This window comes from Deltaproteobacteria bacterium, assembly GCA_026712905.1.
Taxonomy (GTDB): Bacteria; Desulfobacterota; Binatia; order UBA9968; family JAJDTQ01; genus JAJDTQ01.
The window spans coordinates 1-56,467 of sequence record JAPOPM010000100.1; the positions used below are offsets into that span (position 1 = coordinate 1).

Here is a 56,467-nt window from a genome sequence, read left to right on the forward strand (position 1 = left end):
AGAACAGGAAGGCTCCCGCAAGATGTTACAAAGTACGGTTCAAGACTTCGCTACGGATGCTGGCGGCGCTGCTGCGGCACCGCGAGGCGCGCCCTGGTTTCCTCGACCCGGATCACGACCCGGCCGCAGGACGGCTTCTGGCCGCGCTGGACACGGCCGGGGAACGCAACGTTGACCTCGCTGCCCACATCGAACAGTCGGCCCCCCTTTACCACGAAACGACTCGTGCGTTATCTCGTGCGGCCAAGCGCTTCCACGCCAACGCCGAAATAATCGGCGACCTGAAAGGCTTCATCCGTCGCGAAGGCGGCAACCCCAACATCATACAACGCATCGACATGCTCGACGACGAATGACGGCCCTTGACGTCGATCAGTTCAGCGTTTCGTACGGTTTCACCGTGATGGGCCCGGAGTGACGCCATCCGCCGCTGACAACCGTTCCTTGAGAGCCATAAATCCGGACTCGTTCAGGCCGGTCGCTTCCTCGATCACGTCCCAGCCCACGCCGGCGCGCAAAAAGCCTTCGACCGTCTTCAACTGTCCGAGGCGTTCGCCTTCAGCTCGGCCCTTTGCCTCGCCCTCTGCCAGAAGTTGTTGAGCGTATGACATGATCATTCCTCCCTGCTCGTGTCCGTGGCGCCGCAACGCTTCGCCGAATGTATCGGTCCCTGCGGTGTCCTGAGTCGCCATGACGTACAATACGAACAGTTCAAAGTAATCGATCCGTCTTTCCATGCGCAACTGGCGCAACAATTGTGCGGCCATGTCCATCGCCAACGCCACGTGTCGCCCATGCGCGGCCATCATCAACCACTGCGCGACCCGCCCTCTTGCTCCCCCTTCCACCTCGTTGGGTTTCGTATTGGTCTGATCCAGCAGCACGTGGGCGAACCGGGGAACCCAGGGCCAGTCCCGCGCAACCTCGGGGAACAGGTCCGCGAACTGCGTGGAATGAGTCCATCCGTGGGGGCCTTGGTAGAAGACAACCGGCACGATAGGGCGCAACGAGAATGGTCCGGGCTCGTCCGGCACTCTCGTGTCCCAGATGCGGCAGCAGTACTTCAACATGCGGAAAGACATTCGCGCGTCCGGCGTCGATTGATGTTCCAGCAGCACGTACAGCCACACCGGTTCGGCGCTTTCGCCGTACGACACCTCGTACAGGAGGTCCGTTTGGCTCTGTCTAAGATTCTCGTCCACGAAGCTCCCGTCCTGGAGCTTCAGGCTGGTCCAATCCACGCTCTCCCGGAGAACGCCGGGCAACGCCGGGCGCAACAGGCCGGCGGCTTCTCCTACGTCCGAGAACACCTTGCGAAACAGACTGTCATGTGGGTGATCGACTTCGTTCGCCAAAGGTCTTCCTCCCGCTACTGTCCTGTTCGGCAGTATCGAGAGGGAACTTTAGCGTTCACGTCAGATTCGCCAGAATAGTCTCGTCGGCTTGGGTGAGATCAACCGGCTTCCGGAACGGCTGGGGCCAGTCGATGCCGGTGGGCCAGTAGACTTCGACGGTGTTGCCGTCGGGATCGTAGAAGTAGATTCCGACGGCGTTGCCGTGGCTGGCGACGCGCTCGATGGGGACGCCGCGCTCCAGGAAGTCGCGGTGGAACGCTTTCAACTCGGCCAGGCTTTCGCACCGGAAGGATATCTGCTGGATCAGGTTCCCGCCGTCTTCCCGGCCCGGGCGCAACTGGAGCTCGTGGTGCTCCTGGTGGCGCTCCTGGGCGGTCATGAAGACCGTGCCGGTGTCGCTTTCGTCGCTGACGGTCAGGCCCAGCACGTCCCGGTAGAAGGCCTTGGACCGCTCGATGTCGTGGACCGTCAGGCCTATGTGGCCCAGTGATGAGACCTTCGGCATGATGGATCTCCTCCTGTCGGCTTCACGTCCCGGTTTCTTGCGTCAGCCGTTGTAGAAACGCTCGGCGTTGGCGTAGAGCACCTTGTGCTTCTGCGTGCCCGAGAGGTCCTCGCGGGCGTTGAGCTCGTCGATGTCGCCGTAGAACTCTCCCTTGTGGCGCTCGTGGGGGTAGTCCGAGGCGAAGAGGATCCGGTCCTCGCCCACGAGCCGGAGCACGGTGGGCAGGGTCTTCTCCTCCACCTCGCAACTGAAGTAGATGTTCCCTTCGCGCACGTACTCGCTGGGGGGCTTGGTCAGCACCGGGCACCAGCGCCTTCGTCGCTCGTAGTTCTCGTCCATGCGGTCCATCATGTAAGGAGCCCAGCCGGCGCCCGCCTCCAGGAAGGCGAAGCGCAGGTCGGGGAAACGCTCGAACACGCCCTCGGTCATCATGTCCGTGAACTGGATGAGCTGGGACAGGGGGTGCTCCAGCGTGTGGGTCTTGAAGAGGTTGTCGGAGTTGTCGATGCCGATGCGCTGGCTCACGGCGCCATGGATGGCCAGACAACACCCGAGCCGCTGGGCTTCCTCGTAGAGCGGGTCGAAGTCGCGGTGGCCGTAATGCTTGCCGGCCGCCGTCACCGACGGCAGCATGGCGCCGGGCATGCCCAGCTCGGTCACCGCGGCGCGAAGCTCCGTCACCGCCTCCGGGATGTTCTGGGCCGGGATCAGCGCCACCGCGCGCAGGCGCTCGCTGGCCTGCATGAACTTGGCGTGCACCCACCGGTTGTAGGCCCGGGCGATGGCCGCGGCATAGTCGCGGTCCTGGATCATTCCGCTGGCCAGCCCCACCGACGGGTACAAGTAGGAGGTCTCGATGCCGCAGCGGTCGAGAAACTCCACCCAGCGCTCGGCGTTGGGGTCGTCGTCCTCGGTGAGGCGGGAGAAGCCGCGGACGAAGCCGTCCACGCTGGGGAACAGGGAGTAGACGGTCCAGGGCAATTGGTTGTAGGGCGGCTCGAAGAACTCCTTGATCTCGGCGGGATGTTCCATCACGTGGCCGTCGGCGTCGACGGCGCGGTAGTTGCTCATGTTCCCTCGCCTCCTTCCGCGAAACGCTGCCGCCTGGGGGCGGCCGCGGGTCGCCCGTACAGTTCGATTCGACTACTCGGACAGGCTGCTGGCTAATCCTATTACCCCGGCCGAACCTTGACAAGGTCCGGCTCATATGGCCATCTAGGGGCGGGTTTCGGACCCGCCTTCATCGGACAGACTCCTGATTCACGCGGTCATCAAAGGAGGTTTCTTTCATGGCACCACAGTACGCATCGAAGCTCATCTACGGCAACGAGATATCGGATTGGCAGGAACGGCTGAACACGGACCGCATGCGCAAGGAGCGGGCCGAGCGCGCCAAGCGGATCATGCGCGAACACGGCATCCCCGCGCTCCTGGAAGCCAACTCGGCCAACATCCGCTACCTCACCGGCCTCAAGGGCTTCAACTACCCGATGTGCCGCTACACCCTCTTTTTCGCCGACCACGACCCGATCATGTACGAGCACAGCGGCCACTTCCACCAGATGCCGGACCAGGCGCCCTGGATCAAGGAGTGGCGCCCGGCGCGGGCCTGGCTTACAGCGGCCTGCGGCATCGAGGCGGCCAAGGACGAGGCCCGGCAGTTCGCCGCCGACATCCACGACGAACTCAAGAGCCGCGGCCTTCTGAACGAGAAGATCGGCTTCAGCGCGTTCGACGGCATCGCACGCGAGGCCCTCACCAACGCCGGCGTCAAGAACCTCGTGGACTTCAGCCTGGTGATGAAGGAGATCCGCAAGATCAAGACGGCCGACGAGATCGATTGCCTCAAGACCGCCGCGGCCATCGTGGAGGGCGTCTGGTACCGCATCTGGGAGGCCGCCAAGCCGGGAGTGCGGGACACCGAGCTTTCGGGCATCGCCACCAAGGCGGGCTACGACATGGGCGCGGAGTCGGCTCCGCCCGGAGGCTGGCGCTCCGGCCCCAGCACCTTCGACCGCGGCTTTCATCAGTCCAGCCGGCTGCTGCAGACGGGCGACCTGTTGTACGGCTCGCTCTGCGGCCTGACCTATCAGGGTTACGCGACCTGCACCTACCGGACCTTCATCGTCGGCCGGAAGCCCAACGCCCAGGAGCTGGACTGGTACAAGCGGGTCAAGGACAGCATTGACGGCGTCATCGACGCCATCAAGCCCGGCGCCACCACGGCCGACGCCGCCAAGCACTTTCCGCCCGCGACGAGTTGGGGCTATGACGAGGAGTGCGAGGTGCTGGCCAGCGAGATCGGCCACGGCATCGGCCTCACCCAGGGCAGCACCAACTACGACATCCCCATCATCAACCGCCAGTGGTCGCTCAACTACCCGCAGGTGTTCGAGGAGGGCATGACCATCGCCATCGAGAGCCGCGAGGGGGAGACGCGCGTGGGCGGCGTGCGCCTGGAGAACATGGTGGTGGTCACCAAGGACGGCGCCGAGATCATGGACCACTTTCCCAGAGAGGAAATTCTGGTAGCGCCGCGCTAGTGTGGGCGACCGCGGGTCGCCCCTACATGAGGTTCATCGCTGGGGTATGTGTATGGGCGACCTGCGGTCGCCCCCTGAAAGACTCACAGGAGGAGAAGGCCATGGCTGATTCACTTCGCTATTACGTGGCGTTCAACGGCGGGCTCACCGTGTACGAGGACCGCGGCCGTGGGCTGGAGACGAGCGCCGAGCATTTCCCCGGACAAACCGTGGACGGCCTGGCGGGTAGCAGGACCCGACCCGAGCGTGTTTTCGCCGCCGTGCCCTTCGACGGTGCCTACCGCACCGACGACGCGGGCAAGAGCTGGAAGAAGGTCGTCGACGGCGACGCCCGCTGCTTCGCGGTGGACCCCCACGACGACCGCGTGGTGTATGCCGGCCTCGGCCCGGTGCAGCTCATGCGCAGCGAGGACGGCGGCGACACCTGGGAGAACCTGGAAAGCCTGCAGCAGATGCCCGAGGAGGTGCAGAACCAGTGGTGCGTCCCGGGCCCGTACGTCGGTATACAGTTCCCCCACGTGTGCAACATCTTCATCCATCCCGACGACGCCAACCTCCTGCTCTTGACCCTGGAACACGGCGGTGTCGTGCGCAGCGAGGACCGAGGCAAGACCTGGGAGGACGCCAGCGCCGGCATCGACTACCTCGACATGCACCACATCTACAACTATCCGGGCAGCAAGGACCGCTACTACGTGTCGTGCGCCCGCGGCTTCTTCCGCAGCGACGACCGCGGACGCGACTGGCGCCGGGTGGAAGACGGCATGCCGTGGGGCTACACCGAGAAGTACAGCTATACCCACGACTGGTTCTTCCTGCCGGGCGACACTCCGCGGATGATGGTGTGCGGCGGGCGCGGCTCCCCCGGGGGTTGGCGCGGCGAGAGCACCAATCCCCACGGTGTGATCATGCTGAGCGATGACGAGGGCGCGACCTGGCGCACCGCCACCAACGGCATCGCCGAGATGATGCCGTACATGCCGTGGACGCTGCAGCGCCACCCGGAAGACCCCGACACGGTCTTCGCCGCCATGGGCGACGGCTCCCGCGGCTTCGGTTTCGATCCCAAGGACCGCGGCATGGGCGCGCTCTACGTCACCCGCGACCGCGGCGACTCCTGGGAACCCGTGATGCCCGAGCTTCCGTCCGTGCTGACCGCCTGCGTGACGGCGCAGTAGCGATGCCGTTCATGGACCGCGCCGGACCGGGCCGACCGCTCAACCGCGGTTGTTCCGGTCCGGCCGACACACGCTGAAACCGCGTACTCGTCAGCTCCGGACGTGCACGCGGTTGCGGTTGCATTGGGACAGACACTCACATGAAGAATCTCCAACTCAGCCTCGTCTCCGCCAAATACGAACGCATCGCCCCTCTCCTCGACGGCACCGTCCCCGTGGAAGGGGTGGATCTCGTGTGGACTCACTCGAACCCCTCCGAGACGTTTTGGCGGCAGCTCCGGTTCGGCGAGTTCGAGGTCGCCGAGATGTCCATGTCCTCGATGCTCATCGCCAAGTCCCGGGGACACGACATGGTAGCCATCCCCGTGTTCCCGTCGCGCCGCTTCATGCACATGGCGCTCTACGTCCACAAGGATTCCGGCATCACGGACGCGGCAGAGCTGGCGGGCAAGCGCATCGGCGTGGGCGAGTACCAGCAGACCGCGGCGCTGTGGACCCGCGGCACCTTGGAGCACGACTTCGGCGTGTCCCAGTACGGCGTGGACTGGTACATGGAGCGCAGCGAGGAGCTGAGCCACGGCGGCGCCACCGGCTTCGCCCCGCCGGAGGGGATCCGCTTCCACCGCATCCCCAAGGACAAGAGCCTCGTCTCCATGCTGGTGGACCGGGAGCTCGACACCGCCATGGTGTTGAGCGCGTTCCACGCCGAGCGCAACGTCATCGACCGCTCCACGCACGTTCGCCGGGAGGGCGACGCCGACACGGTGCGGCCGCTGTTCGCGGATACGATGGCCGAGGGACGGCGCTACGTCGAGGCCCACGGTTTCGTCCCCATCAATCACTGCTACGTGATCCGCGGCGACGTGTACGAGAAGCACCCGTGGCTCGCCTTCAACCTCTACGCGGCCTTCGCCCGGGCCAAGGAGCACTGGCTGCAACAACTGCCCCAAGCCATCCCGTCGGACCTCTTCTTCGGCACGCAGTACCTGGAGCAAACCCGCGCCATCGTCGGCCGGGACCCCTTCCCTTACGGCATCAAGGACAACGCGGCCATGCTCGAAACGCTCATCGACTACTCGTTCGAGCAGAAGCTTACGCCGCGGAAGCTGGAACTCGCAGAGATCTTCGCGCCCAGCACGCTGGATCTGTAGGACGCCGGGACACCGCGCACGCCGCGCTTGAAACCGCCCTTTAGCGCAGGAGCATCCCATGGAAACCGCCATCTTCGGCAACACCGGCGAGGAGCTGTCGCGTATCGGGCTCGGCTGCTTCTCCATGTCCGGGGCCTACGGCGCGGCCGACGACGCAGAGTCCGTCGCCACCATCCATCGCGCCATCGATCTCGGGATCACGCTGCTGGATACGTCGGCCAGCTACGGCCAGGGGCATAACCACCGCCTCATCGGACAAGCGCTGAAGGGCAGCCTGCGCGGCAAGGTGTTCATTCACTCCAAGACCGGCACCATCCGCGCCAATGACGGCTCATCGGTGGCGCAGGGCAGCGGCACGCCCGACCGGCTGCGCCAGGTCTGTGAGACCAGCATCAAGAACCTCGGCATCGAGACGCTGGATGCGTTCTGCCTGTCGCGGGTCGATCCCACCGTGCCCATCGAGGAAACGGTGGGCGCCATGGCCCGACTGGTGGAGGACGGCAAGACGCGCTTCATCGGCCTGTCGGAAGCCGCGCCCGGCACCCTGCGCCGGGCCATGAAGGTCCATCCGCTGGTGTCGCTGCAGTACGAGTACTCGCTGTGGACCCGGGACGTCGAAGGCGGGCACCTCGAGGCATGCGACGAACTCGGCCTCGGGTTGATGGCCTACGCGCCCCTCGGCTACGGCTTCCTGGCCGGAACGGTGGGTGGCCGCGACGCGCTGGGGCAAGGCGACGCGCGCCACAAGTTCCCCCGCTTTTCAGCCGAAAACGCCGCCGCCAACCGCGAGCGCGTGGCGGCCGTTCGCAAGGTCGCCGACGCCCACCGCGCGACGCCGGCGCAGATCTGCATCGCTTGGGTACTGGCCACGGGAGCCAACGTCTTCCCCATCCCCGGCTGCAAGCAGCGCACTCACCTCGAAGAAAACCTCCAGGCCCTGGACGTCGCGCTCACCGCGGAAGACCTCGCCGCGCTGGACACCGCGTTCCCGCCCGGCGCGGCCGCGGGCGACCGCTATCCGCCCGACGGCATGGCGCGGGTCAATCTCTAAGAGATGTAGGGCGACAACTCCACGCACCGGTCGGCGACGCCAAACGCGCCGTCGGTTCGCCTCCGTCGAGTATCCTGCTATTGGAACGCGGGCATGACTTCACGGGCGAACAGGCGCATGGACTTCATCACTTCCTCGTGCGGGAGGCCGCCGAAGTTGAAGTTGTGGGTGAGGGTGTCGAAGTGATAGTGGCGCGCGGCGTTGCGGATGATCTCGATGCACCGCTCCGGGGTACCGTAGAGGTTGCGGCCGGTCTCCAGCATTCCGTCCCAGTCGTACACGTAACCCGGCGGTGGCGGTGCCTTGCGCTGGATGCGCGAGATCGCTTCGTAGCGGTCTATCGCCTGCTCGCCGGTCTTCCGGGCCACCGCGGCGTTCTCGTTGACGTAGGTGCGCAGGTGGTACTGGCAATGGTAGTCCGCGGGATTCCGTCCCGTTGCCGCGAGACCCTCGCCACGCCTCCACGCCGGCGCGCACCTTGTCGGGCGGATGGGGATGGCCCACGGTCATGATGTGGTAGCCTTGGCGCCCGGCCCAGCCGAGTCCCTCGGGCGAGGTGCCGGCCACCCAGATGAGCGGGAGCGGCTGCTGCACCGGCCGCGGGTACAGCGTGATCTCCTCGAAATTCCAGAACCGGCCTTCGTGGCTGAAGCGCTCCCGGGTCCACGCCTTGACGATGACGTCGTGGGCTTCCTGGTAGCGCGCCCGCCCCTCTTCCTGCGGGGTCTCGAAGACACGGTAGTCCAGGGCCGTGTTGCCTAGCCCGATGCCGAACTCCAGACGGCCGCCGGAGACGGCGTCCACCATGGCGTAGTCCTCGGCCACTTGCAGCGGATGGCGCACGCTCAGGATGGCGATGCACGGCCCCAGGCGAATGCGCGACGTCCGGGTGGCGGCGGCCGCCAGCATCACCGCCGGGTTGGCGATGAGGCCGCCGTAGCCAAGGAAGTGGTGTTCGTTGAACATGAAGCACTCGAACCCCAACTCCTCGGCCAGCTCGATCTGCTCCAGCATCTGCCGGTAGTAGACCTCGTAGGGCGGGTCCAGGTCCGGGAAGTAAGTGGATAGGATGTTGACGTAGAATCGCATGGACTTGGCGTTTACCTGCCGGCGGACCGCACGGAGGCCGAGCCGGGGCAAGTCGTGCCTATCGCTCACGTCACGGGCGAATATCGCTCATGACGTGGGCGATTTCACGGCAGTGCTACGCCCCGAACGCGGGCATCACCTTCTCGGCCAGGGCTTCCACGGTCTCTTCGTAGACGCGCCGGGCGGGGGTCAGCATGACGCGATGGACGCCGGCGTCCGCCAGCTCCTCCAGTCGCGTGATGCACTCCTTGGGGGTTCCGGCGATGGCGAAGCGGCGTACGAGATAGTCGGTGATCAAGGCCGGGTCGGAGCGGTCCTCCATGGGCTTGGACTGGTCGAAGGCCCCCATGAACTCCCGGATGCTCTCCATCTCTTCCTCGGGCACGGTCTCGAGGGTGGACTGGAAGTTGTGGTGGGCGCGGTTGGCGAGGCGGCGGCGCACGATCTGGCGCGCTTCGTCGCCGTCGTCCTTGATGCACACCATGCCGCAGGCCAGGGTGGCGATCTCGTCCGCCGAGCGCCCGGCCTCGGCCGCGCCCTCGGCGATGCGCGTCAGCGCCCAGCTCACCGCGCGGGGCTCCACGCCGCTCCCGAGGAAAACGCCGTCGGCCACCCGCCCCGCCAGCCGCAGGCCCTTGGGTCCCTCCATGGAGAGGTACACCGGCGTCGGCATCATCCGGTAGTTCACGCGCACGCGGTTGTTGGGGGTCACCAGCTCGCCCCCTTGCAGGATGCCGCGAATGGTGCGCACGCCCTCCTCGAACTCCTTGAGCCGGGTGGCCCTGCGGCCCATGGCGTACACCGGACCGTCGCCGGTGCCCAGGCCGAGGACCGCGCGGCCGTCGGAGATGTCGCTCAGGGTCGCGGCGGACCCCGCCAGGACCGTGGCGTCCTGGTAAACCATGTTGGTGACGGCCGTGCCGAGCTTCAGGCGATTCGTGGCCACCGCGCAAACGGCCAGGATCTGGAAGGGCTCCGGGGTGCTGAGCTGGCTGCAGCCCAGATAGATGCCCTCGAAACCGAGCTGCTCCGCGCGCACCACGCGGTCGCGGATCCGCGCCGCCTCCTTCAGGCCGCCGTTGGGACTGTGAAGACTGAACTGCATCTGCATGAAGGACCTCCCGGACGTTGCGCTGGCGATCATCGAGCGAACCTTGCGGTTTCAGCCGCACTTTGAAATGCTTCTGCCGATTCCGTGGACGCCGTGGCGCGTGCACCGCATCATAACGGCTGCAAGGGGCCGGTGCCAAACGGCGTCATCCGGAGCAAGGTGAGCGCAAATGCCGTTATTCAGGGACCAACGGACGATGATCGCGGGAATACACAGGGCTCGGACGCCATGCCGCCGTCACGCCCCGCCGCGCAGGACGGCGGCGGTCGTGGCCCGGGTTGCGGCGGTGTATCCATTTGCCGTGACGGTCAGATGATTCCCCAGAACGTCGTGGAACGCCGGCAACCGGTGGAACGGTACGGCCGGATAGGCGTGGTGCTCGACGTGGAAAGGCATGTTCCAGGCGATGAAGCGCACCAGCACCGTCGTGAAAGTCGTGCGCGTGTTCTCCAGCATGTTGGGCACGTGCGGACACCCGGTGTGCTCGGCCAGCAGGTAGATGCGCAGAAAAGGCTCGCCCAGAAGCACGGGCAGGAGCCACAACCACAACAGCGCCGCGTTGCCGAAGAAGACCGAGACCCCTGCCGCCACGATGTAGATTGCGAGGAACCACCGGGCTTCCCGCGTCACCGCGGCCCGCGCCGGCGGCGGAACGAACGCGTCGCGGTTCAAGCCGGCGGCGTTGACGACCAGCGTGCGCAACTGGCCGGGCCAGTAGGGGCCGGCGGCAATGTGCCAGGCGAGACCGGCCCTCGAACGCGGCAACGGCCGGGCCAGCTCCGGGTCGCGGGCCGGATCATGCGTGTAGCGGTGATGGTCCATGTGGAAATGTTGAAACCAGACCGGCGGCAGCAGACGGACGACTCCGGCGCCCCAGGCCGCGGCCGCGTTGAGCCCGGCGCTACGGAACGGCGTCTTGTGCACCGCCTCATGCTGCAGGCAGAACAGGAAGACCAGCAGGATGCCGTGAAACGGCAGCAGGACCGGCCAGCCGGGCGCCTCGAACGCGATGAGGGAACCGGTCACCCCGAGGGCCCCCAGATGGCCCGAGAGGTGGAGGAGGCCCTTGACATTTGAACGCCGCAGCAGGTCGAGCCGCTGCTCGCGGCTCAACCGTCCGACGAGTTCGTGATGATCCGGCGCGTGGCGCGACGGTTCGTATTCAGCCATCGATCCCTGCCCGATGCCTCGGCCTTTCGGCTCTGACGCCCCCGATCCAGAATGGATTCGTCCTGAACCTACCACGGAGGAAAGAACCTTGGGAAATCTTTCATTGACCCTGGCCACCGGGCCGTATGACCGGGTCGAAGCCATCGCCAAGGGCGAGGTGCGGCCCGAGGGCATCGACGTCACCTGCCTTCAGATCCAGTCGCCGCCGGAGATCTTCACGCGCATGATGAAGACCCGTGCCTTCGACCTGTGCGAGATGTCCCTGTCCACCTACGTGACCCGGCGCGCGCGCGGCTCGTTCCCGTTCATCGCGCTGCCGGTGTTCCCTTCGCGGCTCTTCCGCCACGCTTACGTCTACGTAAACCGGGAACAGGGCATCACCGAACCCGCCGACTTGAACGGGAAGCGCGTGGGCGTCCAGGAGTACGGCCAGACCGCGGCGGTGTGGGTCCGCGGCATCCTGCAGCACCGCCACGGCGTCGATCTGTCCAGCATCCGCTGGATCGAGGGCGGCGTGAACGCGCCGAGGCCGCCGGACGACGAGGTGGACCTGAGGCCGTTGAGCGACCTGGATCTCGAAACGGCTCCGGCGGACAAGTCCATCAACGACCTGCTGGCGGCGGGTGACATCGCCGCCTATCTCGGCGCCCGGCAACCGGACGCCCTGGGGACGAACCCGGCCGTCGGCCGGCTGTTCGAGGACTACCGCCGGGCCGAACGGGAGTACTTCCAGGCCACCGGCATCTTCCCCATCATGCACACCATCGTCATGCGCGAGGAGCTGCACGCGCGGCACCCGTGGATCGCCGAGACCATGTTCAAGGCCTTCCAGGCGGCCAAGGCCTGGACGCTGAAACACATGGGGTTCACCGGCACCATGGTGTACATGGTGCCCTGGCTCAACGCCGAGATGGACGAGATCCGCGAGCTGTTCGGCGGCGACCCCTATCCCTACGGCGTAGAGGCCAACCGCAACACGCTGGAAACGTTCATGCAGTACCTCGTGGAGCAAGGGTTCGTGGCGGAGCCGAGGCCGGCGCTGGAGGACCTGTTCACGCCCATCGTGGGGTGGGCGGAGTAGCCGCGGTGCCGCCTTGCACCCCTCCCCTCGCCCCGCCTCGACCACGCCGAAAACCGGGAATGCCGGACGACGCGTGCCGGCTTGACACCCTCGCGACCGAGGGCGTAGAAGGGTTTTACTGTTGGAGTTTTCTCGGGACGAAGTCCCGAAATATCGTTTCCGGAGGAGTCGTATCATGAGCCATACACTGGAACAATTCGCCGCTGACTGTCATCGCATCCTCAAGGCGGAGCCCGGCCCCGAGGGGCGGCAGAAGGTCGTTTCGCTGGTGGAACAGGTCTGCAAGGACCAGGAGTTCATCGACAAGTACGTCGAGGACGAACAGCCCGAGCGCAAGGTGATCTACGAAGATTCCGAGCTGGGCTTCTGCATCCTGGCGCACCACAACAAGGGCGCCAAGGGCAGCAACCCGCACGACCACGGCCCGGCATGGGCCATCTACGGGCAGGCGTCCGGCGAGACCGAGATGACCGACTGGGAGAAGGTCGAACCCGCGGGCGAAGGCAAGAAGGGCAAGGCGCGCAAGCTGCACACCTACACCCTCAAGCCGGGCATGGCGCATCTCTACAACGAAGGCGACCTGCACTCGCCCTGGCGCGCCGACACCACCAAGCTGATCCGCATCGAGGGCAGGAACATGGAGAAGGTGAAGCGCTACCCCTACGAGGCGATCTGACGGAAACAGCCGACCCGTTGCCTGACGACATAACCGAAGACCGGAGGCCTATGATGCGCACGCAGCCCTTTGCGAAAGTCTCTCTACTCGCCCTCTTGCTGGCCTTGCCCCTGTGGACCCTCACCGCCGCCCCACCGGCGGACGCCAAGGAGGTCGTGATCCGCGCCATCGCGGCGTGGCCGCTGAGCTGCAACTGCGACTTGATGTACAAGAAGTACATCGAGCGTGTGAACGAGAACGGCAAGGGCGTGGTGAAGATCCGGCTCCTGGGCGGACCCGAGGTGGCCCCGGCCTTCGAGCAGCTTCAGGCCCTGCGCACGGGCATCGCGGACATGACCCACTCCGCGGGTGCCTACTACGTCGGCGAGACCATTGAAGCCGCGGCCATGTATCTTATCGCCCCGACCGACCTGAAGAATTACCTGCAGGCCCTGCGCAAGAGCGGTGCCCTGGAGATCATCAACGAGGCCTACGCCAAGAAATCGGGCGTGCGTTTCGTCGGCATCACGGTGGGAGGAACCGGGTTCCGCTTCCTCATGGCCAAGCCCATCAAGGACCTCAACGGTCTCAAGGGCCTGCGGATCCGCGCATCCGGCGCCCAGGACGCGAAAGCCATCCAGTTTCTCGGGGGCTCGCCCCAGACCATCCCGGCCAACGAGCTCTACACGGCGTTGCAGCGCGGCGTCGTGGACGGGGCCTACCGGGCGCCCGACGACGCCTGGAGCTTCGGTGAAAGGGACGTCTACAAGGCGATGATCTCCACGCCCATTCAGCTTTCGCCCGGCGGCATCTACGTCGCCACGCGGGCTTGGGACAAGTGGCCGGACGCCGTGAAGAAGGTGCTCACGGAAACGTCCCTGGCGATGGAGGCGGAGGTCCTCAACTACTACCACCAGTCCGATCAGAACTCGATCAAGAAGCTGCAGGCCAACGGCATGAAGGTCATCGAGGTGGACGATGCCGCCAAGAAGCGGCTGACCGACGCCCGCAACGCCTACTGGGCCGACCTGCTCAAGCAATCGCCCGAGTTCGGAGCGCGGCTCCAGAAGGCCCTGGCGCCCTACAACTGATCCGGGCCTACCGGACGTGAAGCGCGGCGGCTGCCGGTCCGTATTGATGCGGCCCACCGGCAGCCGCCGGCCGCGACTCACCTCATGCTGCAAACCCTGAGCCTCGCCTTCGACAAGGCGAACCGCGCGCTCAGTTCCATCTCCGCCGCGTTCGTGGTGGTGATGGTCGTCTCCATTCTCTACGACGTCTTCGCCCGCCTGATCTTCCACGCGCCCACCATCTGGGTCATCGACATGAACGAATACCTGCTGGTGTACCTCACCTTCGTTCCGGCCGCGTGGATCCTGATGAACGACCATCACGTCAAGGTCGAGCTCCTGACCGTACGGCTCAGGCCCACGCCGCAACGCCGGCTCCGGGTCGTCACCGACATCCTCGGACTTGTCTACTGTGTCGTCTTGACGTGGCAGGCCTGGGCGGTGGCTTGGCACGCGTTGGAGAACGGCTACCGTTTCTCCACCGCTCTCAACTTCCCGAAGTTCCCGGTGCTGGTCATCATCCCCATCGGGGCCGCGTGGCTGGGCTTGGGCTTCGTTTTCAGGATCCTTGCCGGTTCGCGCGCGCCCGCGCCGCTGACGCCCGGGGAAGGAGGCCTCTGATTATCATCGAGTGGTGGATCGTTCTGGTCGTCATGTTCGGCGCTCTCATGCTGCTGATGGCGTCGGGCATCCCCATCGCGTTCGCGTTCGGCGTGCTGAACCTCGTTTTCCTGTACGTGCTGGTGGGGCCGGGAGCGCTCCAGGCGGTGGCGCTGAGCAGCTTCACCAGCGTCGGCACCTTCGCGTTCATCGCCCTGCCCCTATTCGTCCTGATGGGCGAGCTGGTGCTTCATTCGGGCCTCGCGGCCCTCGCCATCAACTCCATCGGCAAGTGGCTCGGCAAGATGCCCGGCCGCCTCGCGGTGCTGGCGGTGCTGGCGGGCACGGCCTTCGGCGCCGGCAGCGGCTCGAGCATGGCCAGTTCCGCCACCCTGGGAACGATCCTGATCCCGGAGATGCGCAAGCAGGGCTACGACACGGGCCTGGCCGTGGGCACCCTGGCCACCTCCGGCGGCCTCGCCGTGTTGATCCCGCCCAGCGCGCTCATGGTCATCTTCGGCGGCATCAGCCAACTCTCGGTGGGTGATTTGCTCATCGGCGGGGTCCTGCCGGGACTGCTGCTGGCGACACTGCTCTTCGGCTACATCGTCATCGCCTGCACCATCTGGCCGCAGCTTGCCCCCGCGGTGGAAGTCGAGAAGGTGTCCTGGGGCGAGCGCATGGCCGCGCTCAAGTACTTCCTGCCGCTGGTGGTGCTGGTGCTGGTGGTGTTGGGGTCCATCTTCATGGGCATCGCCACCCCCAGCGAGTCCGCCGCCATGGGCGTGGCCGGGGCCTTTTGCCTGGGCATCGCCTACCGGCGCCTGTCGTGGGAGATCCTGAAGTCGTCGCTGCGTGGCACCGTGGAGGTCTCCGGCTTCGCCCTCCTCATCGTCACCAGCGCCACCGCCTTCAGCCAGATCCTGGCCCACTCCGGCGCCGCCATGGGCCTCTCCACCTTCGCCACCGAACTGGCCGTGTCCCAGTGGATCATCATCGCCGCCATGCAGATCGTGATCCTCATCATGGGCGCGTTCATGGAGCCCATCTCCATCATGCTCATCACGGTGCCGATCTTCTTCCCCGTGATCCGCTCCCTCGGCCTCGACCCCCTGTGGTTCGCCATCGTCACCATGGTGAACATCGAGCTGTCCCTCATCACCCCGCCCTTCGGCATGAACCTCTTCGTCCTCAAGGGCGTCTCCCCGCCCGACGTCACCCTCGGCGCCATCTACCGCGGCGTCGTCCCCTTCGTCCTCATCAACATCATCGCCCTCGCCCTGGTGATGCTGTTTCCGCCCATCGCCATCTGGCTGCCGGGGCTGATGCGGTAAGCCGCGGCCGGTTTGCGCCGCACGTCCTCTTACGCCATTCTGCTATCTCCATAGTTGGAGCGAGTGAACACGGATGTAGACATTCCAAGGGACCGTCTCGCAATGACAAAGATAGTCTTGGCAGCGGCAGGCTATGTGCTGATCGTTTTCCCCCTGGCATTGGCTTGGCATCTAGGGCTCTTCAAAGAGAAATATCAGACCTTTGGCTATTTCGCGGGAGAGCCAAATGTCCTGGTAGGCTTGGCCGCGGTTGTCATCCAAGGGGTGGTGTTGTCATTGATCTATCGACTGTTCCATTCAGGCGGTGCCGGGTTTGCACGAGCCTTCCGGTTCGCGGGCCTCATGGGGCTGTTCTTCTGGACGTCGCATGTTTTGGCTTTTGTCGCGAAACAGAACGTGCCAAACGCAGGCGGCTTCATCGTGATGGAAACAGGGTATCTCGTCGCGCAGTTCGGCCTTTTCGCGTTGGTGCTTGGCTTGATCTATCGAGGCGCCGAATGAAGAAACCCAACATTCAACGCCCAAGGGCGTCCTCACATTCCCCGGATCGGGCTACTCATAACCCGCCAACCCTCGGCAGCACCTCCTCCACCATCATCGCCATCGACTCCAGGATACTGGCCTGATCCAGGCCGGCGAAGTTCATGGAGAAGATGATGTAGTTGGAGCCGGTGTCGGCGATTTCCTCGATCTGCTCGATGCAGCGGGCGGGGCCGCCTACCATGAGCATGCGCCCCTGATCCAGCTCGTCATAGCCGCGCGGACGCACGCTCTTGCGCGCCTCGTAGTAGCGGCTCATGGCGGGGCGGGCGCGGCGTCGGGCGGCGGCGTCGGACTCCGCCACGTGGGTGTGGATGGTCTGGCCCACGTCCAGCGTAGCGGGGTCGTGGCCGTTCCGGGTCAGGGTTTCCTTGTAGAAGGCCACCTTGCGTTTGACCTCGGCCATGTCCTTGCAGCTCGCGAAGGGGATGCCGAGAATGGGGTAGCCGCGTTCTCCCGCCACCTGGTAGGAGCCCTGGCTCAGGGCGGCGAAGTACACGGGCGGCAACGGGCGCTGCACCGGTTGGACGTTCAGGGACACGTCGTCGATGTGATGGAACCGTCCCTGGTAGGACACCCTCCCCTCGCGCCAGGCCATCTCGACGACTTCCAGGCTTTCCACCAGCAGGTCGCGGTTGTCCTCCTTGACGCCGAAGCCGACCAACTCGGGCGGGGTGCCGCGGCCCACGCCGAAGTCGAGCCGGCCGCCGCTCAGGACATCGATCATGGCGTATTCCTCGGCCGTCACGATGGGGTCCCGGTAGGGCAGCAGCGCCACCGCGACGCCGAGGCGGATGGTGTCGGTGCACGTGGCCGCGGCGGACATGAGCACGGTGGGCGACGGGATCACGCCGTGGAAGTCGAAGTGGTGCTCGCCGAACCAGAAGCACTCGTAGCCCAGGGACTCGCCGTGGCGGACCTGCTCCAGCATCCGCTCGTAGTAGGCCGTGAGGTCGAGCCGGAGCTCCGGGTCGTCGTCCCCGATGATGAACAGACCGTATTTCATGCGCGCCTCTTTCGCTGTGGATTTCGAGCGTTTACTATAGGAGTGCATGGAGATGAACGCTACACGCAGGGAAATCCTATCCTATGCGGCCGCGGCACTGGCGGCGTTGGCGGCTGGTTTGTCCGGTCTCCTTCCCGTTCGCTCAGCGCGGGCGGCCAACGGGACGCAGCTCGCCATCGCGCTGTTCACCAAGGGCGCGCTGCCGCTGGAGGGCGGGGTGCGCATCGAGGCGCCGGAGATCGCCGACAACGGCGGGGCGGTGCCGGTCCGGGTCTCCGCCGAGGGTGCCCGGCGCATCGCGTTGTTCGCGGACGGCAACCCGAGTCCCGGCGTCGCCGTGTTCACATTCGGGCAATGGGTCACGCCCACGGCGTCGACGCGCATCCGGCTGGCCGGGAGCCAGAAGCTGGTCGCGGTGGCGGAAATGGCCGACGGCACGTTCCGCACGACCTTCCGTGCGATCAAGGTGACGGCGGGCGGTTGCTGATGAGCCGACGGAAGCGTCCTTCATGAGCTTGTTCGTGACGCAGCACACCAGGTGAATGGAATGCAGAAGCCCAGGCCGCGCGTGAAACTGCCGAAGTCGGTGTCCAAGGGTGTCCCCTTCACCGTCAGGACACGCATCACCCATCCCATGCACACCGGGCTCCGCCACGGCCGTGACGGAAAACCCGTTCCCCGGCGCATCATCAACCGGTTCGCGGTGCGCTACAACGGCGAGGAGGCGATCTCCGTGGACCTCGAACGCGCCGTGTCCGCGGACCCGTATTTCAGTTTCGAGATGGCTGTCCAGGAGTCGGGCGACGTGGAATTCGAATGGGTGGACGACGATGGCTCCGTGTACCGGGTCAACAGGCGGGTCGAGGTCAAGTCGTGACGTTCCCGTATCCCCACGCGGCATGACGAGAATCACGAAACCCGCGGGTTTCGCGCTGCTCGCGTTCGCTTTTCTCTTCCTTCTTTTCGCCACCAAGGCCCTGGGCGCGGACGTGCAGCGCGGCAAAGCGCTCTACCAGGAGTGCAAACGCTGCCATCAGGCCGGCCGGGGTGCGAAGCACCGCATCGGACCGCACCTCAACGCTTTGTTCGGCCGCCGCGCCGGTTCGCTCCCGGACTTCCGTTACTCTTCGGCCATGCGCAAGGCCGGGGCCGGCGGCCTGGTCTGGACCGAGGCGACGCTGGACGCCTTCGTGGCGAACCCGCGAAAAACGGTGCCGCGATCGCGCATGAGCTACGACGGCATGGCCGCGGCGGGCGACCGGGCGGATCTCGTGGCGTGGCTGCGTTCCCTTTCCGGCTCCCGGCTTCCGGCGGCGGAACCGACCATGACCGCCGCCGAATACGGGCTGGATCCGCGCCTCCTCACGATCACGGGAGATCTCGAATACGGCGCCTACCTCTCGGGCGAGTGCGTCACGTGCCACCATGCCGATGGAGCCGAGCATGGCATCCCCTCCATCACGGGTTGGCCCGTCGAAGACTTCGTGATAACGCTACAGGCGTACAAGAAGGGCAAACGGCCGCATGAGGCCATGCAAACCATCGCCAAGCGATTGTCCGACGAGGAGATCGCCTCGCTGGCCGCGTATTTCGCGACGCCGGCCGACGGTCCCTGAGGAAGGGGGAAACATGTCAAAACTGGACCGCAAGAACCGCGGCATGAGCCGGCGCCGCTTCCTGGCATCAACCGCGGCAACCTCGGCGGCGTTGTGGGCGTCGCCCATCCTCGGGCAAAGCCGCCCGCGAGTGGTGGTGATCGGCGGCGGCGCCGGCGGGGCCACGGCCGCGCGCTACATCGCCAAGGACTCGAAAGGCGCCATCGACGTGACGCTGGTGGAACCCAGCCGGCAATATCACACGTGCTTCTTCTCGAACCTCTACATCGGTGGGTTCCGTAGCTTCGCGTCCATCGGGCACACCTATGGGACCCTGGCGTCGGCCTACGGCATCAACGTGGTCCACGACTGGGCCGTCTCCATCGACCGCGACAAGAAGACGGTCGGGCTCGCGGGCGGCGGCAGCCTTGCCTACGACCGGCTGGTCCTGTCCCCCGGCATCGACTTCCGTGAGGGGGCCGTGCGCGGCTGGGACCTGTCGCAGCAGAACCGCATGCCCCACGCCTACAAGGCAGGCTCGCAAACGCAGCTCCTCAAGGCGCAGGTCGCGGCCATGCGGCAGGGCGGCGTCTATTGCATGGTGGCACCGCCGAACCCGTTCCGCTGCCCGCCGGGACCGTACGAACGGATCTCGATGGTCGCCCATACGCTGAAGCAGTCCAACCCGACGGCGAAGATCCTGATCGTCGACCCCAAGGCGAAGTTCTCCAAGCAGGGGCTCTTCGAGGAGGGGTGGCAGCGCCATTACCCGGGCATGATCGAGCGCGTCGGCCCGGACTTCGGCGGCAACAAGGTCGAGGTGCGGCCGGGTTCCATGGAGGTGGTGATCGACGGCGAGGTCACCAAGGTGGACGTGTGCAACGTGATACCGGCGCAGCAGGCGGGCCGCATCGCTTCGGTGGCCGGGGTCACCAACGACGCCGGCTGGGCTCCGGTGGTGCCGCATACGATGCAAAGCCGCGCGGACGAGAACATCCACGTGCTCGGTGACGCGTCCCATCAGGGGGACATGCCCAAGTCCGGGTTCTCCGCCAACAGCCAGGCCAAGGTGTGCGCCATAGCGGTACGTGCGGCGCTGACCGGATCGAAGGCCTTTCCGGCGCGCTTCCGGAACACCTGCTGGTCGCTGATCGCCGCCGATGACGGGGTCAAGGTCGGAGCCTCTTACAAGGCCACCGACGAGAAGATCGCCAAGACGGACGGCTTCATTTCGAAGACCGGCGAGAGTGCCGCAGTGCGCAAGGCCACCTACGAGGAATCCCTCGGCTGGTACGCGGCCTTCTCCAAGGACACCTTCGGCTGATCCACGATACGACGTGCACAAAAAGCACGTAGGGGCGACCGCCGCCGGTCGCCCCTACGCGTCTCGTCCGCGCCTGACCTTCCCCTAGTCTGGTGTTTGGTTAGAGAAGCTTTCCCACGATCCTGGCCGACACCGCCATGGCCGTGAGCGCCAGGGCCGCGGCGATGCTCCCGGTGGACACGCCCGACAGACCGGCCCCCACCGTACACCCGCCGGCCAGGACGCCGCCCGTTCCCATCAACGCGGCACCCGCCATGTAGCGGCCGGTCTGCCGCGGCCCTTCCAGGCTGGTCCAGCGGAACTCGCCCGCGCAAACCGCGGCGACAAGGCTGCCCCCCACCACGCCGGCGGCCAGACCGGTGCCGAAGCCCGCGGGAATGGCGCTGGCCGCCATGGTCCAGAACAGCGTGTCCGCCATGGGCCCGGTGAATCCCAGGGACTGGAGCGGCACGGGATCGAAGTCGTCCAGGAGCACGAAGCCGGTGCCGACCCAGCCCAGCGGCACCAGCAACCCGATCACGGCGCCCATGGCCAGGTGGCGCGGCGCCGCGCCGGAGCGGAACGCCACGAGGGCGGCGGCGAGCGCCAGGCCCCAGGTCCAAACCTCGCCGCCGGGCAGGGCTGTCAGCACCACCTTCCCGCCGGGATCCACGGTCCAACCCGCCAGCGCCGCGCGCAGCGGCGCCAACACCCCCTTCATCATGGCGTAGGCGACGACCGCGAAAACCACCAGGACAAGCGCGGAGCGCAGGTTGCCGGAGCCGGTGAGCACCGCGAGACGGGAGGCGCAACCGCCGCTGAGCACCATGCCGGCGCCGAACAGGGCGCCGCCCACGAGGACCGCCACCACGGGAAGGTCGGGGGCCAGGAACCGGTGCGCGTCGAAGGAGATCCACGCCGCGGCCGTCGCGCCTTGGGTGCCGGCGATGGCCAGGGCCAACGCCAGGGTCCAGACGCCCAGCGCCGGGAGGCATTCGTGCCATTCCCCCACCAGGCTGCGGCGCAGGCAGAACCGGCTGCGTTGGGCCAGCACACCGTAGACGGCGCCGAGCGCAAGGCCCAGCACCACCGACGCCTGAAGCGGGGTGAGATGCTCGAAACCGTCCATGTCCTCCTCTTCCGTTCCGGGTTTCGAGGGTCTACTATGAACCTGAAACACGGCGCACGGCAAGCCGGTTGCGGCAGCCGCAATTGGCGCCCCCACACTAGAGAAGGGAGAATGCGATGAGCGACAACGTGGTCTCGACCCCGACCCAGGAACGGTGCGTCACCTCCTACGCCGCGCGTACCCAGTACAAGCCCGGCGTGGTCCATCCGGGCCACATCAAGGTCAAGGACGCCATCGACATCCACTGCCACGCCCACGCCGGGCAGCAGGACGCCCTGGACCTGGTGAAGAAGGCAACCCGGGCCGAGATGAGGGGCATCCTCTTCAAGTCCATCGTCGGCAAGGCGGGGACGGCGGTGCGCTCGCTGCAAGAGAAGCTCGACGAGTGGGCCGACGAGGAAGGCGCCACCCCGGTGGCGTTGTTCGCCGGTTTCGTATGCGGGCGGAATGACGACCCGGTGTCGGCGGAGCTGGCGGAAAAGGCCATCGACGACGGCGTCGTCGCCCTGTGGCTGCCGGTGTTCAATCACGCCAACACCATGCACATCGTGGGCAGCCGCCGGGAACTCATCGAGCACGACATGAACGCCCAGGGGTGGCTCGGCCCCCTGTCCTGGGAGAAGGCCCTGGAGCACGGGCGCTACAACCTGGACGAGTCCGGCGAGTTGAAGCCCGAGGTCAAGGACATCATCCGGCTGTGCGTGGAACGGGACGTGGCGTTGTTCTTCGGTCACCCCACCCACAAGGAGATCTTCAAGATCGCCGAGGAGGCACACAGGGTCGGACTCCGACGGCTGGTCATCGACCATCCCTACAGCCCCTTCCTCGATGTGTCCGTGGAGCAGATGAAGGAGCTGGCGCCGCTGGGGGTGCTGTTCAACTTCACCTTCGACGAGCTGTCGCCGCTTCTCGGGGTCGACCCGCAGATCATGTACAACACCATCCGCGAGGTCGGGGCCGAGCACTTCGCGCTGTCCAGCGACGCGGGCGAACCCTTGTTCCCGGACTCGGTGGAGGCCATGCGCCTCATCCGCGGCTACATGGAAGCCTTCGGTTTGAACGACGACGAACTCCACACGGTCTGCACCCGCAACCCGGCGCGGGTCGTGGGCATGGAGACCGACGGCTAGCTACTGGACCGGACCGACCAGGAATGAAGGGGCGACCCGCGGGTCGCCCCTTCCCGGACACCCTCCCCTTCGACGTTCTCTCGGGCTCGCCCCTCTCGCGCCACCCCGAAGAGTCATTCCCGCGGAAGCGGGAATCCAGGGGTGGCGAGGCGGGGAAACGCCGCTGTAGTGCCCCACCACCGCCCCTGGATTCCCGCTTTCGCGGGAATGACTCTTCGGGGTGGCAGTGCCATCTCGGTAACGGATGCCGGTACCGCTCGCGCGGTTTTTCACCAACCGGCGGCTAAAGTTCTGCGAACACCTCTCGATTAGTATCCGTGAGGGCATCGCGCTCCGTGAAAACGGCGGCGCGGCGCCCACGGAGTCCGGCGCGTGCCGGGCGCGCGGCAAGCGCCGCGCTCATGATTCCATTTCGAGTCGGGAGGTTCCATGAACAGTTCAACTCCATCCCAGTCACCCCTCATCGGCATCGGTTTCCGTGTACCCATCGCCAAGTGGACGCTCGCGAACCTGCACCGCTTCGACGTGCTGGAGGTCACGGTGGACCATTACATCAAGGGAGGCGAGTACGTGCGCCGGGCCATCCGCAATCTGGTGGACCGGGTCCCACTCGTGCTGCACGGCGTGGGGCTTTCCCTCGGCACCGACGCTCCCCTGGACGAGGCCTATCTCGACGCGGTGGCCGGGACCATCGAGGACCTGAAGATCCTGTCCTACAGCGAGCACCTCGCCTGGACCAAGGTTCCCGGCATCGACCTGGCCAACCTGCTGCCGGTGCCCAAGACCCGCGCCGCCGCGGACATGCTCATCCCCAAGATCCAACGGGTCCAGGCGCACTTGCCGGTGCCCTTCTCCATCGAGAACATCTCGTATGTCTTCGACTTCCCGGACGCGGAGATGAGCGACGCGGAATTCTTCAACCTGCTGTTCCGCGAGACCGGCGTGGAGATGCTGCTCGACGTCGAGAATCTGTTCGTCAACTTCTCGAACCACGCCGTCGATCCGCTGGCCCTTCTCGACGAACTGCCCGAGGGTGTGGTCACCGGCGTGCACGCGGCTGGGGGACCGCTCATCCGCCGGCCCTATCTCGACGTCCCATTCCAGGCCGACAACCACAGCCACCCGGTGCCGCAACAAGCACTGGACCTGCTGGAGTACGCCCTCGAACGCCAGCACCCCCGGACGGTGATCCTGGAACGCGACAACGACTACGAGCAGGGTGACGAGCTTCTGGCGGACGTCACGCGCATCCGCCGCCACGTCGCCAAGGCGACCGTTACCACGGAAGGGAGCATGACCGATGCACCGGCTTATTGACAGACAGACCCACCTCCTGCGGCATTTGACCAGCCCCGCCCTTATCTTCGGCACCTCCGACCTCGAGTCGGCGGCCCGAGACCCCGAGCTTCAGGGCATGGACGTGGGACGGCTCCGTTTGGAGGCCGAGTTCTCCCACAACAAGCGCATGGCGCGCATCCGCCAGACGTTCGAGCGCACCGCCACCCTGCTGGGCCACGGGTTCTCGGCCCTGGCCCGCGACTACGCCGCGGCGTGCCCGCCGCTGACCTACGAGCGCTACCCGGACGCCGAACGCTTCTTCGAACGTTTTCTCGCTCCGGGCTCTCACGAGCCGCCGCGGCCGCCCTGGGCCGCGGACGTGGCCGCCGTCGAGCTGGCCCTGGCGCGGGCGCGCACCCTGCGCCCCGCGGACATGGAGGGCGAAGCGTTGGCGGCGCGACCCCAGGCGCCCGGTTTCTGGTATCGCACGCATCCGTGCGCTTGCCTTGTGAAGGGCCGCCACGACGTGCGTGCGCTGTTCGAGCCCGCCCGGTCCCGGGAGCCGGTGACAGAGCGGCCGGTGCTCATGGTCGTCCTGGCGGTTCGCGCGCGCCGACGCCCCAAGGTGCTGGAACTGGCGCCGGATGCCTTCACACTCCTGGAGAGCTCCCGGGAATGGCGCGCGTTGACGCCCGCGACAGACCCGCCCGGCGACCTCGTCAAGCAGCTTGCGGCGCAAGGCCTCGCATTGGTGAGCACCGATGACACCCGCGACACAGCACAGACTTGAGGACCGCGACCCGGGCGCCGCGCGCGGCCGGGGTCCGGGGGCCCCCGGCCGGGCGAAACCGCGCCTGGAGCCTGACGGCGATCCAGCGGGGATCCAACCGAAGCCCGCCGAAGCCCAAGACACGGGCTTCTCGCTGGCGTCGGTGGCAAAACACGTATTCCACGAGAAGGCTGTCTTCGGGCCGTTGGTGGCGGCGTCCTTCTTCGTCAACCTCCTGGGCTACATCTACCCCTTCGCCTTCCTGATCATCATCGACAAGGTCCTGTCCAACCGCGGCGCCGCCACCCTCGACGTCATCATCGTCAGCCTGTTCTTCTTCCTGCTGTTCGAAGCCGTGCTGCGCGCGGCACGCCACCGTGCGTTGCGCCGGGCCGTGCGGGACATGGACCGCACGCTGCTGTCGCGCCTCATCAGGCACTCGTTGGAGCTTCCGGCCTCCTTCTACCTCCGCAACACTCCGGTGGAGACCCTCTCCCGCATCGAGGAACTGCAGCAACTGCGCCGGTTCCTCACCAACGCGGTGGTGTTCGTGTTCGTCGACATCCTCTTCGTGCTCGTCTTCCTGGCGTTGATGCTGCACTTCAGCCTGACGCTGTCCATGATCATCCTGGCCTCCCTGCCCCTCTACATCGCTCCAGCCTTCGTGGTGATGCCCACCCTGCGCCGATGGAGCCGGCAGACCCGCGGCAACCGGCGGGAAAGCAACGAGGCGGTGCTCGACACGTTCACCGGCATCGAGACCGTCAAGGGCATGAACGAGGTAAAGGCCCAAGAGGAGTTCCTCGTCGAACAGGTGGACGCGGCGATCGCGTCGGAGGAGGACACGCAGGACCTGCGCGAATCCATGACCCAGTACAACCAGTTCGTGAACCGGTTCGCCACCGCCGGCCTGCTCTGGTTCGGCGCTTCCATGGTCCTGGACGGCCAGCTCACCCTGGGCCAGCTCGTGGCGGTCAACCTGGTCAACATGCGCTTTTCCCAGCCCATGATGCGCCTGTGCCTGTTCGCGTATGACTTCGGCCGGTCACGCGGCCTGGTGAAGGAACTGGGGACCGTGCTGAACGAGGAGACCGAGCACCGAAGCGGCCACTTGGTGCGGCTGCCCGCGTTCAAGGGCGGCATCCGTTTCGAGAACGTCCGCTTCCGCTATCCGGACACCGACCGGATGGCGCTCGACGGGGTGACGTTCGACGTCGTACCCGGCGAAACCCTGGGTATCGCCGGGCCGTCGGGCTCGGGCAAAAGCACGGTCTGCCGGCTGATTCAGCGACTCTACCTCGCCAACGAGGGGCGCGTGCTCCTCGACGGCGTGGACGCCGCCATCATCGACCCGGTCTGGCTGCGCGGGCACATGGGCGCGGTGGAGCAGGACTATCCGATCTTCCGGCGCAGCATCGCCGACAACATCGCGCTGGGGCCGGGCGAGCGCCAGATGCCGCGGGTGATCGCGGCGGCCACGGGGGCATGCGCTCACGAGTTCATCACCCACATGCCCAAGGGCTACGCCACCCGCATCGGCGCCCGCGGAAGCCTGCTCTCGGGCGGTGAACGGCAGCGGTTGGCGCTGGCCCGAGGGTTGTTCCATGCGCGCACGCTGCTCATTCTGGACGAAGCCACGAGCGCACTGGACAAGCAGGACGAACTGCGCATCCAGCAGAACCTGCGGGCGCTGGCGCAGGGGCGGACGGTCGTCGTCATCGCCCACCGATTGTCCGCGTTGCGTCACGTGGACCGGGTCCTCTGTCTGGCCCAGGGGAAGATCACCGAGCAGGGAACGCCCGCGGAACTCGCTCGCGGCAACGGCTACTTCGCCGGCATGGTGCGCCGGGAAACGGAGATGGTGCAGGCCTTGGCCGGACCGGAGCCGGCGGCGCTCGCAGAGCCAAGAGCAATGGAGGGACCCCATGGATAGTATGGAACCGGACCACCGCGTGCTTCCGCTGGCGGGGCGGTGCTTTTGGCTTCTGGGCCGCTACGTCGTCTTGATGGCGCGTTACGCGATGGTGGTGGCGCTGGACGGCCTTCTGCGCCTGGTCCGCCTCTGACGGTCATGGACCTGGGCATCGGGGGCCGGAGCGCACTGGTCTTCGGAGGATCTCGCGGCATCGGCCGGGCCGTGGCCAACGTGCTGGCCGCCGAGGGCGCGAACGTGGCGGTGTGTGCGCGCAAGGGATGGGCGGCGCGACGGGTCGCGGCCGAGGCCGCGGAACGGGGTCGCGTCAAGGCCTTGGGCTACGCGCTGGAGGCGTGGGACGAAACGTCGGCCGCCGCCCAGGCGGAGCGGATCGCGCGCGACTTCGGCGCCATCGACATCCTGTTCGGCATCGTCCGGCACACCTTGCGGGAGGATGGTCAGAGCAACCCGGGAGCGCCCACCTGGAGCGCCCGGCTCGACGACGGTTTCCTGCGCTTCAGGGCGCTCACGGAAGCCCTCCTTCCCGGCATGCGGCGCCGGCGCTGGGGGCGCGTGCTGTGGATGGTTCCATGGCCGGAGGCCCGCAACAGCGCCGAGGAAAGCGTTCGCGCGGCAACCGGGGCCGCGTTCACGGCCTGGCTGCGTTGCGTGGCCGCGGAAGTCGCCCGGGACGGGGTGACCCTCAACGTCCTGACCCCCCCGCCCTTCTGGAGGCGCGCCGCGCCCGCCGGTCGAGTGCGGCCCGAGTCGGTTCCGGCACCGGGTGGGGCGGGTGCGCCGCTCGCCGGGGCGGATCCCGAAGACAGAGACCCGCCCCTGGCATGTGAAGTCCTATCCGCCGGGGAGATCGCCGCGGCGGCGGCCTTCCTCCTCAGCGACTGCGCGCGGGGGGTCTGCGGCAGGACTCTCGAGCTTGGCGCCACCATGGCGCCGAGCCGTCATCCGAACGTTCCCCGCCGCCGTGACGGGACGCCGCGTCAGTAACCCTGCTCCAGCACCCAGTTGGCGATCTCCAGCCGGCGCGCGAACCAGACGTCGGTGAAGCCCTTGGCGTACTTGATGAACTCGTCGACGATTTTGGTGCGGTAGGGCACACCGGACACGAACGGATGCAGGTTGAACGCGAAGAACTTGGGCGCGCCTTGCTCGCCCTCCCAGTAGAGATAGTCGAACTGGTCCTTCATGATCTGGAGCAGGTCCCGGGGCGTGCGGCCGCCGCCGTAGGTGGAGTAGTCGTTGCACCCCGGCACGTTGTACGGCACCACGGCGACCTTTCGCCCGCCGGCCTCCAACGTGTACGGAATGTCCGAGTTGAGCGGGTCGGCCCACCAGACGAAGCCGGCCTCCGCCACCAGGTCCAGCGTGTTGTCCGTGGACGCGTGACCGGGCGACAGGTACCCGGTGGGCGGCGCGCCGAGCACGTTCTTGAACGCGGCCACCGTGTCCTGAATGGACTTCCGCTCTTCCTCCCGCGTGTACATGAACGCGTACTCGTGCTCGTAGCACTCCGAGGAGAACTCGTGCCCCTGGGCCTGGAACTCCCGGACCTCGTCCGGGAACTGCTCCACCTTCTTGCCGTTCATCAGGAAGGTGACCTTGAGGTTGTGGCGCTCGAACATGTCCATGATGCGCCAGATGCCGACCCGGTCGCCGTACTCGCGCTCGGTAACCGCGGCCATGTTCTGCTTGAAGACGGCGTTCTCCGGGGGCAGCGGGTGGCTCACGCGCTGGAGCGAGCCGCGGGTGGCGTAGTTGTCCGGCCACACTTCCCACGGAACGATGAAAGTGACGCAAATCTTGGCGTTGTCCGGCCACTGGATGGGGCGCGGTCTGGGCATGGTGCAATCTCCTCTCGTGCGATGTCGCTGAAGGTTTGTGCGCGGAGCTGGGAAGCAACGCGGCTCCAAATATAGCCAGCAGGAAGTCGTTGGGCAAACTACGGTGAAGACCTTGGAGTTTACTCACACTCGTTCAATAACTGTTGATTTTCATGGCAACAGCGGTCAAAGTGACCGCAGGGAGAACGATCATGGCGAACGGAGCGGAAGAACGCATCACCCGGCTGGAGACGGCCTTTGAAGCCACTCTGCCGCACTTGGCCACAAAGACGGATATCTCCCGGCTGGAGACGGCCTTCGAATCGACTCTGCCGCACTTGGCAACGAAGGCGGACATCTCCCGGCTCGAGACAGCCTTCGAATCGACTCTGCCGCACTTGGCAACGAAGGCGGACATCTCTAAGCTCGAAAGCAAGATGGTTTTGGGGGCGCTCACCATTCTCCTGGGCCTCACCGCCATCATCGTAAGATTGTTCACGTAGGTCGGGGGACAGGCCCGTATACTTCATGAAACGGCGCACGACCGTGAAGTGCTTTCGCCGCCGAGGCCCGGTCCTGGGGGTCCTCGTTTCGGCGATCGTGGCCGCCTTCGGCGCGCCGTCCCCTTCCCCGGCTCAGCCACTCACACCTGACCAGACGGCCTACCGGTCCTTCGTGCGGGAGTTCCGCTCGGTGGCGCTGCGGCGCGGCATCCCGGAAGCGCTCTACGACCGGGCGTTTCGCGGCCTCACTCCCGACCCGGAGGTGATCGAGAAGAACAACCGGCAGCCGGAGTTCGTGCTGCCAGCATCCCAGTACGTGGCCCTGGTGGTCACGGACACGCGCGTGAACGACGGCCGCGTCAAGCTGTCGGAGTTTGCCGCCGACCTGGAACGAATCGAGGGGCGGTACGGCGTGGACCGCCACGTGCTGGCGGCCATCTGGGGCCTGGAGACGCTGTACGGCAAGTTGCGCGGCAAGCGCAACGTCATCCGCTCGCTCTCCACCCTGGCCTACAAGGGACGCCGGGCGAAGTTCGGCCGCAACCAATTGCTGGCAGCCCTCGATATCCTCAAGGCAGGCGACATCACCGTCGAACGCATGACCGGCTCGTGGGCGGGCGCCATGGGTCACACGCAGTTCATCCCCACGAGCTACAAGGCCTACGCGGTGGACTTCACCGGCGACGGCCGGCGCGACATCTGGGACAACCCGCGCGACGCGCTGGCATCCGCCGCCAACTATCTGCGCGGCAACGGATGGGTTGTGGGGAGGCCGTGGGGGCACAGGGTCGTCCTCCCGGACGGGTTCGACGCAGGACTCGCCGGCAAGAAGGGGGAGCGGACCATCCGGCAATGGCAGGAACTGGGACTTCGGCGGGCCGGTGGTGGCGCGTTCCCGCATCCCGGGGAGCGGGCGTTCCTCGACCTTCCGGCGGGACTCCAGGGACCCGCCTTCCTGCTGCGCGCGAACTTCCGCGCGATCATGCGCTACAACCCGGCACACAAGTACGCCTTGGCGATCGGGCACCTTTCCGACCGGTTGCGCGGCGGGGAATCCGCCCTCGCCTGGCCGGACGGCGTCGGGCCCATCGCCGAATCGGAGCGCAAGGAGCTGCAACGCCTGCTGGCCGGGCGGGGATACGACATCGGAGAGATCGACGGGATCATCGGCTCGAAGACGCGCGCGGCCATACGGGATTATCAGGCGAAGAAGGGGCGGCGCGCGGACGGGTTTCCGCGGCGGAAGATCCTGGAGCTGCTGCGCTCGGATGCGCGGGGTGGTGGAGTACGCCCGGACTAGAGGGTTAGGTTCCGGTACGGCGCGGCGGTAGGGGCGGCCCGGAAATCTGGAGACGGCCCTGCATGGTTTTCACCGTTCTGCTTCGCGCGAAACGAGTAGTTGACAGGGATCAAGGCTTACGTCCGCCCACCGTCAACAGATTTCCGGGCCGCCCCTACCGCCGCTCTGAGCACGCGTGTGTTCCGACTACGGGGCGCCGGAGAATTCTGCGCCCAGGGTTGCGCACCTGCCCTGCGTGTCTTATCGTCGGCGGGGCTTGAGCGAACGTGGGGTATGCTGGCGGGCTGCCGCCCAAACAAACGAACAACTGGAGATTGAAATGCCGCTAGCGAAGCTGGATGGAGTGGACATCTACTATGAGAGGGAGGGCGCGGGAGAGCCGGTGCTGTTTGTGCCGGCCTCCTGGTGGCCGTTGGATCCCTGGAAGCTTCAGGTGGTGCCGGCCTTGAGCCGGCGCTGGGAGACCGTCATCATGGACTGCCGCGGCACCGGCCGCAGCAGCGCGCCGGAGGACGGCTACACCGTGAGCCAGTTCGCCGACGACTGCGCGGCGTTGCTGGCACATCTCGGGATCACGCGCTGCCACGTGGTGGGGTTTGCCATCGGCGGCCAGATCCTCCAGGCCCTGGCCATCGACCGTCCGGACCTGGTGGCCACGCTCACCATGACAGCCACCGGCCCGGGCTCCCGGAATTTGGTCGGCAAGCCGCGGGAGGTGTCACCGGGAACCCACGCCCAGATTCAGGAAATGGGCTTCGAGCAGTACATCAAGTCCCACGTGGACAACGACGGGATGGCCTTCAACCCGACATTCTATCACGCCAACCGAGCGGCCGCCGGCGCACTCGCGGACGCGTTGTGGTCCGGCCAGTCCACCGTGGAGATGTTCCGCCGCCATGAGCGCGCGCGCCTCACTTGGGACGCACTGGCCATGGCGCCACAGGTCAGCGTGCCGGCGATGGTGCTGTGCGGCGAGGACGATAAGGTGGAACGGCAGGGCAGCACGCCGGTGGACACGGCCCGGCGGCTCGGGCAGGCGACCCCCGGCGCGGAACTGGCTCTCATACCGGGCGTGCGCCACATGACCTTCTGGGACGGCACCGGCGCCATCGAAGCGCTGGAGGACTTCCTGGCGCGTCATCCGATCGGCTAAGCTACCCTTCCGGAGGCCCTCATGCTCCAGGTCAAGGAACTGAAAAAGATCTTCAGCGTCGGCGGCAACGAGGTCGTGGCGCTGGGCGGCGTCACGCAAGGGGTCGAGGAGGGCGAGTTCTTCGTCCTGCTGGGGCCCAGCGGCTCGGGCAAGACCACGCTCCTGCGCTGCGTGGCCGGCCTGGAAACGCCCGACGGCGGCGACATCGCGATCGACGGCGCCACGGTCTTTTCCACGAGTCGGGGAATCTACGCACCGCCCGAGGACCGGAAGATCGGCATGGTCTTCCAGTCCTACGCCATCTGGCCCCACATGACGGTCTTCCAGAACGTGGCGTTGCCGCTGACGCGCGGGCGCAAGAAGATCGACAAGTCCCTGGTGCGGGATCGCGTCCACGAGTCGCTGAGAATGGTGCAACTGGAGGACTACGCGGAGCGGCCGTCGCCGCTCTTGAGCGGAGGCCAGCAACAACGCGTGGCGTTGGCGCGGGCCCTGGCCGTGAACCCGAAGCTGCTGCTCATGGACGAGCCCTTGAGCAACCTCGACGCTCGCCTGCGGGAGGAGATGCGGGTACAGATCCGCGAACTGGCCAAGCGCCTCAACATCACCGTGCTTTACGTGACCCACGATCAAGTGGAGGCCATGGTGGTGGCGGACCGTATCGCGGTCATGAGCCTGGGGGCCATCGTGTCCGTGGGCAGTCCCGAGGAACTCTACGAGGGACCGGCCAACCGCGTGGTGGCCGAGTTCTTCGGCTCCATCAACTGGCTGGAAGGCGAAACGAAGGCCGGAGGAGCCGTGGAGACGGAAATGGGGACGCTGAAGACTTCGCGGCCGGACCGGCCGGGCCTCACCGGCACCCTGGGAATCCGCCCGGAGGATCTGGAGTTGAGCCCCGCGCCCACCGGCCGGGACAACGAGTTCGCCGGAGAGCTGGTATCGCGCACGTACCTCGGCGACCTGTTCGTTCACGAGGTGCGCGTGTCCGCGACCGTGCTGCAGGTCAAGACCATGGACAAGGCGCCCGTCAACGACAAGGTCTATGTCACCCTGCCCAAGGAGCGCCTCAAGTTCTTTCCCCAGTCAGCTTAGTTGATGCTCCCGCGCGGTCACGCCGACGGCGCGAACAACTCGTCCACGCTCAGCCGGCGGGTGGTCACCGCCTGTTCCGACGCGAACAGCAGCATGGTGTCCAGCGCGTGGCGTTGCGCTTCCACCGAGTACGGGAACGGGTCCCGTCCCAGCACCTTCTCGTCTTCCTCGATGGCTTCGCCGTACCACGCCAGGTAGGAACGCCGCGGATCGCGCATGTATTCGAGACCGCGGACCTTCGCTTCCTCGAAAGCCTGCAGCAGGGTTTCGGCCACCCAGGGATGCCGCGCCAGGATCTCGTCCTTGATGACCACGGTGTGGCGCAGTGGATAGATGCCCGTGCGCCGGTAGTAGTCCGCCTCCACCTCGCGGTAGTCGGGCCAGAGCCGGCGCCCCACGCTCTCGCCGGCGCGGAAGGCCGACCCGATGGTGGGCAGCATGTAGGCATCGATCTCGCCCGCTTCGAGCATCTCCGTGACGCGCCGGCCGGCGGGAGCCTGCTCGACGTGCAGCCATTCCGGCGGTTCCCAGGGCGACACCTGCTCCTTGGAATTGGTGATCCACCGCATCTCGCCGGGAGCGACGCCGTGCTCGTGCTTGAGGACGCCGCGCATCCACACGGCAATGGGATTGAAGTGGGCCTGGAGCCCGATGCGCTTGCCGCGCAGGTCCGCGGGGCGTTCGATGCCGGCCTCGGAGTGCACCACCACCGCGCCGTGACAGAACTTCACGTGGGGGAACACCGGGATCGCCGTCACCGGCACGCCGCGGCTCTTCCATCCCAGGAAAACCCCCATCTGCAGCTCGCACACGTCGAACTCGAGACCGCGGGTGAAACGGGCATGGCGCTCGGGGGAAGCGAGGGGGATCACCTCCAGGTCGATCCCGGGGGTGGCCACCTTGCCTTCGATAAGGAAGCGAGTACGGTCGTAGTCGCCGCAGGAGAGCGTCAAACGCAGGTTCGCCATGGCGGACTCATACACCAGGGACCGGCCCCTCACAAGACGCGCCTGTCCCCGCGCCGGAGTGGGCCGATACGATGCGGAGACGCGGTTGACCGTCGCCAACCGTTGTTGAGATAGTGACGGTTGTCAACGTACAGCGGCTCTTTGAATGACGTTCGGAAGGTGCCTCGGCAAGCGCGAGCGACCAGTGTCATGTCCCGTAAATTCCTGGCATGAGTTGCGCAGGATTTTTCGTCGTCGGCAACGCGCGATGACTTGTAGGGGCGACCTGCGGTCGCCCCCCAGTGGCGGGCACCACGGGAGGAAGACCCCGGGTCAAGGCCCGGGGTGACGCAACGCAGCCGACGGCGAAAACAACCAGCAAATTATGCCAGGAATTTACGGGACACGACACTAGGAAAGGCCATCTATTATGGGCAAGCAGTTCTTCGAGTTCATGACGCACTGGGATTCGCCCCGGCCCATCTGGTTCAAGCGGGACGAGGACGAGCTGATCGGCACGCAACGGAGCGGCGGCCGCCCCATGCCGCGCATCAAGCCGTTCGACCTGGTGAAGGGGGCCACGAACCGGCCGGGCGTGAAGCCGCCGGTGCTGTGGCACGGGCAGGACGGCATCATCGAAGCCCATGTGCTGGACGGGCCGGAGCCCGTCTTCCACCGCCCGGCGGACTACGACGTGCTCGTGTTCCAGTTCACGGGCAACGCCGCGGCGGAGACGGAGTTCGGCGAGTACCAGATATCGCCAGGGCGCTCGATGCACGTACCGGCCGGAGTGTCGTACCGGATGATCGGGGCGCCGGGTTGCCGCCAACTGGTGGTCAAGGTGCACAAGCCCGTGCGTACGACCCTCGACCCCGAGAACCCGCTGACGCGGACGGACTTCCACGTCCGCGCGGCCGGCGAGCCGCCTGAACTCCAGACCGTCGCCATCCCGCCGCGCACGGGCCGTATCCTCGAAGTCACGGATTTCTGGGACCCGGCGCTGGAGCCCATCGTCATCGAGCGCGACCACGCCAGCCTCGTGGGCTGCGTCACCTTCGAGCGCGGCAAGAGCCGGGAGGTGACGGTGATGCGCGTGTTCGACTACTTCACCGGAATGACCGGCAAGGGCGGCGGGCCGGGCCCGCAGCAGTACGAGAGCGAGGACTTTCGCACGGACACCTACAACACCATAGGACAGCAGAACGGCTTCCACCGGGGCATGGACGATGACGAGATCTGGTTCCAGTTTCGCGGGCACGCCACCAACGACACCGAATGGGGCGTGCACGAGCTGGATCCCGGCGAGATGGGCTACGTGCCCCGGGGCATCGCCCATCGCATCACCGGCGGCGAGGGCTTCCTCCGCTACGTCTTCTATTTCCGCCACCCGATGCACCCCCAGGCGGACTCCTCCGGCCCACAAGCGGGCACGGCGTTCGAGGTGGAGGCGGTCTCCTTCGAGGAGTTGCCCGCGCTGGCCGAGGCCAAGGCCCGGGAGGCGGCGAACCCGAGGCGCGGTTGATATCCCGGTTGACACGGACTTCGAGGGGCCTATAATCCGCTGTTGCCGTTGTTCCCGAACCCTTTGAAGGGCTCGGAACAGGCATCGCGCGCGCCGTCGAAGGGCGCGCTCCAATAATCTCCGCGCAGCGAAAGAACGAAACCATGGCCGAAACCGAACTGATTCCTTTTCTCTCCCTTGCCGAACGCGACCGCCGGCACAATCTCGTGCGCGCAAAGATGGCCGAGGCGGGGCTGGACGTGCTGCTGCTGCCGGCCAACACCAGCCGCTGGGAGCAGGTCATGGCGGACTCCCGCTACGTGACGGGCATCGGCGGGTTCGCCACGGAGGTGTTCACGGTCTTTCCGGCCGAGGGGCCGTTGACCGCGTACGTGTTCAATCGCGCCAACTGGTGGAAGCGGGTGCAGAACTGGGTCGAGGACGTGCGCGACGGACGCAACCGCTGGGCCGAGGACGCGGTGGCACGGCTGCGGGAGCTGGGCTTCAAGAAGGGCCGCCTGGGCATTTCCGGACTCTCGGGCTTGATCCGCACCCCGGACGGCATCGTCGCCCACACCACGGTGGAGGCGCTGCGGCAGGCGTTTCCCGAGGCCGAGTTGATGAACGCCACGAGCGTCATGCAGGAAGTGCGCGCCATCAAGAGCGCCGAGGAAATCGGCTGCATGGAGCGCTCCATGGAGATCATCGAGCGCATGATCGAAGCCATGAGCGAAGGGGCGCGGGAAGGCGTGTCCGAGAAGGAGCTCTACGCGGACATGGCCCACGTGATGCTGCGCAACGGCGGCGAGCTGCCGACCCTCTTCTTCCTGGGCTCGGGCCCCGGCGAAAACCAGAGCTCCTTCGTCCCGACGAACCGCGTCATCCGGCGCGGCGACCGCATCGTCAACGAGATCGAGGCCAAGTACGCCGGCTACGCCGCGCAGGCCGTGCGCCCCATGCTGCTGGGTGAACCCGACGCGACGTTCCGCGAGCTGATGGACATCTCGTGCGCGTGCTTCCACGCGATCCTCGGCGCCATGAAACCCGGGGTCACGTTCGGGACGCTGTTCGACACGTACATGAAGACGGTGGAGGAACACGGCGACGGCAGGTACATGTGGAGCCACCCCATGATGCACGCCCGCGGCCTGGGGGACGACGGACCCGCGCTCATGGGCGACGCCGACGTGGAGCGGTTCCAGAAGATCCAGCTCGCCGCCGGCATGGTGTTCATCCTGAAGCCGCGCATCCGCATGGCCGAAGGCAAGGACCACACGAGCATCGGCGACACCGTGCTGGTAACCGAGGACGGCGCCCGCCGGCTGGGGTCCAGCAAGCTCGATCTGATCACGGTGTCCTAGTGTCGTGTCCCGTATTCGTCATTCCCGCGCAAGCGGGAATCCAGGAGGGGTCAGGCGGGGAAACGCGGCTGCAGTACCCCGCCACCACCCCTGGATTCCCGCTTGCGCGGGAATGACGAATACGGGACATGGTGACCTGTAACGGCAACCCACGAGTCTCATGGAATTCGGCCTGCTGCTGCACACGCGCGATCTCATCCGGAACGACGGTCCGGCCTCCTTCGACACGCTCTGGGAACAGGCCGAGCAGGCCGAGGAAGCGGGATACGACCACATCTGGCTGGGGGACAGCGTCACGATCCTCAACCGCGCGCGGGGCGACGCCCTCACCACCATGGCCGCCCTGGCGTGCAAGACCGAGCGCATACGGCTCGGCGCCGTGCCCTTCCTCGGCGCGTTGCGCAACCCCGTGCTCCTCGCCCATACCGTGGCCACGGTGGACGTCATCTCCCAGGGTCGCGTGATCCTGGCCGTCAGCGTGGGGCCGATGCGCGACTACATCCAGCGTCAGTTCGTGGCGTGCGGCGTGCCCGCGGGCGAGAAGGCGGGCCGTCTGAGCGAGACCATCACGCTCATGCGGCGGCTCTGGACCGAGGAGTCCTTCGCCTACGAGGGCAAGTACTTCCGCTTCGAGGAAATCGGTGTTTTGCCCAAGCCGGTGCAACAGCCAGGCATCCCCATCTGGATCGCGGCCGACCGGAACGACGCCGGTTTCAAGCGCGTGGGCAGGCTCGGCGACGGCTGGGTAACCCTGGTCTCGTCGCTGGACGATTTCCGCGAGAACCGCGGCAAGATCGAGCGATACGCCGGCGCCTGCGGCCGGCCCGGCGCCGTGGGCGCGTCCGCCCTTTACGCGACGCTGCGCATGGACCGGAACGGCGAGGCCGCCCGTAGCGACGGCTGGGCCTGGATGGAGGCCTTCTTCCGCCAGCCCAAGGCCAGGCTCGAGTACCACTTGACCATCTTCGGAACACCGGACGAGTGCGCCGAGCGGCTGCGGGGATACGCGCGCTGCGGCCTCACCGCGCTGATCATCCGCATCGCGTCCGACGATCCGGCGGAACAGACCCGGCTGATCTTCGAGGAACTGAGCCCGCGGCTCGCGTGAAGGAAGATGGTGAGCGCATTGGCGGTGCAAGGCATTGGAGGCAGCGCCATCTCATGACCGTCCTGCTCAGAAGCTCCGAGGTGGAAGACCTCATCGACCTGAAGACCGCCATGGCGGTGCTTGAGGAGACCTACGTCGGTCAGGCCAACGGGCAGGTCAGGGCCATCCCGCCGCTACGGCTCATGGACCGCGGCATTCGGATGGTGGCGGGCGGCCTCGACGGGCCCGACCGGGTGGGGGTCCGTTTGAGTCCCACGGGCGGAGACGCCGTGGCGCTGCTCTACGAGATGAGCTCGGGGCGGCTGCTCTCGCTCATGAACTACCCTTTCAGCGAACTCCGCATCGCCGCCACCGTGGGCCTGGCGCTGGACCGCCTCGCTCCGCCGGACAGCAAGTCGGCCGCGCTCATCGGCAGCGGGCGGCTCGCCCCTTCCCTGCTCCAGGCGGCCGCGGGACTGCGACCCATCGAGCGCGTGCGCGTTTACAGCCGCGGCGCGGAGCGGCGGGAGACATTCGCGCGTCAGGCTTCGAGCGACTTCGGCCTGGACGTGACGGCGGTCTCCGACCCTGGGGAGGCTCTCGCCGGGGCGGACTTCGTGCTCGTAAGCACCAACTCCCCGGAGCCGGCCCTGCGCGGCGCGTGGCTGCGGCCGGGACAACCCGTCTTCGGTTGCGGCCGTCCCAACGAATTCGACGACGATACCTATCTCAGGGCGGCGCTGATCGTGGTGTCGAGCAAAGCCCATGAGCTGGGCTACTACGACACCCGGCTCGACCAGCCGCTCATCCGGCTTTCGCGTGAGGAACGGATCGCCTGGGACGACGTCATGGAACTGGGTCAACTGGTGACCCTTGAAGGTCCGCCGCCGGGCCTGGACGGCGGCATCGCGGTTTTCAGGGAGTCCCAGGGAGGATACAGTGACGTGGCGTTGGCGAGCTTCGCCTACGAAGAAGCCGTGCGTCGAGGCCGCGGGCAGAACATCGTGCTGGACTGAACTTACGGCGGCCATCCCCCGGAAAACGGGGGGCTTGGCTTGGCCCAAAAAGGAGGAACCCATGAAGAACTTGCGTCAGGGAACCATGAGGGCATTGCCCGTCGCGGCGCTGCTTTGCCTTGTCATGGCGGCAGGCTCCGGCCCGGCCGCCGCGGCCGACCGGACGGCCGCGCTCGACGAATTGATCAAGGCCGCCAAGGCCGAAGGCGGGACGCTCATTGCCCATGCCATCATCGACGATGTCCGAGCGAGGAAGGAAGCCGTCGCGGCGATGAAGAAGATGTACGGCGTCGACGTGAAGTGGGAATACGTCGACTTCCCCAACCAGAACCGCTTCGCGGCCCGGCTGATGAAAGAAGCCAAGGCCGGCCGGCAACCCTCGACGGACGTGTTCAACGGCACCCAGTCCACGATCCCACGCCTTCTCAAGGCCAACATGCTGGCGGAGGTCAAGAACTGGCGGGAGCTTTATCCGCGCCTGCCCGAAAATGCCATCGTGCCCGGGGGCGGGGCCATTCCCGAGCACACGCGCATCGGCGGTTTCGCCTACAACTCGCGGCTGGTGCCCAAGGACAAGGTGCCCAACAAGCTGGAAGACCTGCTGGATCCTTTCTGGAAGGGCAAGCTGGCGTCCACCACCTACGCCGCGGTGTGGGACCGCGCCAGCGTGAGCGAGCAGGGCACCTTCGACGAGGAAAAGGCGGCGCGCATCCGCGGCCTGCTGTCGGAGATGGTCAAGAAGGGACACATCGTCGGTCTCATCGGCTGCGGCGACGAGAACCGCATCGCCAGCGGCGAGTTCGTCGGCTTGGCGATGATGTGCAGCGCCAACAACGTCTGGAAGGGTCAGGCCAAGGGCGCACCGCTGGAGATGGCCTACATCGAGGAAACCAGCAATCTGACCCACTCGTACATGGGGCTCCTGAAGCAGGCCAAGTATCCCAACACGGCAAAGCTGTTCATGGTGTTCATGCAGACGCCCGAGGGACAGGCGCTCAACCGGAAGTGGGAACTGGCGGATACGAGCTTTTATCCCGAGAACACCATGTACAAGATCGCCAAGGACCTGAAGGACCGGGGCGTGGCGCCGCCGTACATCAGCATCCCGACCTACATGAAGGTCAAGCCGACGGTGGAGAAGTGGAAGAGCGAGTACAAGAAAATCCTGGTGGGTCAGAAGAAGTAGGCTGGGTCACATCCTGATTAGCGGGAATGACCGTATCGCGGTGCGGCGGCGCACCGCGATGAGGCCAGCTTCGTGGACACGACCGTAACACTCGACAAACCCGCGGGCGCGCGCCTGGGGCGTTTCCTGGGCGCGCGCTTCGCGCTCATCGCGTTCACCGGCGCGGTGCTGTCGGTGGTCCTCGTCCTGCTGGCGGTAATCCTGGACATCGCCTTCCAGGATCCGCTGGATTCCTCCGTCTATACCCTCAAGAACTTCAGCGACCTCTACCTGGACCCCTTCGTCTACGGGGCGCTGTACAACACGGCCATTTTCACCGCCGTGACGGTGTTCGTCGCCCTGGTCTTCGCCGTGCCCATCGCGTGGCTCGCCGAGCGCACCGACCTTCCCGGGCGGAGCTTGGTGTTTCCTCTGATGACCGCCAGCGCCATCATCCCCGGCACCTTCGGCGCCCTGGGCTGGCTGTTCATGTTCCATCCGCGCATCGGCACGGTCAATCACTGGTTGATGGACCTGCTGCCGTTCATCGACTCCGCACCCATCAACATCGTTTCGGTGTCGGGCATGGGATTCATCTCGGGCCTGGGGCTCTCGTCGCTGGCGTTCATCATGCTGGCGGCCACGTTCCGCGCCATGGACCCGGCCCTGGAGGAAAGCGCGCAGATCCATGGCCTGAGCTTTCCTCAGCGCATCTGGCACGTGACGCTGCCTCTCATGTGGCCGGGCATTCTGGCGGCGGGCATCTATATCGGCACCATCGGCCTCGCCTCCTTCGACGTCCCCGCCATCATCGGCATGGCGAATCGCATCTTCACCTTCAGCACGTTCGTCTTCAACGAGGCCGACCCGCAGGAAGGCCCGCCGAACTTCAGCATCGTCGGCGCCGCCAGCGTGCTGATGATCGTGGTGGGGCTGCTGCTGAGTTGGTGGTACCTGAAGGTGATCAGCCGTTCCCACCGCTACACGGTGGTCACCGGCAAGAGCTACCGTCCCAACATCGTCCCGCTGGGACGGTGGTGGATCGCGGGCTGGGTGTTCATCGGCATCAAGCTGGGCCTGGGCATCGTGTTCCCGTTCCTGGCCCTGGTGTGGGCTTCGCTGATGCCCTACTTCCAGCCGTTCTCCATGCAGGCGCTGGCCTTTGTGTCACTCGAGAACTTCCGGCAGATCCCCTGGGACATCTTCTGGCTGGCCACCAAGAACACGGCCATCCTGACGCTGACCGTGCCCACGATCCTGATGTTCATCGGACTGGCGATCTCCTGGGTGGTGATCCGCTCCGGGTTCCGCTACGCGTGGCTGGTGGACATGGTCGCGTTCCTGCCCCACGCAGTGCCCAACCTGATCTTCTCCGTGGCCATCCTGGTCATCGCGCTGTTCTGGATTCCGGAGTCCATCCCCTTCTACAACACCGTGTACATCATCCTGGTGGTCTTCGTGATCGCGCGCATCAGCTTCCCGACGCGGGTCTACAACAATGCCCTGCTGCAGATTCACAAGGAGCTGGACGAGGCCGCGTACGTCTCCGGACTCGGCCCGTTCGGCGTGTTGCGCAACATCCTGGTGCCGCTGCTGGCGCCCGCGACGCTCTACGCCTGGATCTGGGTCGCGCTGCTATCGTACCGGGAGCTGACCCTGGCCGCCTTCCTGACCGCCAAGGACAATCCAACCCTGCCCACGCTGGTGTTGAGCTTCGTCAGCCGCGGCGAGTCCACCGTGGCGGCGGCCATCTCGCTGCTGCTGCTGGTCTTCATGGCGCCGCTGGTGATGCTGTACTTCTTCTTCGGCCGCCGCACTTTGCAACTGGGCGGGGCGTAAGGCCGCCTATCCGGCCTGCCCCACTTGTTCCGCGCGGCTGGTGTATTCCCGCGAGAGCGTCAGCGGGTTGCGGGTGTAGAGGATGATGCGTGTGGTGAGCATGTCGCCAATGTTCCGGTGCGAACAGCCGGGCGGGATCCACAGCATGTCGCCGGTGTCGAGCATGAACTCGCCCTGGGTGGTGCGCGTGCCGCGCTGTCCGGTCAACTGGAATGCCACCTCGTCCTGATTGAAGCCCCGGTGGTAGATGCGCTGGGAGTCGGAGCGGACGGTCATCTCCACCATCAGGTCTTCGTTCTCGATGAGCTCGAAGTGCTGGCCGCCCGACAATCCCTCCTCCACCTGCTCCAGAACTTCCGAAGGCTTGAGCAGCAGGCACTCCGCCGCGGTGGTGCGCTCGTCCTTGGCCGGGTAGCCCTTGGCCACGTGCAGGGGCTCGCGGGTGTACACCACGAGCCGAGTGCCGCCCCCGGGGTTGGCGCGCGCCACGCCCGGAGGGAGCGCCAGCACGTCTCCCTGGATCAGATCGAAGTCCCCTTTCGCGGTGGGCACGGTCCCGGAGCCGCCCACCTGGACGCACACCAAGTGCCGGTCACGCGCGGCCGCGGCGGGCTGAGTGGAGGCGCCGGTGACCAGCTCGATGCTGACATCGTCATTGGACAGCACCGGAAGACATCGCTCTTCGCCGTTCTCCCCCGGAAGGGCCGTCGTCAACACGCTCAGGGGCTTCAGCAACAGACACGGGCGCTCGGACGTCTCGGTGCAGTTGATAACGTCCTTGTCCTCGTCGATCTCCTTCCACTCACGCTTGGGCTCGTGGCCGCCGAGGTTGCCGATAAAGGAATAGGTATTGATCTCCTTGATTGTCATGGCGTGTTCCTCCTTCGAGTCCGGCGTTCAAGCGTTGGCCGCGGTCTTCCACCAGTCGGCTTCCTTGTGGACCGTGGTCTCCACCGTGAAGGTGCTGTTGTAGACGTGTCGCGTGGGGTCGATGGGCACATGCCAGCGCAGCTTGCTGTAGAAGTTCAGGCGCAGGAAGTCCTCGCTGTCCGGCGGCACGCTGATGACGCTGTGGGAGATGCCCAGCGGGATGATGGTGATCTCGCCGGGAGACACGGCCACATTCTCGAACTCGGAGAGGTCGAGGGCGTCGCCGCGGAACTGGATGCGCACCTCTTCACTCTGCAGCGCCCGGTGGAAGGCGAACTGCTCGTCCTGCATGTTGTAGGTGCGCACACGCATGCTCTGGGACTCCATCAACGCCAGCAGTCCGGCTTCGCCGCCGGCCTTCCCCAACACCATGGTGAAGTGATCGAAGGCGCGCAGCTTGCGGATGCCGCTCTCCTGCTGTTTCGGCTTGAGCGTGGACACCCCCACGAGGGAGTCGTAGTCGCGCTCCACCACGGTCAGGTCGTCGGGGCCGTCGTCCCAGAAGTGCATCTTCTCGGTGACGCGCCCACGAACCTCTTCGTTGGGGGCCTCCAGGCCGCTCCAGTTGGGACCGCCGTGGCGCTTCACGACGAACGACTGGTGACTCGTGTACTTCTCCTCGTCCAGGACGTAGTCCACTGCCTCGCGGTTGAGGCAGAAGTAGCGCAGGCTGTCGTTGCGCCCGATGGAGCGATGGGAGATGCCGCCGGGGACCAGCATCACCTCGCCCGGCGTCATCTCGTAGACGCCGAATTCCGTCTCCACGGTGGTGTTGCCGCAGAACTGGAAATAAACCATGTCGCAGTCGACGTAGCGGTGGAACGCGTCCTGGACGCCCACCACGCTTTCGGCGCCGATCCGGTGGTTCTCGTTCTCCAGGAACACCAGCGACTGGTTGGGGACACTGAGCATGTCGAACGGACGGAACTTGGGGGTGTAGCGGGTGCTCCGGGCCGTGTTCATCAGACCCGCCTTCTTCCGCTCGGACCACGCGGCCAGACCGGGCCTGGGGAAGTCCTTCCACGTGGTCATGAACTCGCCGATGTCCTTCTGCGAGTAGACCCTCTTCTCGGCGGCTTCGATCTGTTCCTTGGTGGCCATGGGTGCGTCCTCCGAGGCAGGGAGCGTGGCTACGGTTGCGGACGGCCTCCCCTGCCCTTGTGTCGTGTCCCGTAAATACCTGGCATAAGTTGCGCAGGATTTTTCGCCGTCGGCTGCGTTGCTCTTCCTCGCGTGGTGCCCGCCACTGCTCGTCATCGCGCCTTGCCGACAACGAAAAATCCTGCGCAACTTATGCCAGGTATTTACGGGACACGACACTAGTTCGTTCGCGACACGCATGGACGATACATCACCCGACGCACGGTTGGCAATACGGTTTGACCGGCAGCGTGCAACGCAGTATGTGCAGGTGTATCTTCAACCGGACCGCCGTCTCCGGGCAGTCTCCCGAGGGGCGGCCGCGACATCGACTCGTCAGGAGACTTGTATGCGTTTGAAGGACAAGATCGCCATCGTCACCGGGGCCAACGCCGAGTTCGGCAGCAGCATCAGCAAGGCCTTCGCCGACGAAGGCGCCGACGTGGTGTGCGCGGACTGGAAGCAAGAGGACGCGGACGTCGCGGCGGAGCGCGTGCGCGCGGCGGGTCGCAACGCTCTGGCGATGGGCGTGGACCTGCGCGAGAAGGAGGAAGTCGAAGCCATGGTGCGGCGCACCGTGGAGACCTACGGCCGGCTCGACATCCTGGTCAACGCCACCGCGCGCCCGCATCACCAGGAGTTCCTGAACTTCAAGGAAGAAGACTTCGACGACACCCTGGCGCGCGGCGTGAAGCCCTACTTCCTCACGGGGCAGGCCGCCGCCAACGAGATGGTCAAGCGGCGCTACGGCAGGATCGTCAACCTCACCTCCATCGTGGCCAAGCTGGGGCCGGGACAGGCGGTGGACTGGGCCGCCGACCGCGGCGCGGTGGACGGGCTCACGCGCTCCATGGCCCACGCCCTGGGCTTCTGGGGCATCAACGTCAACGGCGTGGCCCGCGGCAATACCCAACGCCCGCCCTACTCGGCCGGGGTGCTTGAGCGGCTCCGGCGTCTGCCCCTGGGCCGCACCGAGTACCCGGAGGACATGGGTCCGCCCACGGTGTTCCTGGCCTCGGACGACGCCGCCTACATCACCGGCACGGTGCTCTACGTGGACGGCGGCTATACCGTGGCCGCGGTCACCGACGACCGCTTCCGTCCGGAGTGGGCCAAGGCGGGCGCCCAGGGGTGGGACCCGAGCACCGCGTGAACGGGCCGGCCGGGACACGCGGGACACAACGGAATACATACGAGGAACTACGGGATGAGACTTGAAGACAAGATCGCGGTGGTGACCGGAGTGGGAGGCCGTATCGGCAGCGTCGTGGCCCCGGCCTACGCCCGGGAAGGCGCGCATGTCGCGGTCGTGGACGAAGACCGGGACAAGGCCGAGGCGGTGGCCGCCCAGGTCAAGGAACTGGGAAAACAGTCGCTGGCCTTGCAGGTGGACGTCACCGACAAGGCGGCGGTGGAGGAGATGGTCCGCCGCGTGGTCGCGGAGTTCGGCGGCATCGACATCCTCTTCAACGGCACGGGAACGGCCCACAACCAGGGGTTCCTGACCTTCAAGGAAGAGGACTTCGACCACGCGATGGCCGTGGGGCTCAAGGCCTTCTTCCTCACCTGCCAGGCCGTGGGCCGGCAGATGGCCGAACAGGGCCGCGGCGGCAAGATCGTCAACCTGTCCTCCATCGTGGGCCGGCTGGGTTCCGGCGAGGCGGCGGCGTGGTGCACCACGCGCTCGGGCGTGGACGCCATGAACCGCGCCATCGCCCAGGCCCTGGGCTATTACGGCGTCAACGTGAACTGCCTGGTGCACGGCGGCCTGGAGTCGATTCCCTACGCCCACGAGGTGGAACGGGGCGAGCGGCGCCGGCGCATCCCGTTCGGGCGCATGGGCAAGGCGGAGGATCTCATCGGCGGCGCCATCTTCCTCGCCAGCGACGAGTCCGACTTCGTCACCGGCGAGAGTTTGTACGTGGACGGCGGCTACACCACCGCCGCGGTCACCGAGGACGGCTACCGTCCGGAGTGGGCGCGCGCGGAGCACACGGCGGAGGGGCCGCGCAAGGACAAGTACGCCCGGCCGTAGGACGCGATGTCCAACTGAAGGCAGGAGGATGGAACCATGAGCACGAACGGCGCTCCCGTTGTCCGACTCGATCATGGCGTGGTGCCCACCAACGACCTCGGACTGTCCATCGTCTTCCTCACCCAGGTCCTGGGCGCCGACTTCCGCCGGCTTGTGAACGCCAACCTGCGCGGGCTCAACCGCGAGGTCCCGGAGATGGCGTTCTTCATGCTGGCCAACCATGCGGGCTTCGGCTACGCCCTCCAGGGGCAGCCCATCCCCAAGCCCATCCGTCCCATGGAAGGGCCGGTGTGGGGACTGGAACTGAACGAACGGAGCCTTGAGGACACGGCGGAGCTTCTGCGCGAGCGGGAGGTCCCCGTCGAAGGTCCGGTGGAATACCCGGCGTCGAGTCCCATCGCAGGGTCCCTCTGGGTCCAGGAGCCTGGCGAGTTCGTCTTCGAGCTGTCGGCGCGGCGGGAGGACCAGCGCTGCTTCGACCCCGGCCAAGGCTACCTGGGCTTGTGCCGCTTGAGCCACGTGCGCCTGGAGGTGACCGACCTGGCGCAGGCGGAGGACTGGTACCGAAACACCCTGGGACTGATGGACATCGACCAAGTGCCGGGCGACGATCAGTTGACCCTGGCGGTCCCCGAGTCGGGACAGCTCTTCATCCTGCGCCAGGTGCCGGAGATGACCCAGCGGAGCCACTACTCGCGCGGTCCTCACGTGGACGTGAAGGTGGCCATCGGCGACTACGATCCGTTCGTGTCGCGTCTCACCAACATCGAGCGCTACTGGGGGCCGTTCGGCGACCGCATCCCCTGGCACGAGCCGGACATGCAGACGGTCTATTTCTACGACCCCTTCGGCAACCGCCTGCAGGTGGGCGAGAACCGGGGGCATCCGCATTGAGCCGCCGGGCATCAACCGCGACGACCCGAAGCACACACGGAGCAACACCGTCAACGGCGCAAGGACCCGCGGGCTTGCAACGCAAGCGCGCGGACAGGAAACGGACATGATCGACTACGACATCGCGGACATGATGGACGGCGTCAAGAACATGATCGAGGCGTCCGACATCCGCCCCGGCGACCAGGTGCTGCTCCTGGCGGACCGGCGCAGCGACTCCGCCTCCATGGAGGCCATTTCCGCCGGGCTCAAGTTCATGGGCGCCGAGCCCATGTCGCTCATCACCGAGCCCATCTCGCGGTACGGCCGGGTGCCCCAGGCGGTGCTCGACGCCATGCACGCCTGTGACGTGGTGATCTGGGTGTGGCCCGTGTTCATCACCTTCACGCCGGGCCACCGGGCCCTGGGGCGCAAGCGCGAGGAGAGCGGCACGCAGCTCAAGGAACAGCGCATGAAGCCCTACTTCATCTACTTCGAGGGCACGCCGGGACTGCTGGCGCGGGACTATGCCCGCTTCCCCAACCCCGTGCTGTGGAAGCTCGCGGAGAAGGTGCGGGAGGTGGTGGCCGCGGGCAAGGTGGTGCGCATCGAGGACGACCTCGGCAGCCATCTCACCGCCACCTACGACGGCACCCGGCTTTACGGCATGCAGTTCCGGGCCGGGGACCCGCCGGGACGCTGCCACTTCCCGTGGGGCCGCTGCGGCGTGTTCAACGGCGGCGGCAAGGCCGACGGCGAGGTCTACCTGAGTTGCGTGCAGGGGGTGGCGGGCGAGCTGCCCGCACCCATGAAATGGGTGGTGAAGGACAGCGAGGTGGTGGAAGCCGAAGGCGGTGAGCTGGCGGAAGAGTGCCGGCAACTCTTCAAGAACGTTCCGGGCTCCAACCGGCTGGTGGAGATCATGTTCGGCTACCATCCCAAGGCCTCCATCCAGCACGGCATCGCCGACCCCATGCACTGGGAGCTGATCAGCAAGATGCCGTGGGTGGGCCTGGGCACGGACCGCAAGAACCCGGACTTCCGCCACGTGGACGGCTCGGTGATGAACGCGCGGCTCTACATCGACGAGCGCCTGATCGTGCACGAACAGGGCATGCTCGACCGCTCGCTGCTGCACCACCCGGAAGTGCTGGAGGCGGCCTCCGCCTACGGCGACCCCTACCAGGTGCTCGCGCCGGTCTCCCACAACGCCCACGGCTCCGGCACCCTGTGGTGACGGACCGGGAGGAGAAACCAGCCATGGCGCGTATCCGGACCTTTGATCATTGCGGTTTCGTTGTCGAGGACATTCCCCGGGCGCACCGGTTCTATGAGGACCTGCTGGGGGCGAAGCCGTTGCGCATCCAGAACCTCAACACGCACCGGCTCTACAAGGGTTTCCCGGTGATGTCTTTCGTGGAGATGGGCGGACATCGTTTCGAGATTTGCCTTGCCCAGGAGCCGTTGGCGCCTCAAGGCGCGGCCGCGATGCCGCGCATCGGCTTCCTGCTGACGGAAGCGGCCATGGACGGGTTGCTGGCGCAGTTGCGCGGGAGCGAGACTCCCTACGAAGGACCCGTGACCTATCCGCCGGAGGTGCCCCTCGACCGCACCATCCGCGTGCGCGACGCGGACGACAACATCCTGGAGTTCTCGGTGCGCAAGGAAGTAGCGCCGTCGTGATCCGCTACGAAGACATCAGCCACCTCGCCATGGAGGTCACCGACCTGGAAGCGGCCGAGCGTTTCTACGCCGGCGCTCTCGGGATGGAGTTGATCTGCCGCGATGGCGGCGAATTGGGCAACGGACGGCTGATCCTCAGGAACGGCTCGGGGCAACTCCTGTTCCTGGAGAAGGTCGACGAGATGTCCCAGCGCTCGCGCTTCTCGGGACCCGACTCGGGCAACGTGCCGGACCCCGGGGCCGGGTTGCGCTACAAGGGGGCGCATCTCGCCATGAGCGTCGGCTCGATCGAGGAGTACGACGAGATCTACGAGAAGCTGGAAGCGCACGGCGCCTACCTCGAAGGGGACCTGCGCGCGGCGCAGCGCGCGCCCGGCGAAAAGAGCGTCTACCTCTACGACCCCGCCGGCAACCGCCTGCAGCTCATCATCCTGCCCACGGCAGACTGAGCCCTTGAACGCAGTGTCCTGGAGAGCCGCAACCAACCTTGTCAACGCCGCGCTGCTCGTGTTGAGCCTGCACGGATGCGGCGGCGGCGCGCCAGACCCGACGCCGGATCGGATTCCGCCGGCATCCCCGCCCGACGAGCGAACAGTCCGACTCCCGGTTGTCGATCTCGGCGAGAGGCTGCACATCGGCGCCGACGTCGCGCCCCCCGCCGATGCACTCATGCCCGCGGGCGCACACGGCGACGTGGCGGTGTCGTCGGGCCGGGTGCGTGACGGGGTCGGTGCGGCCCAGGTGCTCGCATACCTGAACCAAGTGATGGGAGTGGGAGAGTACAAGCGTACGGCCGGTCTCGAGACGTTCTCCTCGGCGCCCACGGCACGCGTCGCGGAAGGCACGAGTGAGCGCCTTGCGGGCTACGCGGTGCGCGCGGTGCAACTTATCAATGCCGCGCTGCCGCCGGAGAAGCGCATCCGGTTCAGCCATGAGGCCGCTCCGCCCCTCGCGGCGATCGACGACGTCCCGGACGGCGAGATCTACATCGACTTCGCCCGTTGGGAAGACTGGAATACGACGGGGAAACCCCCGCGCGAAATCGCCCTCGGCCTGTGCTCCTGTGCGGAGCAATTGACCCGCGACCCCGTTACCGGCCAACAGACGGTGGCGGAAAGGCGCGCCGCGCATGTCTGGGTCGAGCGGGACAAGATCCTGACGGCCAGGGTGTTCAATCCCGACACCCTGGAATGGGAGACGCGCATACTGGACAGCCACGTGGAGGACAGCGCAACCGTAAGGAAAGTGTACTCCGCGCAAGGCGTCACCGCGATCCTGGTGCATGAAATCCTGCACGCCATGGGCATGACCCACGTCGACCCGGGGCTGTTCCCCGAGTCGATGATGAGCGACGCCGGCGACCGGGAGGATCCGGACGGCGTGACCGGGCATGTCGTATATCCCATCGACCGTGAAGCGCTACTGGCGGCCTACACCGTGTTCCGCCCCGGCGCTCTGCCGGGACGCTACGTGCCGAGTGACGGCGTATCGGGTGTCCTGGACGGTTCAGGTGAGCCGCCGGACTCCGAGGGGTTCGTGCTCGGGGGCAGCGACTACTCGGGATTGTCGGCCGAAGATCTCGGGCCCTGGGACGACACCTCGTTTCATGTCCGCGGATCCCTGGACCTTCCCGACGGACCCATTGCCTTCGGCGTGGCGGCGAGGAACGGCTTGGCGCAGCCCTGGGTCTCGGGACCGCGCCCGTGGACGGATCTCGCGGACAACCCGCTCGTGCCGCCGACCGCGACCTGGTCGGGACGCCTGTTGGGACTGACGCCAGACGCCCTGACCGTTGGCGGGAACGTGAATCTCCAGGTTCACCTGGAGACCCTGAACGGACAGCTCACATTCGGCGACCTGGAGACCTGGGGCGCGTACGAGGCGCCCGGACCGGTGGGCAGCGGCACGACCTGGCAAGAGGGCGCGCTGCGATACGAGGTGGCCGTCGATGGAAATACGTTCACTGATGGCGGCCGTGAGGGAGGCACGGTAACGGGGGCTTTTTTCGGAGCGGCCCACCAGGCCATGGGGGGCACCCTCGAACGCGCCGACCTGACAGCCAGCTTCGCGGGCATAGAGCAGTTCGTTCTTCCGGGTGGAGCTTCCACCGCGGGTTCGACACCCGCGCCAACGGAACGCCCTCCCCTACCGAACTGAACCGCGGTCAAACCGCGTGCAAGCAGGAATCTCATGCCGTACATCGTCGCCGTGGATATCGGAGGCACTTTCACCGACCTCGTCGGCTTCGACCACGAAACCGGCAAGGCCACATACGCGAAGAGTCCGACGACGTACGGCAACTTCGTTGACGGCATTCTCGACTGTTTTGACAAGACCAGCCTGGCACCCACCGACGTCAACTTCCTCAATCACGGAACCACGCTGGTCATCAACTCCCTGATCCAGCGACGCGGGGCCAAGTGCGCCCTCGTTACCTCTGCGGGTTTTCGCGACATTCTCGAAATCGCTCGCGCCAACCGTCCCGACCCCTTCGACCTGCACTACCGAAGGGACGAGCCGTTGATCCCGCGCGAGTTGCGTTTCGAAGTGCCCGAGCGGATGGACGCACACGGCAACGTGCTGGTGCCGCTCGATACCGGCGCGCTCGAAACCCTCGCGGAGGATCTGAAACGGCTTAAGATCGAGGCGGTGGCCGTCTTCTTCATGAGCTCTTATCTCAACCCGGCGCACGAAGAACAGGCGGGGGAGATCCTCAAGCGATCGCTGCCCGGAGTCTACGTCACCTGCAGCACCGAGTTGACGCGCGAATGGTACGAGTACGAACGTACATCGACAGTGGCGGCCAACGCCTACGTGGGGCCGCAGGTGAACACCTACGTCCGCCACCTGGAGAACGATCTCCGCTCAAGGGGCTACGGCGGCTCGCTTTTCATGATGGGCTCCAACGGCGGGCTGCTGTCGGTGGACCGCACCTGCCGCCAACCCGTCGGGCTGGTGGAATCCGGACCCATCGGGGGATGCATCGGCGCCGGCGCCTATGCCGAAGCGCTGGACATCCAAAACGTCGTGGCCTTCGACATGGGCGGCACCACGGCGAAATGCGCCATGGTGGAACGCGGCCGCTACAGCGTGGAGTCAGTCTACTACGTGAACGGCTACGTGCGCGGCTTCCCCATCAAGTGGCCGGTCATCGACATCGTGGAGGTCGGATCGGGCGGCGGCTCCATCGCGTGGCTGGACGATCAGAACCGACTGCACGTGGGACCTCAAAGCGCCGGATCGACGCCGGGGCCGGTGTGCTACCAGCGCGGCGGCGGCGAACCGACGGTCACCGATGCGAATCTCGTGCTCGGCCGGCTCAATCCCCATCGGTTTCTCGGCGGCGAGATGCCGCTGGGGGTCGAATCCGCCCGCCGCGCCATTGCCGAGAATACGGCGGAACCGCTCGGCTACGAGGGCGAAGCCGGGCTGATCCGGACCGCCGACGGCATCGTCTCCATCGCCACCGTGCTGATGGCCGGCGCGATCCGCCAGGTCTCGGTCGAACGCGGCCTCGACCCGCGGGATTTCGTCCTGTTCGCCTACGGCGGCGGGGGACCGTTGCATGCCTCCGCTCTGGCGCGCGAGCTGTCCATCCCGGCCATCGTCGTTCCGCCTGAGCCCGGCAATTTCTCCGCCATCGGCATGCTGCTGGCGGACGCGCGGGTCGACGCGTCGGAGACCTTCACCGGCATCCTCGACGACGCGCTGGCAGCCGGAATGGACGGGGGTTTCCGGGGCCTGGAAGCCGCCACCGCGGACACCCTGCGCCGGGACTTCGGCGCCGGCGACATCTATTTCGAGCGCAAGGCGGAGATGCGCTACTTCGGCCAGCGGCATAACATCCATGTGCCCGTCACGGGTCTGCGCACCGTGGCGGAGATTCGGGCCGCCTTCGAGCGCGACTACCAGCGCCGCTACGGCCACGCCGACTCGAAGGCGCCCACGGAGTTCCAGGCGCTCCACCTCTCGGCCTTCGCCAGGCTGCGGCGGCCGGACATTGCGAACCTGCGGCGCAAGGCCCCGATCGGCGGAACGCCGGCACGCCACACACGCCTGGTCTATTTCGGAGACGCCAGCGGCACGGTTGAAACGGTGATCTACGACCGCGATGGACTGGCGCCGGGGTTCGCGGCCCAGGGCCCCGCGGTCATCGAGGAGTACGGCTCGACAACGCTGATCCGGCCGGGCGACCGCTTCGCGATCGGCACGATGGGCGAGATCCGTATCGAGTGCGGCTAAACCCATATGACGTCATTGCCGCGGAACAGGCTGGGTCAAACTCGTGAAGCAGAGACCGTACGAACCGTCATTCCCGCGACAGCCGGAATCCAGGGGCGGTGGTGGGGCACTACAGCGGCGTTTCCCCTCACCCCACCCTGGATTCCCGCCTTCGCGGGAATGACGGTACAACGGGAACCCCGGTTGAGTGAAACCATAGGAGAACGATGAGCAAGAGCAGTGCTACCGAAGTCGCGGATATTCCCACGCGGATTGATCCCATCACGCTCGAGGTGATCCGGTGCGGCGTCGTCTCCATCACAAACCAGATCGACGCCAACATCACGCGCACGGCCTTCAGCTCGTATGTCTACGAGTACAAGGACTTCGCCGTCGGCCTGGTGGACGTCAAGGGCCGGCTCATCGCCCAGTCGACCGGCGGCATGCCGCCTTTCGTCGCCGATGCCGTCGGCACCGCCGTGCGTGACGGCCTCGAAATCTACGGCCGGGAAAGGCTCTTCGACGGCGACGTCGTCGTGTGCAACCATCCGGCGGTGCAGGGACAGCACCTGAACAACACCGTCATGTACACACCCATCTACGGCGGGCCGGAGCGCGCGACGTTGCTGGGATTCTTCGCCCTCAACGTTCACTGGATCGACATCGGCGGGGGGATGCACGGCTCCACGGACATCTTCATGGAAGGCCTGCAGCTCCGCACCATCAAGCTATGGTCGAAGGGCGAACCCGTCGAGGAAATCTACCGCATCATCGAGAACAACACGCGCATGCCGGTGGACGTGATGGGCGACATCTCGGCTCAGCTTGCCGGTTGTTTTCTGGGCCGTGACCTTACCCTGGCGCTGGCCGACAAGTACGGCGCCGAGACCTATTTCGCCGCCATCGCGACGATCATGGCTCAAGGCGAGGCGTCGTCACGTGCCCGCATCCGCGAGATCCCGGACGGAACCTACGAAAGCGAAGCCTTTTTGGACGACGACTCGTTGGGCACCGAGCCCGTGCCCATACGGGTCAGGGTCGTCGTCGACGGCGAAGAAATGACCATCGACTTCTCCGGGCTCGCGGACCAGGTGCCGGGGCCGGTGAATTCGGGCTACTTCGGCGGCGGCGTCACCGCCGCGCGGGTCGCCTTCAAATACCTGATCGCTCCGCGTGAACCCGCCAACGAAGGCGTCTTCCGTCCGCTGAAGCTGATCCTGCCGGAAGGCAAGATCCTGAGCGCCCGGCCCGGCGCACCCATGTCCAACTACTCGACGCCCTTCCCGACCGTCATCGACGCGGTGATCCGGTGTCTGGAGGACGCGCTCCCGCACCTCGCCACCGGCGCGCATTTCGGCACCCATTCGGGGTTCATGATGCATGGCCACTGGGCCGACGGAACGCGCTTTCACGGGCATGACAGCGGCCACGGCGGATGGGGCGCGGGCGACGGGCACGACGGCTCGGGTCCGTTCCGCACCATGGCGCACGGCGACACGCGGCTGATCCCCATGGAGCTGCAGGAATCGCTGTTGCCGTTCCGGGTGTGTTCGCTGTCATTGCGCGCGGATTCCGGCGGACCCGGGAAGTTCCGCGGCGGGCTCGGCTTTTGCAAGGAATACGAGATTACCCATCCCTGCACCCTCAACACGAACCTCGACCGCAGAAAATGTCCACCGTGGGGCGTCCGCGGCGGCAAGGCCGCAAAGCCGGGCTGCATCACCATCATCAAGGCATCGGGCGAAACCGAGACCATGGGCAAGGCGCGCGACTACAAGCTGCGGCCCGGCGACCACGTGATCCTGGAAACCGGAGGTGGCGGCGGCTGGGGGCCGCCGGAGGAGCGTGCCGTCGAGCTGATCCAGCGCGACCTCGACCGCGCCTACATCACGGCGGAGGGGGCGGCGCAAGACTACGGCGTCCGTGTAGAGGCGGGCCGGGTGGAACGAAGGTAGCTGCCCGGACACTTCCGGTGCGCGACCCTCCGCACTGCCTCCCGACCGCTTTCGGTCGTCGTGAATACGTGAGGCGAGGCTGTCAGGCCGCCTCTCTCTCGGCCATCATGGCGACCAGGTCCGCCACACGGCAACTGTAGCCCCATTCGTTGTCGTACCAGGACAGGACCTTCACCATGCTCTCGTCCACGGCGACGGTGGAGAGTCCGTCGACGATGGAAGATGCCGTATTCCCCTTGAAGTCGCTCGAGACCAGCGGCTGCTCGCAGTACTCCAGTATCCCGTTCATGGGCCCTTCCGCGGCTTCGGCCAGGGCGGCGTTGACGTCGTCCGCCGTACCCGGTCTCTTGAGGTCGCTCACGAGGTCCACCACCGAGACGGTGGCGGTGGGCACCCGCAACGCCATGCCGCGCAGCTTGCCTTCGAGCTCGGGAATGACGCGCGCTATGGCGCGGGCGGCCCCGGTGGAGGTGGGCACGATGTTCATGGCCGCGGCCCGGGCGCGCCGGAGATCCTTGTGCGCCACGTCGAGGATGCGCTGGTCGCCGGTGTAGGCATGGGTCGTGGTCATCATGCCTCTTTCGATGCCGAAGCGGTCGTGGAGCACCTTCGCCACCGGCGCCAGGCAATTGGTGGTGCAGGACGCGTTGGAGACGATGTGGTGTTTTTCGGGATCGTACAGAGCGTCGTTGACACCCAGGACGACGGTCATGTCCGCGTTCGCGGACGGCGCCGTGATCACCGCTCTGCGCGCCCCGGCCTGGAGGTGGGCCGATGCCGCGCCGGCATCGGTGAAAGCCCCGGTGGACTCGATGACCACGTCCACCCCGAGCTTCTTCCAGGGCAGACGGGACGGCTCCAGTTCACGGGTGACGCTGATGGCCGCGCCGTCCACCTCCATCACGCCCTCGCCGACCGTTACCTCGCCGGGGAAAGCGCCGTAGTTGGTGTCGTGCTTGAACAGGTGCGCGGCCACTTCAAGGTCCGCGATGTCGTTGATGGCGACGACGGAAAGACGGTCCCGGTGTCTTTCAAGTATGGCACGCAAGCCGAGACGGCCGATACGGCCGAATCCGTTGATGGCGACCCGTGTGGTCATGGTGGCTCCCGCGGGCAGTTACGACGATCAGCGTATTTCCGATCACAACACCAAGTGCTCTATCAGAGTTACAACCTGATGCATATGGAACGCGCGACCTCACCGTAGTTCCGGCCACATGCTCACCGCCGCTTTCCACCGAAGGCACCGGTGATCCGCTCTGCGTCGTCATGTAACGTTCCGGCCACTTCCTCATGCGATGGTCCATAGAATGCACCCATGACCCGGCCACCCAGGTCCTCGAATCCGTCGCTTGTGACAGTGACCGGATAGTCGAGCCGTCCGACCCTCCAGCCGGTCAACTCGGCCAGGCCTCTGTCGGATTTCCGCACCGATTCAAGCTCGGTGAAGGCTACGGTTCCGTCCATGGTATCCGCCGACAGCGTGATCTCGGCGTCACCGAACACCGGCGCGAAGCTGGTCTGGTCCGTCGCCAGCAGTGACCCGCTCCACGTAACGGTCCCGGAGTGTGTCCCGGCGAAAGTCGCCGCGGACGGATCGCCGGTGGCTTCCGCCTTCACACCCATGAAGTCGTCTATCGCAAGGGGATCAAAAACCAGGGAGCGACCGACTGTCACGGACCACGATGAGTGGTCGGCCCATGCCCCATAGCTGTACATCTCGGGGTCTGTAGGGTACCCGTCGGCCACCGTGTAGCCGATGTCCTTCAGGTAGGCAAAGTCCATTTCGTTCGGAAATCTCCTGTAGTCGCCGCAATCGGACATGATCATCGGACACGCTCCCAAGTGATCGAAGTCGAAGGTACCGTCGCGATTACTCTGAAAAGACACCTGAGTTCCACCATTCGCCTCTGTCACCGCGGGACCGGTCCACAAGCCACGCTCATAGTCCACGTAACGAAGAATGTTCTCAGGACGAAGTCGCGGCTCGGACGCTTTATGGCCAAGGACATGGCCGACCTGTCGGGCGGCGATATATTCCCTCCAGACGTCTCCACAGCATGAGATGTCGTTGGCCGAGAACCTAAGGGAGCCGGACCTCGTCATGAAGTCTTCCCGGTCGAATTGATGGGTACGGAAGCCGGCAGAGGAGGGGCTTTGCAGTTTGGCACCCACCAAGACCCCGTCGTTGTCGTAGCGAATGGCATAGCCCCTTTCGTCCCGGCCAAGTCTCGTGACAACTGTATCTGTCAATTCATGCTGTCCGAAGA

Annotated in this window: 54 protein-coding genes (1 of these 54 cut by a window edge); 40 read left to right on the forward strand and 14 right to left on the reverse strand. The window is 66.2% G+C overall.

The window, feature by feature from the left end:
* Positions 1–356: hypothetical protein (locus OXF11_07610; GenBank protein ID MCY4486967.1), on the forward strand; the 356-nt coding region annotated here is incomplete at its 5' end.
* 39 nt (positions 357–395) lie between these two features.
* Here the strand turns inward: OXF11_07610 and OXF11_07615 are convergent.
* The 3 genes from OXF11_07615 to OXF11_07625 are packed head-to-tail and all read right to left on the reverse strand — an operon-like array spanning position 396 to position 2,931.
* Entirely contained in the window at positions 396–1,355 is a 960-nt protein-coding gene (locus OXF11_07615; protein ID MCY4486968.1) for an Rpn family recombination-promoting nuclease/putative transposase, read from the reverse strand.
* Positions 1,356–1,410: 55 nt separating this feature from the next.
* Positions 1,411–1,860, reverse strand: coding sequence for a VOC family protein (locus tag OXF11_07620; GenBank protein MCY4486969.1), 450 nt, complete (start codon positions 1,858–1,860; stop codon positions 1,411–1,413).
* Between the two features lie 42 nt (positions 1,861–1,902).
* The gene (locus OXF11_07625; protein MCY4486970.1) at positions 1,903–2,931 is read right to left on the reverse strand and encodes an amidohydrolase family protein; all 1,029 of its coding nucleotides are present in this window, start codon (positions 2,929–2,931) and stop codon (positions 1,903–1,905) included.
* A 218-nt stretch (positions 2,932–3,149) separates the two neighbouring features.
* On the opposite strand from OXF11_07625, the gene OXF11_07630 reads away from it, so the two are divergent.
* From OXF11_07630 to OXF11_07645, 4 genes are all read left to right on the forward strand, one after another.
* On the forward strand, positions 3,150–4,403 hold the full coding sequence (locus tag OXF11_07630) for a Xaa-Pro peptidase family protein (GenBank protein ID MCY4486971.1): 1,254 nt from the start codon (positions 3,150–3,152) through the stop codon (positions 4,401–4,403).
* 101 nt (positions 4,404–4,504) lie between these two features.
* Positions 4,505–5,581 carry a hypothetical protein gene (locus OXF11_07635; protein ID MCY4486972.1) on the forward strand — a complete coding sequence of 359 codons (1,077 nt, stop codon included), beginning with the start codon at positions 4,505–4,507 and terminating at the stop codon, positions 5,579–5,581.
* Positions 5,582–5,721: 140 nt separating this feature from the next.
* Positions 5,722–6,732, forward strand: a complete 1,011-nt coding sequence (locus OXF11_07640; GenBank protein MCY4486973.1) for an ABC transporter substrate-binding protein — start codon at positions 5,722–5,724, stop codon at positions 6,730–6,732.
* Positions 6,733–6,790: 58 nt separating this feature from the next.
* Entirely contained in the window at positions 6,791–7,783 is a 993-nt protein-coding gene (locus OXF11_07645) for an aldo/keto reductase (protein ID MCY4486974.1), read from the forward strand.
* 99 nt (positions 7,784–7,882) lie between these two features.
* On the opposite strand, the gene OXF11_07650 is transcribed toward OXF11_07645, so the two are convergent.
* The 3 genes from OXF11_07650 to OXF11_07660 form a co-directional block, all read right to left on the reverse strand.
* Entirely contained in the window at positions 7,883–8,941 is a 1,059-nt protein-coding gene (locus OXF11_07650) for an LLM class flavin-dependent oxidoreductase (protein ID MCY4486975.1), read from the reverse strand.
* Between the two features lie 46 nt (positions 8,942–8,987).
* A complete protein-coding gene (locus tag OXF11_07655) occupies positions 8,988–9,983 on the reverse strand; it encodes an LLM class flavin-dependent oxidoreductase (GenBank protein MCY4486976.1) in 996 nt (331 codons plus the stop codon).
* A gap of 237 nt (positions 9,984–10,220) precedes the next feature.
* The gene (locus tag OXF11_07660; protein ID MCY4486977.1) at positions 10,221–11,153 is read right to left on the reverse strand and encodes a fatty acid desaturase; all 933 of its coding nucleotides are present in this window, start codon (positions 11,151–11,153) and stop codon (positions 10,221–10,223) included.
* A gap of 88 nt (positions 11,154–11,241) precedes the next feature.
* On the opposite strand from OXF11_07660, the gene OXF11_07665 reads away from it, so the two are divergent.
* From OXF11_07665 to OXF11_07690, 6 genes are all read left to right on the forward strand, one after another.
* Positions 11,242–12,234, forward strand: coding sequence for an ABC transporter substrate-binding protein (locus OXF11_07665; protein MCY4486978.1), 993 nt, complete (start codon positions 11,242–11,244; stop codon positions 12,232–12,234).
* A gap of 175 nt (positions 12,235–12,409) precedes the next feature.
* Positions 12,410–12,910, forward strand: coding sequence for a hypothetical protein (locus OXF11_07670; GenBank protein MCY4486979.1), 501 nt, complete (start codon positions 12,410–12,412; stop codon positions 12,908–12,910).
* 53 nt (positions 12,911–12,963) lie between these two features.
* Complete coding sequence (gene dctP, locus OXF11_07675) at positions 12,964–13,980, forward strand: TRAP transporter substrate-binding protein DctP (GenBank protein MCY4486980.1); 1,017 nt, start codon at positions 12,964–12,966, stop codon at positions 13,978–13,980.
* A gap of 84 nt (positions 13,981–14,064) precedes the next feature.
* Positions 14,065–14,580, forward strand: a complete 516-nt coding sequence (locus OXF11_07680) for a TRAP transporter small permease (GenBank protein ID MCY4486981.1) — start codon at positions 14,065–14,067, stop codon at positions 14,578–14,580.
* Between the two features lie 32 nt (positions 14,581–14,612).
* A complete protein-coding gene (locus OXF11_07685; GenBank protein ID MCY4486982.1) occupies positions 14,613–15,893 on the forward strand; it encodes a TRAP transporter large permease subunit in 1,281 nt (426 codons plus the stop codon).
* Positions 15,894–15,995: 102 nt separating this feature from the next.
* Positions 15,996–16,394 (forward strand): hypothetical protein, encoded by a 399-nt coding sequence (locus tag OXF11_07690; protein ID MCY4486983.1) that lies wholly within the window; start codon positions 15,996–15,998, stop codon positions 16,392–16,394.
* Between the two features lie 55 nt (positions 16,395–16,449).
* On the opposite strand, the gene OXF11_07695 is transcribed toward OXF11_07690, so the two are convergent.
* Complete coding sequence (locus tag OXF11_07695; protein ID MCY4486984.1) at positions 16,450–17,439, reverse strand: LLM class flavin-dependent oxidoreductase; 990 nt, start codon at positions 17,437–17,439, stop codon at positions 16,450–16,452.
* Positions 17,440–17,491: 52 nt separating this feature from the next.
* Here OXF11_07695 and OXF11_07700 point away from each other — a divergent pair, with 52 nt between their 5' ends.
* The 4 genes from OXF11_07700 to OXF11_07715 are packed head-to-tail and all read left to right on the forward strand — an operon-like array spanning position 17,492 to position 20,358.
* The gene (locus OXF11_07700; GenBank protein MCY4486985.1) at positions 17,492–17,926 is read left to right on the forward strand and encodes a thiosulfate oxidation carrier protein SoxY; all 435 of its coding nucleotides are present in this window, start codon (positions 17,492–17,494) and stop codon (positions 17,924–17,926) included.
* A 60-nt stretch (positions 17,927–17,986) separates the two neighbouring features.
* Complete coding sequence (gene soxZ, locus OXF11_07705) at positions 17,987–18,316, forward strand: thiosulfate oxidation carrier complex protein SoxZ (protein MCY4486986.1); 330 nt, start codon at positions 17,987–17,989, stop codon at positions 18,314–18,316.
* A gap of 22 nt (positions 18,317–18,338) precedes the next feature.
* Positions 18,339–19,055 carry a c-type cytochrome gene (locus OXF11_07710; protein MCY4486987.1) on the forward strand — a complete coding sequence of 239 codons (717 nt, stop codon included), beginning with the start codon at positions 18,339–18,341 and terminating at the stop codon, positions 19,053–19,055.
* 13 nt (positions 19,056–19,068) lie between these two features.
* The gene (locus OXF11_07715) at positions 19,069–20,358 is read left to right on the forward strand and encodes an NAD(P)/FAD-dependent oxidoreductase (protein MCY4486988.1); all 1,290 of its coding nucleotides are present in this window, start codon (positions 19,069–19,071) and stop codon (positions 20,356–20,358) included.
* 100 nt (positions 20,359–20,458) lie between these two features.
* Here the strand turns inward: OXF11_07715 and OXF11_07720 are convergent, their stop codons facing one another.
* Positions 20,459–21,466 (reverse strand): YeeE/YedE family protein, encoded by a 1,008-nt coding sequence (locus tag OXF11_07720; protein ID MCY4486989.1) that lies wholly within the window; start codon positions 21,464–21,466, stop codon positions 20,459–20,461.
* 116 nt (positions 21,467–21,582) lie between these two features.
* On the opposite strand from OXF11_07720, the gene OXF11_07725 reads away from it, so the two are divergent.
* From OXF11_07725 to OXF11_07750, 6 genes are all read left to right on the forward strand, one after another.
* Complete coding sequence (locus OXF11_07725; protein MCY4486990.1) at positions 21,583–22,596, forward strand: DUF6282 family protein; 1,014 nt, start codon at positions 21,583–21,585, stop codon at positions 22,594–22,596.
* Positions 22,597–23,025: 429 nt separating this feature from the next.
* Entirely contained in the window at positions 23,026–23,913 is an 888-nt protein-coding gene (locus OXF11_07730; GenBank protein ID MCY4486991.1) for a DUF692 domain-containing protein, read from the forward strand.
* Positions 23,897–24,664: a hypothetical protein gene (locus OXF11_07735; GenBank protein MCY4486992.1), complete on the forward strand. Its 768-nt coding sequence runs from the start codon at positions 23,897–23,899 to the stop codon at positions 24,662–24,664. The genes OXF11_07730 and OXF11_07735 overlap by 17 nt, the downstream gene beginning before the upstream one ends.
* Before the next feature lie 142 nt (positions 24,665–24,806).
* A complete protein-coding gene (locus OXF11_07740; GenBank protein MCY4486993.1) occupies positions 24,807–26,576 on the forward strand; it encodes a peptidase domain-containing ABC transporter in 1,770 nt (589 codons plus the stop codon).
* A complete protein-coding gene (locus OXF11_07745; GenBank protein MCY4486994.1) occupies positions 26,569–26,709 on the forward strand; it encodes a hypothetical protein in 141 nt (46 codons plus the stop codon). The genes OXF11_07740 and OXF11_07745 overlap by 8 nt, the downstream gene beginning before the upstream one ends.
* Positions 26,710–26,714: 5 nt before the next feature.
* Positions 26,715–27,563, forward strand: coding sequence for an SDR family NAD(P)-dependent oxidoreductase (locus OXF11_07750; GenBank protein MCY4486995.1), 849 nt, complete (start codon positions 26,715–26,717; stop codon positions 27,561–27,563).
* Here OXF11_07750 and OXF11_07755 read toward each other — a convergent pair.
* A complete protein-coding gene (locus tag OXF11_07755; protein ID MCY4486996.1) occupies positions 27,557–28,417 on the reverse strand; it encodes a polysaccharide deacetylase family protein in 861 nt (286 codons plus the stop codon). The genes OXF11_07750 and OXF11_07755 overlap by 7 nt on opposite strands.
* A 191-nt stretch (positions 28,418–28,608) precedes the next feature.
* Here OXF11_07755 and OXF11_07760 point away from each other — a divergent pair, with 191 nt between their 5' ends.
* The 4 genes from OXF11_07760 (at position 28,609) to OXF11_07775 (ending at position 32,444) form a co-directional block, all read left to right on the forward strand.
* Positions 28,609–28,899 carry a hypothetical protein gene (locus OXF11_07760; protein ID MCY4486997.1) on the forward strand — a complete coding sequence of 97 codons (291 nt, stop codon included), beginning with the start codon at positions 28,609–28,611 and terminating at the stop codon, positions 28,897–28,899.
* 25 nt (positions 28,900–28,924) lie between these two features.
* Positions 28,925–30,199: a lytic murein transglycosylase gene (locus tag OXF11_07765; protein MCY4486998.1), complete on the forward strand. Its 1,275-nt coding sequence runs from the start codon at positions 28,925–28,927 to the stop codon at positions 30,197–30,199.
* 319 nt (positions 30,200–30,518) lie between these two features.
* Positions 30,519–31,352 carry an alpha/beta hydrolase gene (locus OXF11_07770; protein MCY4486999.1) on the forward strand — a complete coding sequence of 278 codons (834 nt, stop codon included), beginning with the start codon at positions 30,519–30,521 and terminating at the stop codon, positions 31,350–31,352.
* A gap of 21 nt (positions 31,353–31,373) precedes the next feature.
* A complete protein-coding gene (locus OXF11_07775; protein ID MCY4487000.1) occupies positions 31,374–32,444 on the forward strand; it encodes an ABC transporter ATP-binding protein in 1,071 nt (356 codons plus the stop codon).
* Between the two features lie 17 nt (positions 32,445–32,461).
* Here the strand turns inward: OXF11_07775 and OXF11_07780 are convergent, their stop codons facing one another.
* Positions 32,462–33,412, reverse strand: coding sequence for an ABC transporter substrate-binding protein (locus tag OXF11_07780; GenBank protein ID MCY4487001.1), 951 nt, complete (start codon positions 33,410–33,412; stop codon positions 32,462–32,464).
* Positions 33,413–33,821: 409 nt separating this feature from the next.
* On the opposite strand from OXF11_07780, the gene OXF11_07785 reads away from it, so the two are divergent.
* From OXF11_07785 to OXF11_07810, 6 genes are all read left to right on the forward strand, one after another.
* Positions 33,822–34,913, forward strand: coding sequence for a hypothetical protein (locus OXF11_07785; protein MCY4487002.1), 1,092 nt, complete (start codon positions 33,822–33,824; stop codon positions 34,911–34,913).
* 143 nt (positions 34,914–35,056) lie between these two features.
* A complete protein-coding gene (locus tag OXF11_07790; protein ID MCY4487003.1) occupies positions 35,057–36,253 on the forward strand; it encodes a Xaa-Pro peptidase family protein in 1,197 nt (398 codons plus the stop codon).
* Between the two features lie 160 nt (positions 36,254–36,413).
* Positions 36,414–37,361 carry an LLM class flavin-dependent oxidoreductase gene (locus tag OXF11_07795; GenBank protein ID MCY4487004.1) on the forward strand — a complete coding sequence of 316 codons (948 nt, stop codon included), beginning with the start codon at positions 36,414–36,416 and terminating at the stop codon, positions 37,359–37,361.
* Positions 37,362–37,414: 53 nt separating this feature from the next.
* Complete coding sequence (locus tag OXF11_07800) at positions 37,415–38,356, forward strand: hypothetical protein (GenBank protein MCY4487005.1); 942 nt, start codon at positions 37,415–37,417, stop codon at positions 38,354–38,356.
* A gap of 61 nt (positions 38,357–38,417) precedes the next feature.
* On the forward strand, positions 38,418–39,542 hold the full coding sequence (locus OXF11_07805) for an ABC transporter substrate-binding protein (GenBank protein MCY4487006.1): 1,125 nt from the start codon (positions 38,418–38,420) through the stop codon (positions 39,540–39,542).
* Between the two features lie 72 nt (positions 39,543–39,614).
* Entirely contained in the window at positions 39,615–41,360 is a 1,746-nt protein-coding gene (locus tag OXF11_07810; protein ID MCY4487007.1) for an iron ABC transporter permease, read from the forward strand.
* 6 nt (positions 41,361–41,366) lie between these two features.
* Here OXF11_07810 and OXF11_07815 read toward each other — a convergent pair whose 3' ends face one another.
* Together OXF11_07815 and OXF11_07820 are read right to left on the reverse strand one after the other, a co-directional pair.
* Positions 41,367–42,230 carry a hypothetical protein gene (locus tag OXF11_07815; protein ID MCY4487008.1) on the reverse strand — a complete coding sequence of 288 codons (864 nt, stop codon included), beginning with the start codon at positions 42,228–42,230 and terminating at the stop codon, positions 41,367–41,369.
* A 27-nt stretch (positions 42,231–42,257) separates the two neighbouring features.
* On the reverse strand, positions 42,258–43,391 hold the full coding sequence (locus OXF11_07820) for a hypothetical protein (GenBank protein MCY4487009.1): 1,134 nt from the start codon (positions 43,389–43,391) through the stop codon (positions 42,258–42,260).
* Between the two features lie 388 nt (positions 43,392–43,779).
* On the opposite strand from OXF11_07820, the gene OXF11_07825 reads away from it, so the two are divergent.
* The 9 genes from OXF11_07825 to OXF11_07865 all read left to right on the forward strand — a co-directional run bounded on the left by OXF11_07825 (position 43,780) and on the right by OXF11_07865 (position 54,197).
* Positions 43,780–44,583 carry an SDR family oxidoreductase gene (locus tag OXF11_07825; GenBank protein ID MCY4487010.1) on the forward strand — a complete coding sequence of 268 codons (804 nt, stop codon included), beginning with the start codon at positions 43,780–43,782 and terminating at the stop codon, positions 44,581–44,583.
* Positions 44,584–44,637: 54 nt separating this feature from the next.
* A complete protein-coding gene (locus OXF11_07830; protein MCY4487011.1) occupies positions 44,638–45,465 on the forward strand; it encodes an SDR family NAD(P)-dependent oxidoreductase in 828 nt (275 codons plus the stop codon).
* Between the two features lie 36 nt (positions 45,466–45,501).
* Positions 45,502–46,359 (forward strand): VOC family protein, encoded by an 858-nt coding sequence (locus OXF11_07835; GenBank protein MCY4487012.1) that lies wholly within the window; start codon positions 45,502–45,504, stop codon positions 46,357–46,359.
* Positions 46,360–46,465: 106 nt separating this feature from the next.
* Entirely contained in the window at positions 46,466–47,575 is a 1,110-nt protein-coding gene (locus OXF11_07840) for a hypothetical protein (protein MCY4487013.1), read from the forward strand.
* Positions 47,576–47,598: 23 nt separating this feature from the next.
* Positions 47,599–48,021, forward strand: a complete 423-nt coding sequence (locus OXF11_07845) for a VOC family protein (GenBank protein ID MCY4487014.1) — start codon at positions 47,599–47,601, stop codon at positions 48,019–48,021.
* Positions 48,018–48,470 (forward strand): VOC family protein, encoded by a 453-nt coding sequence (locus tag OXF11_07850; GenBank protein ID MCY4487015.1) that lies wholly within the window; start codon positions 48,018–48,020, stop codon positions 48,468–48,470. Before OXF11_07845 ends, OXF11_07850 begins: the two co-directional genes overlap by 4 nt.
* 220 nt (positions 48,471–48,690) lie before the next feature.
* Positions 48,691–50,178 (forward strand): hypothetical protein, encoded by a 1,488-nt coding sequence (locus tag OXF11_07855; GenBank protein ID MCY4487016.1) that lies wholly within the window; start codon positions 48,691–48,693, stop codon positions 50,176–50,178.
* Between the two features lie 33 nt (positions 50,179–50,211).
* Complete coding sequence (locus tag OXF11_07860) at positions 50,212–52,263, forward strand: hydantoinase/oxoprolinase family protein (GenBank protein MCY4487017.1); 2,052 nt, start codon at positions 50,212–50,214, stop codon at positions 52,261–52,263.
* Positions 52,264–52,469: 206 nt separating this feature from the next.
* Positions 52,470–54,197: a hydantoinase B/oxoprolinase family protein gene (locus tag OXF11_07865; protein MCY4487018.1), complete on the forward strand. Its 1,728-nt coding sequence runs from the start codon at positions 52,470–52,472 to the stop codon at positions 54,195–54,197.
* Between the two features lie 82 nt (positions 54,198–54,279).
* Here OXF11_07865 and gap read toward each other — a convergent pair whose 3' ends face one another.
* Both gap and OXF11_07875 read right to left on the reverse strand, forming a co-directional pair.
* A complete protein-coding gene (gene gap / locus OXF11_07870) occupies positions 54,280–55,296 on the reverse strand; it encodes a type I glyceraldehyde-3-phosphate dehydrogenase (protein ID MCY4487019.1) in 1,017 nt (338 codons plus the stop codon).
* Positions 55,297–55,418: 122 nt separating this feature from the next.
* Positions 55,419–56,467, reverse strand: the final stretch of a protein-coding gene (locus OXF11_07875; GenBank protein ID MCY4487020.1) for a hypothetical protein. It continues 2,944 nt past the right edge of the window; the window shows 1,049 of its 3,993 coding nt (coding positions 2,945–3,993); its start codon lies beyond the right edge, outside the window; its stop codon occupies positions 55,419–55,421.

What these genes read in the sequence shown, in the direction of transcription:
- OXF11_07765 (MCY4486998.1), top strand. Translation starts at nt 28,925, where the DNA reads ATGAAACGGCGCACGACCGTGAAGTGCTTTCGCCGCCGAGGCCCGGTC.
- OXF11_07715 (MCY4486988.1), top strand. Translation starts at nt 19,069, where the DNA reads ATGTCAAAACTGGACCGCAAGAACCGCGGCATGAGCCGGCGCCGCTTC.
- OXF11_07745 (MCY4486994.1), top strand. Translation starts at nt 26,569, where the DNA reads ATGGATAGTATGGAACCGGACCACCGCGTGCTTCCGCTGGCGGGGCGG.
- dctP (MCY4486980.1), top strand. Translation starts at nt 12,964, where the DNA reads ATGCGCACGCAGCCCTTTGCGAAAGTCTCTCTACTCGCCCTCTTGCTG.
- OXF11_07660 (MCY4486977.1), bottom strand. Translation starts at nt 11,153, where the DNA reads ATGGCTGAATACGAACCGTCGCGCCACGCGCCGGATCATCACGAACTC.
- OXF11_07645 (MCY4486974.1), top strand. Translation starts at nt 6,791, where the DNA reads ATGGAAACCGCCATCTTCGGCAACACCGGCGAGGAGCTGTCGCGTATC.
- OXF11_07670 (MCY4486979.1), top strand. Translation starts at nt 12,410, where the DNA reads ATGAGCCATACACTGGAACAATTCGCCGCTGACTGTCATCGCATCCTC.
- OXF11_07630 (MCY4486971.1), top strand. Translation starts at nt 3,150, where the DNA reads ATGGCACCACAGTACGCATCGAAGCTCATCTACGGCAACGAGATATCG.
- OXF11_07795 (MCY4487004.1), top strand. Translation starts at nt 36,414, where the DNA reads ATGGAATTCGGCCTGCTGCTGCACACGCGCGATCTCATCCGGAACGAC.
- OXF11_07725 (MCY4486990.1), top strand. Translation starts at nt 21,583, where the DNA reads ATGAGCGACAACGTGGTCTCGACCCCGACCCAGGAACGGTGCGTCACC.
- OXF11_07815 (MCY4487008.1), bottom strand. Translation starts at nt 42,230, where the DNA reads ATGACAATCAAGGAGATCAATACCTATTCCTTTATCGGCAACCTCGGC.
- OXF11_07695 (MCY4486984.1), bottom strand. Translation starts at nt 17,439, where the DNA reads ATGAAATACGGTCTGTTCATCATCGGGGACGACGACCCGGAGCTCCGG.
- gap (MCY4487019.1), bottom strand. Translation starts at nt 55,296, where the DNA reads ATGACCACACGGGTCGCCATCAACGGATTCGGCCGTATCGGCCGTCTC.
- OXF11_07775 (MCY4487000.1), top strand. Translation starts at nt 31,374, where the DNA reads ATGCTCCAGGTCAAGGAACTGAAAAAGATCTTCAGCGTCGGCGGCAAC.
- OXF11_07800 (MCY4487005.1), top strand. Translation starts at nt 37,415, where the DNA reads ATGACCGTCCTGCTCAGAAGCTCCGAGGTGGAAGACCTCATCGACCTG.
- OXF11_07820 (MCY4487009.1), bottom strand. Translation starts at nt 43,391, where the DNA reads ATGGCCACCAAGGAACAGATCGAAGCCGCCGAGAAGAGGGTCTACTCG.
- OXF11_07785 (MCY4487002.1), top strand. Translation starts at nt 33,822, where the DNA reads ATGGGCAAGCAGTTCTTCGAGTTCATGACGCACTGGGATTCGCCCCGG.
- OXF11_07825 (MCY4487010.1), top strand. Translation starts at nt 43,780, where the DNA reads ATGCGTTTGAAGGACAAGATCGCCATCGTCACCGGGGCCAACGCCGAG.
- OXF11_07780 (MCY4487001.1), bottom strand. Translation starts at nt 33,412, where the DNA reads ATGGCGAACCTGCGTTTGACGCTCTCCTGCGGCGACTACGACCGTACT.
- soxZ (MCY4486986.1), top strand. Translation starts at nt 17,987, where the DNA reads ATGCAGAAGCCCAGGCCGCGCGTGAAACTGCCGAAGTCGGTGTCCAAG.
- OXF11_07730 (MCY4486991.1), top strand. Translation starts at nt 23,026, where the DNA reads ATGAACAGTTCAACTCCATCCCAGTCACCCCTCATCGGCATCGGTTTC.
- OXF11_07710 (MCY4486987.1), top strand. Translation starts at nt 18,339, where the DNA reads ATGACGAGAATCACGAAACCCGCGGGTTTCGCGCTGCTCGCGTTCGCT.
- OXF11_07835 (MCY4487012.1), top strand. Translation starts at nt 45,502, where the DNA reads ATGAGCACGAACGGCGCTCCCGTTGTCCGACTCGATCATGGCGTGGTG.
- OXF11_07655 (MCY4486976.1), bottom strand. Translation starts at nt 9,983, where the DNA reads ATGCAGATGCAGTTCAGTCTTCACAGTCCCAACGGCGGCCTGAAGGAG.
- OXF11_07790 (MCY4487003.1), top strand. Translation starts at nt 35,057, where the DNA reads ATGGCCGAAACCGAACTGATTCCTTTTCTCTCCCTTGCCGAACGCGAC.
- OXF11_07620 (MCY4486969.1), bottom strand. Translation starts at nt 1,860, where the DNA reads ATGCCGAAGGTCTCATCACTGGGCCACATAGGCCTGACGGTCCACGAC.
- OXF11_07625 (MCY4486970.1), bottom strand. Translation starts at nt 2,931, where the DNA reads ATGAGCAACTACCGCGCCGTCGACGCCGACGGCCACGTGATGGAACAT.
- OXF11_07690 (MCY4486983.1), top strand. Translation starts at nt 15,996, where the DNA reads ATGACAAAGATAGTCTTGGCAGCGGCAGGCTATGTGCTGATCGTTTTC.
- OXF11_07805 (MCY4487006.1), top strand. Translation starts at nt 38,418, where the DNA reads ATGAAGAACTTGCGTCAGGGAACCATGAGGGCATTGCCCGTCGCGGCG.
- OXF11_07755 (MCY4486996.1), bottom strand. Translation starts at nt 28,417, where the DNA reads ATGCCCAGACCGCGCCCCATCCAGTGGCCGGACAACGCCAAGATTTGC.
- OXF11_07855 (MCY4487016.1), top strand. Translation starts at nt 48,691, where the DNA reads ATGCCCGCGGGCGCACACGGCGACGTGGCGGTGTCGTCGGGCCGGGTG.
- OXF11_07720 (MCY4486989.1), bottom strand. Translation starts at nt 21,466, where the DNA reads ATGGACGGTTTCGAGCATCTCACCCCGCTTCAGGCGTCGGTGGTGCTG.
- OXF11_07680 (MCY4486981.1), top strand. Translation starts at nt 14,065, where the DNA reads ATGCTGCAAACCCTGAGCCTCGCCTTCGACAAGGCGAACCGCGCGCTC.
- OXF11_07840 (MCY4487013.1), top strand. Translation starts at nt 46,466, where the DNA reads ATGATCGACTACGACATCGCGGACATGATGGACGGCGTCAAGAACATG.
- OXF11_07865 (MCY4487018.1), top strand. Translation starts at nt 52,470, where the DNA reads ATGAGCAAGAGCAGTGCTACCGAAGTCGCGGATATTCCCACGCGGATT.
- OXF11_07830 (MCY4487011.1), top strand. Translation starts at nt 44,638, where the DNA reads ATGAGACTTGAAGACAAGATCGCGGTGGTGACCGGAGTGGGAGGCCGT.
- OXF11_07760 (MCY4486997.1), top strand. Translation starts at nt 28,609, where the DNA reads ATGGCGAACGGAGCGGAAGAACGCATCACCCGGCTGGAGACGGCCTTT.
- OXF11_07770 (MCY4486999.1), top strand. Translation starts at nt 30,519, where the DNA reads ATGCCGCTAGCGAAGCTGGATGGAGTGGACATCTACTATGAGAGGGAG.
- OXF11_07640 (MCY4486973.1), top strand. Translation starts at nt 5,722, where the DNA reads ATGAAGAATCTCCAACTCAGCCTCGTCTCCGCCAAATACGAACGCATC.
- OXF11_07860 (MCY4487017.1), top strand. Translation starts at nt 50,212, where the DNA reads ATGCCGTACATCGTCGCCGTGGATATCGGAGGCACTTTCACCGACCTC.
- OXF11_07685 (MCY4486982.1), top strand. Translation starts at nt 14,613, where the DNA reads ATGTTCGGCGCTCTCATGCTGCTGATGGCGTCGGGCATCCCCATCGCG.
- OXF11_07635 (MCY4486972.1), top strand. Translation starts at nt 4,505, where the DNA reads ATGGCTGATTCACTTCGCTATTACGTGGCGTTCAACGGCGGGCTCACC.
- OXF11_07750 (MCY4486995.1), top strand. Translation starts at nt 26,715, where the DNA reads ATGGACCTGGGCATCGGGGGCCGGAGCGCACTGGTCTTCGGAGGATCT.
- OXF11_07700 (MCY4486985.1), top strand. Translation starts at nt 17,492, where the DNA reads ATGAACGCTACACGCAGGGAAATCCTATCCTATGCGGCCGCGGCACTG.
- OXF11_07845 (MCY4487014.1), top strand. Translation starts at nt 47,599, where the DNA reads ATGGCGCGTATCCGGACCTTTGATCATTGCGGTTTCGTTGTCGAGGAC.
- OXF11_07735 (MCY4486992.1), top strand. Translation starts at nt 23,897, where the DNA reads ATGCACCGGCTTATTGACAGACAGACCCACCTCCTGCGGCATTTGACC.